The 55,848-nt window shown below is 55.4% G+C and carries 56 protein-coding genes and 5 tRNA genes (2 of these 61 cut by a window edge); 36 read left to right on the top strand and 25 right to left on the bottom strand.

Annotation, left to right across the window (positions count from 1 at the left end):
• The 4 genes from surE to rpoS form a co-directional block, all read left to right on the top strand.
• A protein-coding gene (gene surE, locus HVZ37_RS17610; protein ID WP_042999542.1) for a 5'/3'-nucleotidase SurE crosses the window boundary here: on the top strand, positions 1-370 show its final stretch. The gene continues 392 nt to the left of window position 1, outside the view; 370 of the gene's 762 nt are visible here — the last part of the coding sequence; its start codon lies off the left edge, out of view; the stop codon is at positions 368-370.
• The gene (gene pcm, locus HVZ37_RS17605; RefSeq protein ID WP_042999543.1) at positions 364-990 is read left to right on the top strand and encodes a protein-L-isoaspartate O-methyltransferase; all 627 of its coding nucleotides are present in this window, start codon (positions 364-366) and stop codon (positions 988-990) included. The genes surE and pcm overlap by 7 nt, the downstream gene beginning before the upstream one ends.
• Positions 991-1,179: 189 nt before the next feature.
• A complete protein-coding gene (nlpD, locus tag HVZ37_RS17600) occupies positions 1,180-2,256 on the top strand; it encodes a murein hydrolase activator NlpD (protein WP_306298371.1) in 1,077 nt (358 codons plus the stop codon).
• A 62-nt stretch (positions 2,257-2,318) separates the two neighbouring features.
• Positions 2,319-3,311, top strand: coding sequence for an RNA polymerase sigma factor RpoS (gene rpoS, locus HVZ37_RS17595; protein WP_000081550.1), 993 nt, complete (start codon positions 2,319-2,321; stop codon positions 3,309-3,311).
• Between the two features lie 119 nt (positions 3,312-3,430).
• Here the strand turns inward: rpoS and HVZ37_RS17590 are convergent, their stop codons facing one another.
• The gene (locus tag HVZ37_RS17590; protein ID WP_044255027.1) at positions 3,431-3,838 is read right to left on the bottom strand and encodes a MarR family transcriptional regulator; all 408 of its coding nucleotides are present in this window, start codon (positions 3,836-3,838) and stop codon (positions 3,431-3,433) included.
• A gap of 171 nt (positions 3,839-4,009) precedes the next feature.
• Here HVZ37_RS17590 and HVZ37_RS17585 point away from each other — a divergent pair, with 171 nt between their 5' ends.
• From HVZ37_RS17585 to HVZ37_RS17575, 3 genes are read left to right on the top strand one after another with little or no spacing between them, the layout of a single operon-like run.
• Complete coding sequence (locus HVZ37_RS17585) at positions 4,010-4,603, top strand: non-oxidative hydroxyarylic acid decarboxylases subunit B (RefSeq protein WP_044255030.1); 594 nt, start codon at positions 4,010-4,012, stop codon at positions 4,601-4,603.
• On the top strand, positions 4,603-6,030 hold the full coding sequence (locus HVZ37_RS17580; RefSeq protein WP_042999547.1) for a non-oxidative hydroxyarylic acid decarboxylases subunit C: 1,428 nt from the start codon (positions 4,603-4,605) through the stop codon (positions 6,028-6,030). The genes HVZ37_RS17585 and HVZ37_RS17580 overlap by 1 nt, the downstream gene beginning before the upstream one ends.
• Before the next feature lie 10 nt (positions 6,031-6,040).
• On the top strand, positions 6,041-6,277 hold the full coding sequence (locus HVZ37_RS17575) for a non-oxidative hydroxyarylic acid decarboxylases subunit D (protein WP_042999548.1): 237 nt from the start codon (positions 6,041-6,043) through the stop codon (positions 6,275-6,277).
• A 97-nt stretch (positions 6,278-6,374) separates the two neighbouring features.
• Here HVZ37_RS17575 and mutS read toward each other — a convergent pair whose 3' ends face one another.
• From mutS to HVZ37_RS17550, 5 genes are all read right to left on the bottom strand, one after another.
• A complete protein-coding gene (gene mutS / locus HVZ37_RS17570; RefSeq protein WP_181627812.1) occupies positions 6,375-8,936 on the bottom strand; it encodes a DNA mismatch repair protein MutS in 2,562 nt (853 codons plus the stop codon).
• Between the two features lie 147 nt (positions 8,937-9,083).
• The gene (gene sitD / locus HVZ37_RS17565; protein WP_181627811.1) at positions 9,084-9,932 is read right to left on the bottom strand and encodes an iron/manganese ABC transporter permease subunit SitD; all 849 of its coding nucleotides are present in this window, start codon (positions 9,930-9,932) and stop codon (positions 9,084-9,086) included.
• A complete protein-coding gene (gene sitC / locus HVZ37_RS17560; RefSeq protein ID WP_042999577.1) occupies positions 9,923-10,780 on the bottom strand; it encodes an iron/manganese ABC transporter permease subunit SitC in 858 nt (285 codons plus the stop codon). Before sitC ends, sitD begins: the two co-directional genes overlap by 10 nt.
• An 11-nt stretch (positions 10,781-10,791) precedes the next feature.
• Positions 10,792-11,598, bottom strand: a complete 807-nt coding sequence (gene sitB / locus HVZ37_RS17555) for an iron/manganese ABC transporter ATP-binding protein SitB (RefSeq protein ID WP_181627810.1) — start codon at positions 11,596-11,598, stop codon at positions 10,792-10,794.
• Positions 11,595-12,512: a metal ABC transporter substrate-binding protein gene (locus tag HVZ37_RS17550; protein ID WP_042999579.1), complete on the bottom strand. Its 918-nt coding sequence runs from the start codon at positions 12,510-12,512 to the stop codon at positions 11,595-11,597. Before HVZ37_RS17550 ends, sitB begins: the two co-directional genes overlap by 4 nt.
• Positions 12,513-12,715: 203 nt before the next feature.
• On the opposite strand from HVZ37_RS17550, the gene HVZ37_RS17545 reads away from it, so the two are divergent.
• Positions 12,716-13,060, top strand: coding sequence for a nitrous oxide-stimulated promoter family protein (locus HVZ37_RS17545; protein ID WP_042999580.1), 345 nt, complete (start codon positions 12,716-12,718; stop codon positions 13,058-13,060).
• 77 nt (positions 13,061-13,137) lie between these two features.
• Here HVZ37_RS17545 and flhA read toward each other — a convergent pair whose 3' ends face one another.
• The 6 genes from flhA to hypA form a co-directional block, all read right to left on the bottom strand.
• Positions 13,138-15,216 carry a formate hydrogenlyase transcriptional activator FlhA gene (flhA, locus tag HVZ37_RS17540; RefSeq protein ID WP_044255048.1) on the bottom strand — a complete coding sequence of 693 codons (2,079 nt, stop codon included), beginning with the start codon at positions 15,214-15,216 and terminating at the stop codon, positions 13,138-13,140.
• Positions 15,217-15,441: 225 nt separating this feature from the next.
• On the bottom strand, positions 15,442-16,452 hold the full coding sequence (gene hypE, locus HVZ37_RS17535; protein WP_044266646.1) for a hydrogenase maturation carbamoyl dehydratase HypE: 1,011 nt from the start codon (positions 16,450-16,452) through the stop codon (positions 15,442-15,444).
• Positions 16,449-17,570, bottom strand: coding sequence for a hydrogenase formation protein HypD (gene hypD, locus HVZ37_RS17530; protein WP_090048523.1), 1,122 nt, complete (start codon positions 17,568-17,570; stop codon positions 16,449-16,451). The genes hypE and hypD overlap by 4 nt, the downstream gene beginning before the upstream one ends.
• Entirely contained in the window at positions 17,570-17,842 is a 273-nt protein-coding gene (hypC, locus tag HVZ37_RS17525; protein WP_042999584.1) for a hydrogenase 3 maturation protein HypC, read from the bottom strand. The genes hypD and hypC overlap by 1 nt, the downstream gene beginning before the upstream one ends.
• Positions 17,833-18,705 carry a hydrogenase nickel incorporation protein HypB gene (hypB, locus tag HVZ37_RS17520; RefSeq protein WP_042999585.1) on the bottom strand — a complete coding sequence of 291 codons (873 nt, stop codon included), beginning with the start codon at positions 18,703-18,705 and terminating at the stop codon, positions 17,833-17,835. The genes hypC and hypB overlap by 10 nt, the downstream gene beginning before the upstream one ends.
• A gap of 3 nt (positions 18,706-18,708) precedes the next feature.
• Complete coding sequence (hypA, locus tag HVZ37_RS17515; protein ID WP_042322631.1) at positions 18,709-19,059, bottom strand: hydrogenase maturation nickel metallochaperone HypA; 351 nt, start codon at positions 19,057-19,059, stop codon at positions 18,709-18,711.
• A gap of 210 nt (positions 19,060-19,269) precedes the next feature.
• Between hypA and hycA the strand changes: the two genes are divergently transcribed.
• The 9 genes from hycA (at position 19,270) to hycI (ending at position 27,138) form a co-directional block, all read left to right on the top strand.
• Positions 19,270-19,731 carry a formate hydrogenlyase regulator HycA gene (gene hycA / locus HVZ37_RS17510; RefSeq protein WP_042999586.1) on the top strand — a complete coding sequence of 154 codons (462 nt, stop codon included), beginning with the start codon at positions 19,270-19,272 and terminating at the stop codon, positions 19,729-19,731.
• A 136-nt stretch (positions 19,732-19,867) separates the two neighbouring features.
• Entirely contained in the window at positions 19,868-20,479 is a 612-nt protein-coding gene (hycB, locus tag HVZ37_RS17505; protein WP_042999587.1) for a formate hydrogenlyase subunit HycB, read from the top strand.
• The gene (gene hycC, locus HVZ37_RS17500; protein WP_061069679.1) at positions 20,476-22,302 is read left to right on the top strand and encodes a formate hydrogenlyase subunit 3; all 1,827 of its coding nucleotides are present in this window, start codon (positions 20,476-20,478) and stop codon (positions 22,300-22,302) included. The genes hycB and hycC overlap by 4 nt, the downstream gene beginning before the upstream one ends.
• Positions 22,303-22,304: 2 nt before the next feature.
• Positions 22,305-23,228 (top strand): respiratory chain complex I subunit 1 family protein, encoded by a 924-nt coding sequence (locus HVZ37_RS17495; protein WP_042999589.1) that lies wholly within the window; start codon positions 22,305-22,307, stop codon positions 23,226-23,228.
• A 17-nt stretch (positions 23,229-23,245) separates the two neighbouring features.
• Complete coding sequence (gene hycE / locus HVZ37_RS17490) at positions 23,246-24,955, top strand: formate hydrogenlyase subunit HycE (RefSeq protein ID WP_042999590.1); 1,710 nt, start codon at positions 23,246-23,248, stop codon at positions 24,953-24,955.
• Positions 24,956-24,964: 9 nt separating this feature from the next.
• A complete protein-coding gene (gene hycF, locus HVZ37_RS17485; protein ID WP_044255059.1) occupies positions 24,965-25,507 on the top strand; it encodes a formate hydrogenlyase subunit HycF in 543 nt (180 codons plus the stop codon).
• Positions 25,507-26,274, top strand: coding sequence for a formate hydrogenlyase subunit HycG (gene hycG, locus HVZ37_RS17480; RefSeq protein WP_181627809.1), 768 nt, complete (start codon positions 25,507-25,509; stop codon positions 26,272-26,274). The genes hycF and hycG overlap by 1 nt, the downstream gene beginning before the upstream one ends.
• Complete coding sequence (locus tag HVZ37_RS17475; protein WP_181627808.1) at positions 26,271-26,681, top strand: formate hydrogenlyase maturation HycH family protein; 411 nt, start codon at positions 26,271-26,273, stop codon at positions 26,679-26,681. Before hycG ends, HVZ37_RS17475 begins: the two co-directional genes overlap by 4 nt.
• Positions 26,674-27,138 (top strand): hydrogenase maturation peptidase HycI, encoded by a 465-nt coding sequence (gene hycI, locus HVZ37_RS17470; protein WP_044266632.1) that lies wholly within the window; start codon positions 26,674-26,676, stop codon positions 27,136-27,138. The genes HVZ37_RS17475 and hycI overlap by 8 nt, the downstream gene beginning before the upstream one ends.
• A 26-nt stretch (positions 27,139-27,164) precedes the next feature.
• Here hycI and HVZ37_RS17465 read toward each other — a convergent pair whose 3' ends face one another.
• The 3 genes from HVZ37_RS17465 to ascF all read right to left on the bottom strand — a co-directional run bounded on the left by HVZ37_RS17465 (position 27,165) and on the right by ascF (position 30,484).
• Entirely contained in the window at positions 27,165-27,416 is a 252-nt protein-coding gene (locus HVZ37_RS17465; protein WP_042999595.1) for a SymE family type I addiction module toxin, read from the bottom strand.
• Between the two features lie 167 nt (positions 27,417-27,583).
• Positions 27,584-29,008: a 6-phospho-beta-glucosidase gene (locus tag HVZ37_RS17460; RefSeq protein WP_042999596.1), complete on the bottom strand. Its 1,425-nt coding sequence runs from the start codon at positions 29,006-29,008 to the stop codon at positions 27,584-27,586.
• Between the two features lie 21 nt (positions 29,009-29,029).
• Complete coding sequence (gene ascF, locus HVZ37_RS17455; RefSeq protein WP_061069681.1) at positions 29,030-30,484, bottom strand: PTS cellobiose/arbutin/salicin transporter subunit IIBC; 1,455 nt, start codon at positions 30,482-30,484, stop codon at positions 29,030-29,032.
• A gap of 265 nt (positions 30,485-30,749) precedes the next feature.
• On the opposite strand from ascF, the gene HVZ37_RS17450 reads away from it, so the two are divergent.
• From HVZ37_RS17450 to hypF, 3 genes are all read left to right on the top strand, one after another.
• Entirely contained in the window at positions 30,750-31,763 is a 1,014-nt protein-coding gene (locus HVZ37_RS17450; RefSeq protein WP_181627807.1) for a LacI family DNA-binding transcriptional regulator, read from the top strand.
• Between the two features lie 144 nt (positions 31,764-31,907).
• Positions 31,908-32,453, top strand: coding sequence for an electron transport protein HydN (gene hydN / locus HVZ37_RS17445; protein ID WP_042999599.1), 546 nt, complete (start codon positions 31,908-31,910; stop codon positions 32,451-32,453).
• Positions 32,454-32,556: 103 nt separating this feature from the next.
• Entirely contained in the window at positions 32,557-34,797 is a 2,241-nt protein-coding gene (gene hypF / locus HVZ37_RS17440; RefSeq protein ID WP_181627806.1) for a carbamoyltransferase HypF, read from the top strand.
• 106 nt (positions 34,798-34,903) lie between these two features.
• Here the strand turns inward: hypF and norW are convergent, their stop codons facing one another.
• Together norW and norV are read right to left on the bottom strand one after the other, a co-directional pair.
• Positions 34,904-36,046 (bottom strand): NADH:flavorubredoxin reductase NorW, encoded by a 1,143-nt coding sequence (gene norW / locus HVZ37_RS17435; RefSeq protein ID WP_181627805.1) that lies wholly within the window; start codon positions 36,044-36,046, stop codon positions 34,904-34,906.
• Positions 36,043-37,488: an anaerobic nitric oxide reductase flavorubredoxin gene (gene norV / locus HVZ37_RS17430; RefSeq protein WP_181627804.1), complete on the bottom strand. Its 1,446-nt coding sequence runs from the start codon at positions 37,486-37,488 to the stop codon at positions 36,043-36,045. Before norV ends, norW begins: the two co-directional genes overlap by 4 nt.
• A gap of 187 nt (positions 37,489-37,675) precedes the next feature.
• Between norV and norR the strand changes: the two genes are divergently transcribed.
• The gene (gene norR, locus HVZ37_RS17425) at positions 37,676-39,193 is read left to right on the top strand and encodes a nitric oxide reductase transcriptional regulator NorR (RefSeq protein ID WP_181627803.1); all 1,518 of its coding nucleotides are present in this window, start codon (positions 37,676-37,678) and stop codon (positions 39,191-39,193) included.
• On the opposite strand, the gene gutQ is transcribed toward norR, so the two are convergent.
• The 7 genes from gutQ to srlA form a co-directional block, all read right to left on the bottom strand.
• A complete protein-coding gene (gene gutQ / locus HVZ37_RS17420; RefSeq protein WP_042999604.1) occupies positions 39,190-40,155 on the bottom strand; it encodes an arabinose-5-phosphate isomerase GutQ in 966 nt (321 codons plus the stop codon). The two genes, norR and gutQ, sit on opposite strands and share 4 nt — an antisense overlap.
• Complete coding sequence (locus HVZ37_RS17415) at positions 40,148-40,921, bottom strand: DNA-binding transcriptional repressor (protein WP_042999605.1); 774 nt, start codon at positions 40,919-40,921, stop codon at positions 40,148-40,150. Before HVZ37_RS17415 ends, gutQ begins: the two co-directional genes overlap by 8 nt.
• Before the next feature lie 68 nt (positions 40,922-40,989).
• The gene (gene gutM / locus HVZ37_RS17410; RefSeq protein WP_042999606.1) at positions 40,990-41,349 is read right to left on the bottom strand and encodes a transcriptional regulator GutM; all 360 of its coding nucleotides are present in this window, start codon (positions 41,347-41,349) and stop codon (positions 40,990-40,992) included.
• A gap of 91 nt (positions 41,350-41,440) precedes the next feature.
• Positions 41,441-42,220: a sorbitol-6-phosphate dehydrogenase gene (gene srlD / locus HVZ37_RS17405; RefSeq protein ID WP_042999607.1), complete on the bottom strand. Its 780-nt coding sequence runs from the start codon at positions 42,218-42,220 to the stop codon at positions 41,441-41,443.
• A 10-nt stretch (positions 42,221-42,230) separates the two neighbouring features.
• Positions 42,231-42,593 carry a PTS glucitol/sorbitol transporter subunit IIA gene (gene srlB, locus HVZ37_RS17400; RefSeq protein ID WP_042322676.1) on the bottom strand — a complete coding sequence of 121 codons (363 nt, stop codon included), beginning with the start codon at positions 42,591-42,593 and terminating at the stop codon, positions 42,231-42,233.
• A gap of 11 nt (positions 42,594-42,604) precedes the next feature.
• Entirely contained in the window at positions 42,605-43,588 is a 984-nt protein-coding gene (locus HVZ37_RS17395) for a PTS glucitol/sorbitol transporter subunit IIB (RefSeq protein WP_044266608.1), read from the bottom strand.
• Positions 43,585-44,148 (bottom strand): PTS glucitol/sorbitol transporter subunit IIC, encoded by a 564-nt coding sequence (srlA, locus tag HVZ37_RS17390; protein WP_044266606.1) that lies wholly within the window; start codon positions 44,146-44,148, stop codon positions 43,585-43,587. Before srlA ends, HVZ37_RS17395 begins: the two co-directional genes overlap by 4 nt.
• Positions 44,149-44,417: 269 nt before the next feature.
• Here srlA and mltB point away from each other — a divergent pair, with 269 nt between their 5' ends.
• The 15 genes from mltB (at position 44,418) to luxS (ending at position 55,677) form a co-directional block, all read left to right on the top strand.
• Positions 44,418-45,497, top strand: coding sequence for a lytic murein transglycosylase B (gene mltB, locus HVZ37_RS17385; protein ID WP_181627802.1), 1,080 nt, complete (start codon positions 44,418-44,420; stop codon positions 45,495-45,497).
• 143 nt (positions 45,498-45,640) lie between these two features.
• The gene (gene pncC / locus HVZ37_RS17380; RefSeq protein WP_044266604.1) at positions 45,641-46,138 is read left to right on the top strand and encodes a nicotinamide-nucleotide amidase; all 498 of its coding nucleotides are present in this window, start codon (positions 45,641-45,643) and stop codon (positions 46,136-46,138) included.
• Positions 46,139-46,218: 80 nt separating this feature from the next.
• Entirely contained in the window at positions 46,219-47,280 is a 1,062-nt protein-coding gene (gene recA, locus HVZ37_RS17375) for a recombinase RecA (protein ID WP_044255092.1), read from the top strand.
• Positions 47,281-47,395: 115 nt separating this feature from the next.
• Positions 47,396-47,896 (top strand): recombination regulator RecX, encoded by a 501-nt coding sequence (gene recX, locus HVZ37_RS17370; protein WP_044255094.1) that lies wholly within the window; start codon positions 47,396-47,398, stop codon positions 47,894-47,896.
• Positions 47,897-48,024: 128 nt separating this feature from the next.
• Positions 48,025-50,652, top strand: a complete 2,628-nt coding sequence (alaS, locus tag HVZ37_RS17365) for an alanine--tRNA ligase (protein WP_181627801.1) — start codon at positions 48,025-48,027, stop codon at positions 50,650-50,652.
• 240 nt (positions 50,653-50,892) lie between these two features.
• Complete coding sequence (gene csrA / locus HVZ37_RS17360) at positions 50,893-51,078, top strand: carbon storage regulator CsrA (protein ID WP_000906486.1); 186 nt, start codon at positions 50,893-50,895, stop codon at positions 51,076-51,078.
• A 334-nt stretch (positions 51,079-51,412) separates the two neighbouring features.
• Positions 51,413-51,505, top strand: a tRNA-Ser gene (locus HVZ37_RS17355).
• Positions 51,506-51,508: 3 nt separating this feature from the next.
• A tRNA-Arg gene (locus HVZ37_RS17350) sits at positions 51,509-51,585 on the top strand.
• 62 nt (positions 51,586-51,647) lie between these two features.
• Positions 51,648-51,724, top strand: a tRNA-Arg gene (locus HVZ37_RS17345).
• A gap of 61 nt (positions 51,725-51,785) precedes the next feature.
• A tRNA-Arg gene (locus tag HVZ37_RS17340) sits at positions 51,786-51,862 on the top strand.
• Positions 51,863-52,054: 192 nt separating this feature from the next.
• Positions 52,055-52,131, top strand: a tRNA-Arg gene (locus HVZ37_RS17335).
• Between the two features lie 252 nt (positions 52,132-52,383).
• Complete coding sequence (yqaB, locus tag HVZ37_RS17330) at positions 52,384-52,950, top strand: fructose-1-phosphate/6-phosphogluconate phosphatase (RefSeq protein ID WP_042999618.1); 567 nt, start codon at positions 52,384-52,386, stop codon at positions 52,948-52,950.
• Positions 52,947-53,375 carry a YqaA family protein gene (locus HVZ37_RS17325; protein ID WP_042999619.1) on the top strand — a complete coding sequence of 143 codons (429 nt, stop codon included), beginning with the start codon at positions 52,947-52,949 and terminating at the stop codon, positions 53,373-53,375. The genes yqaB and HVZ37_RS17325 overlap by 4 nt, the downstream gene beginning before the upstream one ends.
• Positions 53,376-53,453: 78 nt before the next feature.
• Positions 53,454-55,013 carry a glutamate--cysteine ligase gene (gshA, locus tag HVZ37_RS17320; protein ID WP_044255102.1) on the top strand — a complete coding sequence of 520 codons (1,560 nt, stop codon included), beginning with the start codon at positions 53,454-53,456 and terminating at the stop codon, positions 55,011-55,013.
• Between the two features lie 148 nt (positions 55,014-55,161).
• The gene (luxS, locus tag HVZ37_RS17315; protein WP_003037312.1) at positions 55,162-55,677 is read left to right on the top strand and encodes an S-ribosylhomocysteine lyase; all 516 of its coding nucleotides are present in this window, start codon (positions 55,162-55,164) and stop codon (positions 55,675-55,677) included.
• A 64-nt stretch (positions 55,678-55,741) separates the two neighbouring features.
• Here the strand turns inward: luxS and emrB are convergent, their stop codons facing one another.
• On the bottom strand, positions 55,742-55,848 hold the 3' portion of the coding sequence (emrB, locus tag HVZ37_RS17310; RefSeq protein WP_042999623.1) for a multidrug efflux MFS transporter permease subunit EmrB. It continues 1,432 nt past the right edge of the window; 107 of the gene's 1,539 nt are visible here — the last part of the coding sequence; the start codon falls outside the window, past its right edge — the gene reads right to left on this strand; the stop codon is at positions 55,742-55,744.

The raw sequence follows: 55,848 nt of genomic DNA, 5'->3' as shown, positions 1-55,848 counted from the left end.
TGAGACCGCAGCGGCCATCACCTGTCGGATCTTACGCGCCCTGCGGCGTGAACCGCTGCGTACCGGGCGGATCCTCAATATCAACGTGCCCGATTTACCGTTGGAGCAGATCAAAGGCATTCGCGTGACGCGTTGCGGCAGTCGTCATCCTGCAGACAAAGTGATCCCACAGGAAGATCCGCGCGGCAACACGCTGTACTGGATTGGCCCACCGGGCGACAAATGCGACGCCGGGCCTGATACCGATTTTGCGGCAGTGGACGACGGTTACGTGTCCATTACGCCGTTGCATGTAGATTTAACCGCGCACAGCGCGCATGATGTGGTTTCCGACTGGTTAGAGAGCGTGGGAGTTGGCACGCAATGGTAAGCAGACGCGTACAAACGCTTCTTGATCAACTGCGCGCACAGGGGATTCGCGATGAGCAGGTGCTTAATGCCCTGGCCGCGGTGCCGCGTGAGAAATTTATTGATGAAGCGTTTGAACATAAAGCCTGGGACAATATCGCGTTGCCGATAGGTCAGGGGCAGACGATTTCGCAGCCGTACATGGTGGCGCGAATGACCGAACTCCTCGAACTGACGCCGCAGTCGCGTGTGCTGGAAATTGGCACGGGTTCCGGGTATCAGACGGCGATACTGGCGCACCTGGTACAGCAGGTTTGTTCCGTCGAACGTATTAAAAGTTTGCAATGGCAGGCGCGTCGCCGTCTGAAACAACTCGATTTACACAATGTTTCAACTCGTCACGGTGATGGCTGGCAAGGCTGGCAGGCACGCGCGCCATTTGACGCTATTATTGTGACGGCAGCACCGCCGGAAATCCCGACCGCGTTGATGACGCAACTGGATGAAGGCGGCATTCTCGTCTTGCCCGTGGGTGACGAGCATCAGTTTCTGAAACGGGTGCGTCGTCGGGGCGGCGAATTTATTATCGACACCGTGGAGGCGGTACGTTTCGTTCCCTTAGTTAAAGGGGAACTCGCGTAAAAAGCGGTTCCGAATACCTGGAATTTTCCTGGAGTTTTTGGAACTGGTCAGCGTATCGTGGTCACATTTTCCAGTGCCCATTTGCTGTCTGCACGATTATACGTCACTGGTTGTTAACCAATTTTTCCTGGGGGATAAATGAGCGCGGGAAGCCCAAAATTCACCGTTAGCCGCATTGCGGCACTGTCACTGGTTTCGCTATGGCTGGCGGGTTGTTCAAATTCATCGAATCCACCTGCGCCGGTAAGTTCCGTCAATGGTAATGCTCCGACGAATACCAGTTCTGGCATGCTGATTACGCCGCCGCCGAAGATGGGGACGACGACGTCCGCTCCGCAGACACCGCAAATTCAACCGGTGCAGCGCCCGACGACACAACCGACGCAGGTTCAGCCCGTCGCCGAGCAACCCGTGCAGATGGAAAACGGACGTATTGTCTACAATCGCCAGTATGGGAATATTCCGAAAGGCAGCTACAGTGGCGGCAGTACGTACACCGTTAAAAAAGGCGATACGCTTTTTTATATCGCGTGGATCACCGGGAACGATTTTCGTGACCTGGCGCAACGCAACAACGTTCAGGCCCCGTATGCTCTGAATGTCGGACAAACGCTGCAGGTGGGTAACGCATCGGGTGCGCCAATTACCGGCGGTAATGCGATAACTCAGGCCGACGCGGCAGAGCAAGGAGTTGTGACCAGACCTGCACAAAATTCCGCCATCGCTGTTGCGTCGAAACCGACAATTACGTATTCTGAGGATTCAGGTGAACAAAGTGCTAACAAAATGTTGCCGAACAACAAGCCTGCTGGGACTGTGGTCACAGCACCTGTAACGGCTCCAGCAGTTAGCGCAACCGAATCGACAGCAAGCAGTTCGTCTACCAGTTCGCCGATCTCCACATGGCGCTGGCCGACTGACGGCAAAGTGATCGAGAACTTTGGGGCTTCCGAGGGGGGCAATAAAGGGATCGACATTGCAGGCAGTAAGGGACAGGCTATTATCGCGACCGCCGATGGGCGCGTGGTCTATGCCGGTAACGCACTGCGCGGTTACGGTAATCTTATTATCATCAAACACAACGATGATTACCTGAGTGCCTACGCTCATAACGATACAATGCTGGTCCGGGAACAACAAGAAGTGAAGGCAGGACAAAAAATAGCGACGATGGGTAGCACCGGAACCAGTTCTACACGTTTGCATTTTGAAATTCGTTACAAGGGGAAATCCGTAAACCCGCTGCGTTATTTACCGCAGCGATAAAGCGACGGAACCAGGCTGACACTTGCTAGTTCCGTCAAGGGATCACGGGTAGGAGCCACCTTATGAGTCAGAATACGCTGAAAGTTCATGATTTAAATGAAGACGCGGAGTTTGATGAGAACGGAGTTGAGGTTTTTGACGAAAAAGCCTTAGTTGAAGAGGAACCCAGTGATAACGATTTGGCTGAAGAAGAGCTGTTATCGCAGGGGGCCACACAGCGTGTGTTGGACGCGACTCAGCTTTACCTTGGTGAGATTGGTTATTCGCCACTGTTAACGGCCGAAGAAGAAGTGTATTTTGCGCGTCGCGCACTACGTGGAGATGTCGCCTCACGCCGTCGGATGATTGAAAGTAACCTGCGTCTGGTGGTGAAAATTGCCCGCCGTTATGGCAATCGTGGTCTGGCGTTGCTGGATCTGATTGAAGAGGGCAATCTGGGGCTTATCCGTGCCGTTGAGAAGTTTGACCCGGAACGTGGGTTCCGCTTCTCCACATACGCAACCTGGTGGATTCGCCAGACGATTGAACGGGCTATCATGAACCAAACCCGTACCATTCGACTGCCGATCCACATCGTTAAAGAGCTGAACGTTTATCTGCGTACCGCGCGTGAGTTGTCCCATAAACTGGACCACGAACCGAGCGCGGAAGAAATTGCAGAACAGCTGGATAAACCGGTTGATGACGTTAGCCGTATGCTTCGTCTAAACGAGCGCATTACCTCGGTAGACACCCCGTTGGGTGGCGATTCCGAAAAAGCGTTGCTGGATATCCTGGCCGATGAGAAAGAGAACGGTCCGGAAGACACCACGCAAGATGATGATATGAAACAGAGCATCGTCAAATGGCTGTTCGAACTGAACGCCAAACAGCGTGAAGTGCTGGCACGTCGTTTCGGTCTGCTGGGTTATGAAGCTGCAACACTGGAAGATGTGGGCCGCGAAATCGGTCTGACTCGTGAACGTGTTCGTCAGATTCAGGTTGAAGGCCTTCGCCGTCTGCGTGAAATTCTGCAGACTCAAGGGCTGAATATCGAAGCGCTATTCCGCGAGTAAGCACCGTTCTAACAAGAAAGGCCAGCCTCTTTGAGGCTGGCCTTCTTCTTTCTGGCTGACTACGCTGTGTTTTTGCGGGTGAAGGCAGACGGGAGCATTTTCATGCTTACTCAGGTTTGTTAATCAGGCATCATTTTCTTGATTAGCAGGGCGAATTGCGCGCGTTCTTCGTCATTCAACCGTCCCAGAAACTCCTCATCCACCCGATTTCCCAACGGCATGCTTACCTTCAGCAAGGCTTCTCCTTCAGGGGTCAGATAAACGAAGCGGCGACGTTTATCCAGCGGATCGTTTTCACGCCTCACCAGCCCACGTTTTTCCATTCGGCTTAGCATTTCTGCCAGCGTCGCTTTGGTACTGACGGCGGCCTCCATCAGATTAACCTGTTCAATGCCGGGACATTCCGCAATGGCACGCATCACCGCGTACTGTGGTTTAGTCAGATCCGGCAACGCATGCTGCCAACGCGCCGTATGTTGTTGGAACAGCTGGCGTAACAGGTGAAACGCTTTATTCCGTAACTCCATGAAAACTCCAGGCTAAAAATCATGTCTCCTATCATAACGGGTAACACCGCGTTTTTTAACGAGGAAATCTTAAGCAATACGTGCGGAAAAAAACGGGCGCTATTGTCGTCGCTGTTTTACAGGGGTAATTTATATTAAATGTTCGTATACGAACAATTTGTGGAGTGATGAATGAGACTGATTGTGGGGATGACCGGGGCAACGGGAGCGCCGCTGGGTGTAGCACTGTTGCAGGCGCTGCGGAAGATGCCGGATGTGGAAACGCATCTGGTGATGTCGAAATGGGCCAAAACCACCATTGAACTGGAAACGCCATACCGTGCGCGCGATGTTGCCGGACTGGCCGATTTTTGCCACAGCCCGGCGGATCAGGCGGCGACCATCTCGTCAGGTTCGTTTCGTACCGACGGCATGATCGTTATTCCTTGCAGCATGAAAACCCTGGCTGGAATACGCGCAGGTTACGCCGACGGTCTGGTGGGACGCGCTGCCGACGTGGTGCTGAAAGAAGGGCGCAAGTTGGTTCTGGTGCCGCGTGAAATGCCGCTCAGTACGGTGCATCTCGAAAACATGCTCGCGCTTTCACGCATGGGCGTGGCGATGGTGCCGCCCATGCCTGCGTTCTATAACCATCCACAGTCCGTTGATGATATTACGCAACACATCGTGGCCCGCGTACTGGACCAGTTTGCGCTGGAGCACCCGCATGCGCGTCGATGGCAGGGATTAGCGCAGGCACAGAATTTTTCACAGGAGAATGAATAATGGCATTTGATGATTTGCGCAGCTTTTTGCAGGCGCTCGACGACCAGGGACAATTGCTGAAAATCAGTGAAGAGGTGAACGCGGAGCCGGATCTGGCCGCGGCTGCCAATGCCACTGGCCGTATTGGCGACGGCGCACCGGCGCTATGGTTCGATAATATTCGTGGTTTTACCGACGCGCGTGTGGCGATGAATACCATCGGCTCCTGGCAAAATCATGCCATTTCATTGGGCTTACCGCCGAATACGCCAGTGAAAAAGCAGATAGATGAGTTTATTCGTCGCTGGGATAAGTTCCCGGTCACCCCGGAACGCCGCGCGAATCCGGCATGGGCGGAAAACAGTGTCGATGGCGAAGCGATTAACCTGTTCGATATTCTGCCGCTGTTTCGCCTGAACGACGGCGATGGCGGATTTTACCTGGATAAAGCCTGCGTAGTCTCCCGCGATCCGCTCGACCCGGACAACTTCGGCAAGCAGAACGTCGGTATCTACCGGATGGAAGTGAAGGGCAAGCGTAAGCTGGGCCTGCAACCGGTACCGATGCATGATATCGCGCTGCATCTGCATAAGGCGGAAGAGCGCGGCGAGGATCTGCCGATCGCCATCACCCTGGGTAACGATCCGATCATCACGCTGATGGGGGCGACACCGCTGAAGTACGATCAGTCCGAATATGAAATGGCAGGGGCGCTGCGCGAAAGCCCGTATCCCATCGCCACTGCGCCGTTGACCGGATTTGATGTGCCGTGGGGATCGGAGGTGATCCTGGAAGGGGTGATTGAAAGCCGCAAACGTGAAATTGAAGGCCCGTTTGGCGAGTTTACCGGCCACTATTCCGGTGGTCGCAATATGACGGTTGTGCGTATTGATAAGGTGTCGTATCGCAGTAAACCGATTTTTGAATCCCTTTATCTCGGTATGCCGTGGACAGAAATCGACTATTTGATGGGGCCGGCCACCTGCGTTCCGCTGTATCAGCAACTAAAAGCGGAGTTCCCGGAAGTGCAGGCGGTTAACGCCATGTATACCCACGGCCTGCTGGCGATTATCTCGACCAAAAAACGCTACGGCGGTTTTGCGCGAGCGGTGGGACTGCGCGCGATGACCACGCCACACGGGCTGGGTTACGTGAAGATGGTGATCATGGTGGATGAAGATGTCGATCCGTTCAACCTGCCGCAGGTGATGTGGGCGCTGTCGTCGAAAGTCAACCCGGCGGGGGATCTGGTTCAGCTACCGAATATGTCAGTACTGGAACTGGATCCTGGCTCAAGTCCGGCGGGGATCACCGATAAGCTGATTATCGACGCCACCACGCCCGTTGCGCCGGATAACCGTGGTCACTATAGCCAGCCGGTGTGCGATCTCCCGGAAACCAAAGCCTGGGCTGAAAAGCTGACTGCCATGCTGGCCAACCGTAAATAAGGAGCCTCAGATGATTTGCCCACGTTGTGCTGATGAACATATTGAAGTGATGGCGACCTCGCCAGTGAAAGGCGTCTGGACGGTGTATCAGTGCCAACATTGCCTGTACACCTGGCGTGATACGGAGCCGCTACGTCGTACCAGCCGCGAACACTACCCGCAGGCGTTTCGTATGACGCAGAAAGATATCGATGAGGCGCCGATGGTACCCACTATTCCGCCGCTGCTGACAGAAGATAAGCGCTGACGGAGTGCCGGATGGCGGCTGAGGCCTTATCCGACCTGGGAAAGTACAGTACCGTTAATATGTGGCCCGATACGCAAAGCGGCATCGGGCCTTTTTCTTACACCAGACTCTTCAGCCGATAGATCCACTCCAGCGCCTGACGGGGCGTTAGCGAATCCGGGTCGAGATTTTCCAGTGCTTCAATGGCAGGAGAGGTCTCTTCGGGAACGGACAGCAGCGACATCTGGGTGCCATCCACCTGTGTTGCCGCCGCGTTGGGTGAAATGCTCTCCAGTTCGCGCAGTTTCTGTCGCGCACGTTTGATCACCTCTTTCGGAACGCCCGCCAGCGCTGCGACCGCCAGGCCGTAGCTCTTACTGGCCGCACCGTCCTGCACGCTATGCATAAAGGCAATGGTATCGCCGTGCTCTAACGCGTCGAGATGGACGTTGGCTACGCCTTCCATTTTTTCCGGCAACTGGGTCAGCTCGAAGTAGTGCGTCGCGAACAGCGTCAGCGCTTTGATCTTATTCGCCAGATTTTCCGCACATGCCCACGCCAGCGACAGGCCATCGTACGTGGATGTCCCGCGGCCAATCTCATCCATTAGCACCAGGCTGTTCTCAGTGGCGTTGTGCAGAATGTTGGCCGTTTCGGTCATCTCTACCATGAAGGTGGAGCGCCCGGAGGCCAGATCGTCCGCTGCACCTACACGGGTAAAGATACGATCGACAGGACCAATTTCCACCTTCTGCGCCGGTACGTAGCTGCCAATATAGGCCAGCAGGGCAATCAGCGCGGTCTGGCGCATGTAGGTACTTTTACCGCCCATGTTTGGTCCGGTAATGATCAGCATTCTGCGCTGTGGTGAGAGGTCGAGCGGGTTGGCGATAAACGGCTCATTCAGGACCTGTTCCACCACCGGATGGCGGCCCTCGGTAATACGAATACCCGGTTTATCGCTGAAGGTTGGGCAGGTGTAGTTCAGCGTGTACGCGCGTTCGGCCAGATTCACCAGTACATCGAGTTCCGCCAGTGCACTGGCGCTCTGTTGTAGATCCGCCAGATGCGGTAGCAGCAGGTCGAACAGTTCGTCATAGAGCTGTTTTTCCAGCGCCAGCGCTTTGCCCTTGGAAGTCAGAACCTTATCTTCGTACTCTTTGAGTTCCGGAATGATGTAGCGCTCGGCGTTTTTCAGCGTCTGGCGACGGACGTAGTTGATTGGTGCGAGATGGCTCTGCCCACGACTAATCTGGATGTAATAACCGTGCACCGCGTTAAAGCCGACTTTCAGCGTGTCCAGCCCGGTACGCTCGCGCTCACGGATTTCCAGCCTGTCGAGATAGTCGGTCGCACCGTCTGCCAGGGCGCGCCACTCATCAAGCTCTTCGTTGTAGCCCGGCGCAATAACACCACCATCACGAACGAGAACCGGGGGAGCGTCAACGACCGCACGTTCCAGCAGTTCCCGCAGTTCGGTGAATTCGCCCATTTTCTCGCGCAGCATTTGTACAGGGGGGCTGTCCACCGATTCCAGTTGCGCACGCAGTTCCGGCAGTTGCTGGAAAGCGTGGCGCATGCGCGCGAGATCGCGCGGACGCGCGGTACGCAGTGCCAGACGCGCAAGAATACGTTCCAGATCGCCCACCTGGCGCAGCACGGGCTGCAGTTCACTGGTTGCATCCTGTAATGAACCAATGGTTTGCTGACGTTCTGTCAGGATTTTCGTATCACGTACCGGCATATGCAGCCAGCGTTTGAGCATACGGCTGCCCATCGGCGTCACGGTGCAGTCGAGCACGGCGGCCAGCGTGTTCTCCATGCCCCCGGCCAGATTCTGGGTGATCTCCAGATTGCGGCGCGTCGCGGCATCCATGATGATGCTGTCCTGCTGCCGCTCCATGGTGATAGAGCGAATATGCGGCAGGGAAGTGCGCTGGGTATCCTTGACGTACTGCAACAGGCAGCCAGCGGCGCAAAGTCCGCGCGGCGCGTTTTCAACGCCAAAGCCAATCAGATCGCGGGTACCAAACTGCAAATTCAACTGCTGACGTGCAGTATCAATTTCAAATTCCCACAGCGGGCGACGACGTAATCCTCGACGACCTTCAATCAGAGCCATCTCCGCGAAATCTTCGGCGTACAGCAGTTCCGCCGGGTTGGTCCGTTGCAGTTCGGCGGCCATTGTTTCGCGATCGGCGGGTTCGCTCAGACGAAAACGCCCGGAGCTGATGTCCAGCGTGGCATAACCGTAGCCTTTACTGTCCTGCCAGATGGCGGCGAGCAAATTGTCCTGGCGCTCCTGTAGCAGGGCTTCATCACTGATGGTGCCCGGCGTGACAATACGCACGACTTTACGCTCAACCGGCCCTTTACTGGTGGCCGGGTCGCCAATTTGCTCGCAAATGGCGACGGATTCACCCTGATTGACCAGCTTGGCGAGGTAGTTTTCGACCGCATGATGGGGAATACCCGCCATCGGGATGGGCTCGCCCGCAGACGCACCGCGCTTCGTCAGCGAAATGTCGAGCAACTGCGACGCCCGTTTTGCATCGTCGTAAAAGAGTTCGTAAAAGTCGCCCATGCGATAGAAAAGCAGAATCTCCGGGTGTTGGGCCTTCAGCTTGAGATACTGCTGCATCATGGGGGTGTGGGCGTCGAGATTATCGATTGTACTCATGGAGTTGTGTCCAGTCCCTGAATGTAAATGGGTTGCGATACTTTTCGTTTTCGTTGTTATCACATAAGGGACACATGATAGCGGAGATACGCATTTCAGGGAAAGTCAGGATCGCCGACTTCTCGATCCTTCTTCCGTTTCAAAATTTTACACCGATTGTTGTTGTCGCAATTCCGAATGTCGGTCGCGTAATGCGGCAAAAACAAACGCCGCGATAAAGAGAATGGTGAACAGCACGACGATCGTGGGAGCGGGTGCGCTGTCGAGGAAGAATGACAGATACACGCCTAAAAATGAGGTAACCACCGACAGACCCGTTGCCAGCAACAGCGCGCGGGCAAAGCGTCGGGTGAGGAGAACGGCAATCGCGCCTGGGGCGATCAACAAGGAGATCGACAGAATGATCCCCACCGATTTCAGCGTCGCGACGATGGTCAACGCAATCATGCACAGCAGTCCGTAATGCAGCAAAGTCGCGTTAAGGCCGCAGGCTTTCGCCTGATGCGGATCGAAGGCGTGCAGCAGCAAATCTTTCCACTTGAATGCAATGATCAGGACGATACCCAGCACAATGAAGGCCGTTTGCCCAATATCGCTCAGCGAAATCCCTAGCATGTCGCCGAACAGAATATGATCGAGGTGAACCTCTGACTGGATAGAGACATAGAGCACCAGTCCGGCGCCAAACATGCCGGAGAAGACGATCCCCATGATGGTGTCGCGTTTGATGCGGCTGTTGTCATCAAGATATCCAGTTGCGACTGCGCAGAACAGCCCAGCAATAAACGCGCCAATAGCCAGTGGAATACCGACGATATAAGCCAGCACAATTCCCGGAAAAACCGCATGACTCATGGCATCGCCCATGAGCGCCCAGCCTTTGAGCACCAGAAATACCGACAGTAACGCACAGGGAATCGCCACAAGAGCGGAGACGGCCAGCGCGTTGACCATAAAGTCGAACTGAAAGGGTTCCAGCAGAGTGCTCAGAAACATGATGACTCCTTACGTCGTGCGCGACGGCGGTTTGCCAGCAGGCCGTGTTTGGGGGCAAAAACGAACGCCAGCAGGAATAATACGGTTTGTAGCACCACAATGATCCCGCCGGTCGCCCCGTCCAGCCAGTAGCTGAGCCAGGCGCCGAAAAAACTGGTCACACTGCCGATCGCAACGGCGATCATAAGAAGGCGTGGAAAGCGGTCAGTCAGCAGCCAGGCGGTGGCACCGGGCGTCACGACCAGGCAGATCACCAGAAATGCCCCCACGGTTTGCAGCGCGGCGACGGTGGACACCGATAACAGAGTGAAAAACAGCAGCTTCAGACGGGCCGGGTGCAGGCCAATGGAGCGGGCGTGGTTTTCATCGAAAAAAGTGACCATCAGATCCTTCCACTTCAGCAGCAGGATGAGCAGGGAAACCGTGCCGATAATCGCCAGTTGCACAATGTCTTCCGGCGCGATGGCCAGTACGTTGCCGAGAATGATGGTCTGAATATTCACCGACATCGGGTTGAGCGACACCATAAACAGCCCGATGCCAAAGAATGACGAGAAGATCAGGCCAATAATGGCATCTTCTTTAAGCCGTGAGCGCTGGTTCAGAAAAAGCATACTGCCTGCTGCCAGGCCACCGGAGAGAAAGGCGCCGAGCGAGAAGGGCAAGCCGAGCATGTAGGCACCGGCAACGCCTGGCACGATGGAGTGCGACAGCGCATCGCCAATCAACGACCAGCCTTTAAGCATTAAATAGCAGGAGAGAAAGGCGCACAGTCCGCCAACCATCGCTGATACCCACATCGCGTTGAGCATGTACTGATAACCAAAGGGTTCTGTCAGCCAGTTCATGATGACTCTCCTCAGCCTGCCGCTCGTCGGGAGATAAACGGGCGTTCGTCGTCGGTAATGATGTGTTCTTCGCCGCCGCTGAGCGCGACGTGACGCAGGACGCCGCTGAACGCCAGTTCAAGGTTGTCGGCGGTAAAAGTGGTTTCGGTCGGGCCGCTCGCCAGCACGGTGCCTTTGATCATCACCGTATAATCACAGAATTCGGTGACTGACCCGAGATTGTGGGTGGAGACCAGCATCGTGCGCCCCTCATCGCGCAACTCGCATAGCAGCGCAATAATGCGCGCTTCGGTTTTGACATCGACGCCGGTGAAAGGCTCATCCAGCAGAATGACCTGACCGTCCTGGGCAATGGCCCTGGCGAGGAAGACGCGTTTTTTCTGCCCGCCAGAAAGCTCGCCAATCTGCCGGTGGCGGTATTCCAGCATATCCACCCGCGCCAGCGCAGCGTCAACACTGGCATGATCCTGAGCCTTCGGACGACGTAGCCAGCCCATATGTCCGTAGCGGCCCATCATCACGACGTCTTCCACCAGCACCGGAAATGACCAGTCAACCTCTTCGGACTGTGGGACGTAGGCAATCAGATTCTGCTTCAGCGCGTGATTCACCGGCTGTTGCAGGATGGAAATGTCGCCGTCGGCCAGGCGGACAAAACCCATCAGTGCTTTGAACAACGTTGATTTTCCCGACCCGTTGACTCCTACCAGCGCGGCAATCGAACCGCCCGGTACCTGAAAGGTGGCATCGCGTAGTGCGGTATGACCATTGCGATACGTCACCGTCACCTGATTCACGGTAATCGCAGATTGACTCATTTCTGACTCCTCAAACCGTCATTGATACCACTGACGATGGTCTCGGTGGTAACGCGTAGCAGATCGAGATAGGTGGGAACGGGGCCATCGGCGGCGCTCAGGGAATCGACATACAGCACGCCGCCGTAATGTGCGCCGGATTCCCGCGCGACCTGACGGGCCGGTTTATCTGATACGGTGCTTTCGCTGAATACGGTGGGGATCTGATGCGCTCTGATCGCATCGATCACTTTACGTACCTGTTTGGGCGTTCCCTGCTGATCGGCGTTGATCGGCCAGAGATACAGCTCTTGCAGATCGTTATCGCGGGCAAGATAAGAGAACGCTCCTTCGCTGGTGACCAGCCAACGTTTATCGGCAGGGATTTTTGCCAGCGCGGCATGGAGAGGGGCCAGCGTCTGGTGAATTTGCGCTTTATAACGTTCGGCATTTTTCTGGTAAATCGCGGCGTTATCCGGATCGTATTTCGTCAGCGCGTCGCGAATATTGTCGACGTAGATCATCGCGTTTTCCGCCGACATCCAGGCGTGAGGGTTGGGTTTCCCGTTATACGGTCCTTCGCTGATGCCCATGGGTTTCACCCCGTCAGAAACCGTCACTTCCGGCACACCCGACAAATTCTGGTAGAAGCGGGCAAACCACAGCTCCAGATTCAGACCGTTAGAGAGGATCAATTGCGCCCCCTGCGCTCGCTTAATGTCGCCCGGAGTGGGTTGATACTCATGAATTTCCGCGCCGGGTTTGGTGATCGAACTGACGTTGGCCGCCTCACCCGCCACGTTTTGCGCCATGTCCGCAATGATCGTGAAGGTGGTAACGACATTGAGCTTCTCTTTGGCATAAGCCGGTGACAGCATGCAGATGGCCAGTACAGCCGCCAGCAGAGACGAGGTGAGACGGGAGAGGTGCGACATAGTATCCCTCATAAAAAAGTGGTTAATTATTCATCGAATATAGCCTTTGCTATGTTATATAGCACAAGGCATGTATAAAGATAGTGTTAAATGAAAATAATTCTTATTTGAGATGTGGGTGGAGAAGTGTCACCTTTGGGTGATAGAGTTGCGAGAATTTAAGTTGTAGAATAAATGCACTTTAATGTAGTGGAGGGCGCATCATGTCCGGCAAGCGCATTGCTCGCGAAAAACTGACGATTAAAAAAATGATCGCGCTGTACGAGAGCCAGTGTCCGCAGGCATCTGATGAGCCGGAACACTACGACGCGCTGTTTGCCTATGCGCAAAAACGTCTGGATAAGTGCGTCTTTGGCGAGGATAAACCGGCATGTAAACAGTGTCCCGTACACTGTTATCAGCCAGCGAAGCGTGAAGAGATGAAGCAGATCATGCGCTGGGCGGGGCCGAGAATGCTCTGGCGTCATCCCATCCTGACCGTTCGTCATCTCATCGACGATAAACGTCCCGTACCGGAACTGCCGGAAAAATACTCGCGTAAGAAGTGAAGCGAAATGCCGGATGGCGGCTTCGCCTTAATCCGGCCTACGGATAATTGCCCACCCGACATCCAGCAACGCGTGCCTCAAACCAGCGCGTCTTTATCAATACCTAAACGCTTCATGCGTGAAAGCAGCGTGGTACGCTTAAGACCCAGCCGCTGAGCTGCGCCTTTCGGACCTGCAACCACACCATTGGTCTCTTTCAGCACCCGCAGGATGAGCTGATACTCGTCTTCCCCTTCCTGGGCGACTTCGGTCGCGACGGGTGGTTCACCAGGTGAGAGCATGCCGATATCCGGCAGCGAGAGTTGCAGCACGCTTCCTCGTGTCAGCAGAACGGCGCGCTCCACCACGTTCTCCAGTTCGCGCACATTCCCCGGCCATTCCATATTGCTGAGGATGCGCAGGGTTTCCGCCGGGATACTGTCGATGTTACGCCCCAGGCGGCGAGCGATTTTAAAGGTGAATGCTTTCACCAGCAGGGGGATATCTTCCGGGCGTTCGCGCAGCGGCGGGAGTCGGATCGGAAAAACGTTGAGGCGGTAGTAGAGATCGCTACGAAACTCGCGATCCTCGACCATTTTTTTCAGGTCACGATTGGTGGCGGCGATCAGACGCACGTCGGTCTGGATCAGCTTATTGCTGCCCAGACGCTCAAATTCCTGTTCCTGTAAGACGCGCAGGAGCTTAGGCTGTAATTCCAGCGGCATGTCGCCCACTTCATCCAGGAACAAAGAACTTTTATCCGCCAGCTCAAAGCGGCCAATGCGCTGCGCACTGGCACCGGTGAAGGCGCCGCGTTCGTGACCGAACAGGTCACTTTCCAGCAGGCCAGCGGGCATGGCGGCGCAGTTCATCTTCACCATCCGGCGTGCGTTACGCCCACTCAGATTGTGGATTGCGCGGGCAATCAGCTCTTTCCCGGTGCCGGTTTCACCGAGGATCAGCACAGTGCTGTCGCTCTGGGCCACCATCTCGACCTGCTTGAGCACGCTGTACATCGCATCGCTGCGCCCGATGATTTCACCAAACTCGCTGTCGACATTGTTGAGCTGTTCGGTAAGTGCCAGGTTTTCATCCACCAGCCGCTCTTTCAGCCGATGGATTTCCTGATAGGCGAGGGCGTTGTCCACGGCGATGGCGACGCGCCCGGCAATCTGGCGCAGCAGGTTCAGGTTAGCGGTGGTAAACACTTTTTCTTCACACTGTGCCAGCTTGAGTACGCCGAGCATGGTGTTGCCCGACATCAGCGGTAGCAGGCACAGCGTCTGAATCTGGTTGCCCCACGTATCGAACAGCATGCGTTCATAGGGGGCCAGCGCGTCCCGTTCGTTCAGGTTTATCAGCAGCATCTCTTTGCTTTTAAACACCCGTTCCGTCAGAGTGCCAGCTTCATCGACTTCGCTTTGTTCGTGTGCGGGATGATTTTCATCGAGGTAGTGAGTGGAGTAAATGCTGAGCTTATTTTTACGGTGGCTACGCAGGACAATGCTGATGTCGTCGATGTTGAAATAGTGATGGATCTCTTTGGCGACTTCACTTACCAGCTCATCCATGTCGAGCCGGGAGAGTACGGCGTTAGTGATGGCGACCAGAATACGAAAGTTGTCGCGTTCGCGGCACAAGAGATCGTAATCGACGTTGTTTGTGACCCTGCACTGAATTTGCTCCGCCACCACGCCGACAATCTGGGTGAAGGTTTGCAGACGCTCGTACTCTTTTTCGCTCCAGGGGCGATCGTCGTTGCGGATAAATTCGCAGCCGCCAAAAATGCGGCCATCCGCCGCCAGCGGCAGCAGGCAGTAGTGGCCGAATGGCGGGTAAAGGCCGCCAGCAGCCAGTTGCGGCCAGGTTTCTGAAAACTCGTGATAATTGCAGTGCAGGGCATCGGGGCGAGAGAGAATACGGCGGATCGGGCCGTGGGCCAGCACGGTTTCATCTTCGTAGATGACGGGTTTGCCGTTATCGCGCGTGGCGTACCAGGACGCCCGCTGTGTCTGCGCTTGCCACAACACAATCGCCGCGCTGTCGGCAAGCGCCGAGCGCTTTACCAGTTGCGAAAGCGCCTCGCTTAGCGATTGCAGGTCGGGCTGCTGTAACAATGTGCGAGTGATGTCGAACAATCCTTGCTGCCCGAGATCGCTCATCGGTGTATACGACATATTGCTTTTCCAGGAAAGTACCGCTGCGCGGTGCAAAAAAAGAAATTAAATTATAGGTATAGACACTCGACTTCCGCTGGGTGTCGACAAAAAACGCCTTATCCGGCCTACGGTTCGAACAGTTTGTGTGAGTTGAATAACGGCGAAAACGCCTTATTCGACCAACGGTTCAACCGATTGTGTAGGCTGGATAAGGCGACGCCGCCATCCGGCATAATGACGGACTTAACAGATCCGCGGCAGCGGTTCTGCATGCGGTAAATCCAGCGTGCGCTTCACGCCGTAAAGACCGGCCAGACGCACACCTTTACGTTCGACCACTTCGCCAATCAGTGCCGCATCGCGCCCCAGTGGGTGGGCATGCAACGCCGCCAGCACCTGCCCGGCCGCCTGACGTTCAACGGCAATGACCAGCTTGCCTTCGTTTGCGAAGTTAAGCGCATCCAGACCCAGCAGTTCACATACTCCACGAACGGCAGGTTTTACGGGAAGTGCGGATTCGGACAGCTCAATGCCAAAACCGCAGGCGGCGGCAAACTCATGGGCGACCGCGTTCACGCCGCCACGCGTCGCGTCGCGCAGGGCTTTCACGCCGGGGATATCGCGCAACGACTGAATTAGCGGCGTTAATACCGCGCAGTCGCTGACCAGTTCGCCATCCAGCCCTAACTGTTCACGCAGATTAAGAATAGTGGCGCCGTGATCGCCCAGCGTACCGCTGACCAGCAGCACGTCGCCCGCTGCCAGGGTTTGTGCACCCCAGTGAATATTGGCCGGAATCGCCCCCATGCCTGCGGTGTTGATGAACAATTTGTCCGCTGCGCCACGTTGAACAACTTTTGTATCGCCGGTCACAATCGCGATATTGGCCTCACGCGCGGTGGCGGCCATGCTGTTTACCACGCTTTTCAGCGTCTCCATCGGCAGTCCTTCTTCGAGGATAAAGCCGCAGGAGAGATAGCGTGGAATTGCGCCGCTGACGGCGACGTCATTGGCGGTACCGCAGATCGCCAGCTTGCCGATGTTGCCGCCGGGGAAAAACAGTGGGTCAATGACGTAGCTGTCGGTGGAGAATGCCAGCCGATCGCCTTCAGCGACCAGTTGCGCCAGCTCAAGCCGCGCCTGATCTTCCTGCTCCGCCAGCCACGGGTTAGCGAAGGCTTCCATAAACAGACTGTTAATCAGTTGCTGCATGGCCTGACCGCCGCTACCGTGGGCGAGTTGTACGCTGTTCATGCTTCACACTCCTGCTGACGATACTGATACCAGGCGGCGCATGCGCCTTCTGAAGAGACCATCAGTGCGCCGAAGGCGGTCTCTGGATTACAGGTCTTGCCAAACAACGGGCACTGATGCGGTTTACATTTCCCGGTCAGCACGTCGCCGCAGCGGGCGCGCGGGTCGTCGTAAACCTGCTGAGGTGCCGGTCGGAAATGCGCTTCGGCATCAAAACGCTGATAGTCAGGCGTCAGATGCACGCCGGAGGATTCAATCACCCCCAGGCCGCGCCACTCGCTGTCGCCGGTGACGCAAAATACGTCGGCAATAGCCTGTTGCGCCAACAGGTTGCCGGCGTCTGGCACCACGCGGCGATACTGGTTTTCGACCTGGCTGTGGGCCGCTATTTTCTGCTCAACCAGCATCACGACGCCTTGCAGTAGATCAAGGGGTTCGAATCCAGCGACCACCAGCGGACGATGAAACTCACTGGCAATAAAATGATAGGCGTCGGTACCGATCACCATACTAACGTGACCTGGCGCGAGAAACGCGTCGATGCCGTTATCGGGCTGTTCCAGCAGGCTGCGCAGGGTCGGAATGAGCGTGATGTGCTGACAGAAGAAGTAAAAATTCTGCACGTCGCGCAGTTTTGCCTGTTGCAGGGTAATGGCGGTGGTCGGCATGGTCGTTTCAAAGCCGAGGCCGAAAAACACGACTTTACGCGTTGGGTTTTCCTGAGCCAGTTTGAGCGCATCCATCGGCGAGTAGACGATGCGAATGTCCGCACCGCGCGCTTTCGCCTGCAACAGCGAACCTTGTTTCCCCGGCACGCGCATGGCGTCGCCAAAGGTACAGAAAATCACCTCCGGATGGCTGGCAATTTCAACGCAACTGTCGATACGTCCCATCGGCAGTACGCAAACCGGACAACCCGGGCCGTGGATAAACTCCACGTTATCAGGGAGCAACTGGTCGAGACCAAATTTGAAGATCGCATGCGTATGGCCGCCGCAGACTTCCATAATGCGCAGCGGACGTTCGGCGGTATACGGCAGATGCGCGGCACGTTCACACAGGTGTTCAATCAGTTGCATCACCTGTTCCGGCGCGCGGTATTCGTCAACAAAACGCATTATTTTTCCTCGCCATACAGCAAAGCGCCGACGTCCGGCTCAACATCAAACATGTTCTGGAGCGCATCGAGCGTGTCGCGCGCTTCGGCTTCGTTAATCACGCTCATGGCAAAACCGACGTGGACCAGTACCCACTGGCCCAGACGAGGTTCGCCGTGCTCATCACAACTGCCGACCAGCGTCAGATCGACGTCGCGCTGAATGCCGCAAACGTCGACTTTCGCCAGGTTACCTTCGATAGTGCGGATTTGGCCGGGAACGCCTATGCACATCGCTGTGCCTCCAGCCAGTTCAGCCACTGATCCATTCCTTCGCCGCTGGTGGCGGAAATCAGGATGATCTCTATATCCGGATTAACTTCCCGGGCACTGGCAATGCACTTCTCAACGTCGAAATTCAGGTACGGTAGCAGGTCGACTTTGTTGAGCAGCATCAGCGAGGCGGCGGCGAACATATGCGGGTATTTCAGCGGCTTGTCTTCGCCTTCGGTGACAGAAAGCACCGCCACTTTATGGCGTTCGCCGAGATCAAAACTCGCCGGGCAGACGAGGTTACCGACGTTTTCGATAAATAGAATGCCGTGGTCTTCCAGCGGCAGACGCGGCGCGGCATCGGCAATCATCTGCGCATCGAGGTGACAGCCTTTGCCGGTGTTGACCTGAATGGCCGGAGTGCCCGTGGCGCGAATGCGTGCGGCGTCGTTGACCGTCTGCTGGTCGCCTTCAATGACGGCGCACGGGACGCTGTCTTTCAGCTTCATCAGCGTTTCGGTAAGCAGAGTGGTTTTACCGGATCCTGGGCTGGATACGAGGTTGAGCACCAACTGTTGGCGCGCGGCGAAGCGGGCGCGGTTGCGCTCGGCCAGACGGTTGTTTTTATCCAGCACGTCGATTTCTACTTCCAGCATACGCCGCTGGCTCATGCCTGGCGCGTGGGTGCCGGCTTCACCGTGACCGTAGTGCAGATCGCCTTCTTCCGTCTGGCTCGGGGTGAATTCGGACGTTTTTATGCCGGTAATATTCAGCGCCGGGCGAGCTGCCGGGGCAAAAGGCGCGCTGCGAAACGCGGAATGAGGGTTATGCTCATCACCCTCTATATAAAGGTTGCCTTCAGCGCAACCGCATGTTGTACACATCGCTCACTCCTGATCTATTTCTATTCGTCGAATCTGTAATCCGTCATCGGCCACGATTTGCAGCGTGTCGCTATTGCATTGCGGGCAACGGCGTACGCGTTGGGTCAGTAAGGTGACGTATTGCTGACAGGATTCACACCAGCATTCGGCTTCTTGTTCCTCGAGGTGCAGTTTACAACCTTCCGCAACGGTGCCACGGCATACCAGATCAAAACAAAAGGAGAGAGCGCTGGTTTCTACGCAAGAAAATGCGCCAATTTTGAGCCAGACCCCAGTTATCCGTTTTGCGCCGTGCGCGACGGCCTGTTGTTCGATCAATTCCAGTGCCCGCTGGCAAAGGGTAATTTCGTGCATAGTGCCTCCCGATATGATGGGCAGTGATAAGCAATAACTATGCCAGCCTGAAAGTTGGGGGCATTTGTCGATGACGATGATGACGAAATGACATGTCATTCGGGCGTCGACAGCCGTCTTTTATTATTAAATTCATGAAAAAACAAATAGTTAAAAACTGGCATGGAAAATGCTTATGGCAGGCTATCTCTGTTAAACGGGTAACCTGACATGACTATTTGGGAAATAAGCGAAAAAGCCGATTACATCGCGCAGCGGCATCGTCGCCTACAGGACCAGTGGCATATTTACTGCAATTCGCTGGTTCAGGGGATCACCCTGTCGAAAGCGCGTCTGCACCATGCGATGAGCTGCGCGCCGGATAAAGATCTCTGTTTCGTACTGTTCGAACACTTTCGCATCACCGTCACGATGGCGGAAGGCTTCAACAGCCACACCATTGAGTATTACGTCGAAACAAAAGATGGCGAAGATAAGCAACTGATTGCACAGGCGCAATTGAGCATTGATGGCAAAGTGGACGAGCGGGTCAGCAACCGTGAGCGTGAGCAGGTGCTGGAACACTATCTCGATAAAATCGCCAGCGTTTATGACCGACTGTATGCCGCTGTTGAAAGCGGGTCGCCGATCAATCTGAGCCAACTGGTGGCGAGACAAAATCCGGCGGCCTGACCCCAGCGTTTTACGTCGTGACGTCGTCTCATGGGTTGTCACGACGCTTTAAGGGACAGACGTGTCGAACAGTGTCGAAAATGACATTTCATCGGCATGTTTTCGTCAAAAATGACTATCACCTGAGGAATGCCTGGTGAATCGTTTTGTAATTGCTGACTCCACGCTCTGTATCGGCTGCCACACCTGCGAGGCCGCCTGTTCAGAGACGCATCGCCAGCACGGCCTACAGTCTATGCCGCGCCTGAAAGTGATGCTGAATGAAAAAGAATCTGCGCCGCAGCTTTGCCACCACTGTGAAGATGCCCCTTGCGCCACCGTGTGTCCGGTTAACGCCATTAACCGGGTGGATGGCGCCGTACAGCTTAATGAAAGCCTGTGCGTGAGCTGCAAACTGTGCGGCATTGCCTGTCCGTTTGGCGCGATCGAATTTTCCGGCAGCCGTCCGCTGCATATCCCGGCCAACGCCAATACGCCTAAAGCACCACCAGCGCCACCGGCACCGGCTCGCGTCAGTACGCTGCTGGACTGGGTTCCGGGCGTGCGTGCCATCGCGGTGAAATGCGATCTGTGCAGTTTCGATGAACAAGGCCCGGCCTGCGTACGGATGTGTCCGACGAAAGCTCTGCATCTGGTGAACAACATGGACATCGCCCGCGCCAGTAAACGGAAACGTGAGCTGACTTTCAATACTGACTTCGGCGATCTCTCCTTGTTTCAGCAGGCTCAGAGTGGGGAGGCAAAATGAGCGCAATTTCACTGATCATCAGCGGTGTGGCCTGGTTTGCCGCCGCCGCCGTCTTGGCATTTCTGTTCTCTTTTCATAAAGCGCTTAGCGGCTGGGTTGCTGGTGTGGGCGGCGCGGTGGGGTGCTTGTGTACTGCCGCGGCGGGTTTCTCCGTGCTCATCAACGCTGTCGCGGTGCGCGGCGTGATGCCGTTTATCGGTCACAGCGTGCAAATCACCCCGCTGAATGCTATCTGGCTGATTACGCTGGGGCTGTGTGGACTGTTCGTCAGTTTGTACAACATCGACTGGCATCGCCATCCGCAGGTCAGGGCCAACGGTCTGCTGGTGAATCTGCTGATGGCGGCGGCGGTGTGCGCAGTTGCCGCCAGCAATCTCGGCACGCTGGTGGTAATGGCGGAAATCATGGCGCTGTGTGCGGTGTTCCTGACCGGATGCAGCAAAGAAGGCAAGCTGTGGTTTGCGCTGGGGCGTCTCGGTACGCTGCTGCTGGCGATCGCCTGTTATCTGGTGTGGCAGCGCTATGGCACCCTTGAGTTGCGTCTCCTCGATCTGCGCACTCAGGAACTGCCGCTGGGCGCTGACATCTGGCTGCTTGGCGTGGCGGGCTTTGGTCTGCTGGCCGGGATTATTCCGCTGCACGGATGGGTGCCGCAGGCTCACGCGAACGCCAGCGCTCCAGCGGCGGCCCTGTTCTCCACCGTGGTGATGAAGGTCGGTCTACTGGGCATTCTCTCGTTATCGCTGATTGGCGGTAATGCGCCGCTGTGGTGGGGTGTGTTACTGCTGGTTCTCGGCATGATCACCGCGTTTGTCGGCGGTCTGTATGCGTTGATGGAGCACAATATTCAGCGCCTGCTGGCGTATCACACGCTGGAAAACATCGGCATTATCCTGCTCGGTCTCGGCGCAGGCGTGACCGGGATTGCTCTCAAACAACCGACGCTGATTGCGCTGGGCCTGACCGGTGGTCTCTATCACCTGGTGAACCACAGCCTGTTCAAAAGCGTGCTGTTTCTTGGCGCGGGCAGCATCTGGTTTCGTACCGGACATCGCGATATCGAAAAACTGGGCGGCATCGGTAAACGCATGCCGGTCATTTCCATTGCGATGCTGGTGGGGCTGATGGCGATGGCTGCACTGCCGCCGCTGAACGGATTTGCTGGCGAGTGGGTGATCTACCAGTCCTTCTTCAAACTGGGCAACAGCGGCGCGTTTATTGGTCGTCTGCTGGGGCCACTACTGGCGGTCGGTCTGGCGATTACCGGTGCGCTGGCGGTGATGTGTATGGCGAAAGTGTATGGCGTGACCTTCCTCGGCGCGCCGCGCACGAAAGAGGCGGAAAACGCCTGCTGTGCGCCTCTTCTGATGGGCATCAGCGTCGTGGCGCTGGCGATTTGTTGCGTACTCGGCGGAGTTGCCGCGCCGTGGCTGTTGCCGCTGCTGGCGACTGCCGTACCGTTGCCGCTGGAAACCGCCAATACCACCGTATCGCAACCCATGATCACGCTGTTGCTGATTGCCTGTCCGCTGCTGCCATTCATCATCATGGCGATGTTCAAAGGCAACCGTCTGCCATCGCGTTCTCGCGGGACGGCATGGGTCTGCGGTTACGATCACGAGCAGTCGATGGTCATTACCGCGCACGGTTTCGCGATGCCAGTGAAGGAAGCCTTTGCACCGGTTCTCAAACTGCGTAAGTGGCTCAATCCGGTAGCGTGGGTTCCGGGTTGGCAAAGCGCGGCGGTACCGGTGCTGTTCCGCCGCCTGGCGCTGATCGAACTGGCCGTGCTGGTGGTGATTGTGGTTTCACGAGGAGCCTGAGAATGAGTGTTTTATATCCGTTAATTCAGGCGCTGGTGTTATTTGCCGCTGCGCCGCTGCTATCCGGCGTGACCCGCGTGGCGCGTGCCCGTCTGCACAATCGCCGCGGTCCTGGTGTATTGCAGGAGTATCGCGACCTGCTCAAACTGCTGGGCCGTCAGAGCGTCGCGCCAGCGGATGCTGGCTGGGTCTTTCGTCTGACGCCTTTTGTGATGGTGGGCGTTATGCTGACCATCGCTACCGCGCTGCCGGTGGTAACCGTGGGTTCACCGCTGCCGCAACTGGGCGATTTGATCACGTTGATTTATCTGTTCGCTATTGCCCGTTTCTTCTTTTCTATCGCGGGACTTGATACCGGCAGCCCGTTCACGGCGATCGGTGCCAGTCGTGAAGCGATGCTCGGCGTGCTGGTGGAGCCGATCCTGCTGCTGGGACTGTGGGTCGCTGCGCAGGTTGCGGGTTCCACACATATCAGCAATATCACCGATACGATCTATCACTGGCCAGCAGCCCGCAGCATTCCGCTGATTTTGGCACTGTGCGCCTGTGCGTTCGCCACCTTTATCGAAATGGGCAAACTGCCGTTCGATTTGGCGGAAGCGGAGCAGGAATTGCAGGAAGGGCCGCTGACCGAATACAGCGGCAGCGGTTTTGCGGTGCTGAAGTGGGGCATTAGCCTGAAACAGCTGGTAGTACTGCAAATGTTTGTCGGCGTGTTCCTGCCGTGGGGACAGATGGAAACGTTCAGCGCAGGTGGACTGTTGCTGGCGCTGGTGATCGCCATCATCAAGCTGCTTGTCGGCGTACTGGTGATTGCCCTGTTTGAAAACAGCATGGCGCGTCTGCGTTTTTGCGCCACCTCACGCGTGACCTGGGCCGGTTTTGGGTTTGCGTTTTTAGCGTTCGTCTCCTTGCTGGTGGCGTGATTTAAGAGAGTTTGAGCATGTCTGAAGAAAAAGTTGGTCAACAATACCTTGCCGCACTGCACCAGGCGTTTCCTGGCGTGGTGCTGGACGAAGCCTGGCAGACCCGGGATCAGCTGACCATCACCGTGAAGGTCAACTATCTGCCGGAAGTGGTCGAATTCCTCTACTACAAGCAGGGCGGATGGCTCTCAGTGCTGTTTGGCAATGATGAACGCCAGCTGTGTGGTCATTACGCGGTGTACTACGTGCTGTCGATGGAGCAGGGTACCAAATGCTGGATCACGGTACGTGTTGAAGTTGATGCCAATAAGCTGGAATTCCCGTCCGTCACGCCGCGCGTGCCGGCTGCCGTCTGGGGCGAGCGCGAAGTGCGCGACATGTACGGTCTGATCCCGGTCGGTCTGCCGGACGAACGCCGTCTGGTGCTGCCGGATGACTGGCCGGACGAACTCTATCCGTTGCGTAAAGACAGCATGGATTATCGTCAGCGCCCGGCACCGACCACCGATGCGGAAACCTACGAGTTCATCAATGAACTGGGTGACAAGAAAAATAACGTGGTGCCGATTGGCCCGCTGCACGTCACTTCGGATGAACCGGGACACTTCCGCCTGTTTGTTGATGGCGAAAATATTATCGACGCTGATTACCGCCTGTTCTATGTCCATCGCGGCATGGAAAAACTGGCGGAAACCCGGATGGGCTACAACGAAGTCACCTTCCTGTCGGATCGCGTTTGCGGGATCTGCGGCTTCGCCCACAGCACCGCGTATACCACCTCCGTTGAAAACGCGATGGGCATCGTGGTGCCGGAACGCGCGCAGATGATCCGCGCCATTCTGCTGGAGGTGGAGCGTCTGCACTCCCATCTGCTGAACCTCGGTCTGGCCTGTCACTTCACCGGTTTTGACTCCGGTTTTATGCAGTTCTTCCGCGTACGCGAAACCTCCATGAAGATGGCGGAGATCCTGACCGGGGCGCGTAAGACTTACGGTCTGAACCTGATCGGCGGGATTCGTCGCGATCTGCTGAAAGAGGACATGATCCAGACCCGTCAACTGGCGCAGCAGATGCGTCGCGACGTGCAGGAACTGGTGGATATGCTGCTCAGTACGCCGAACATGGAACAGCGCACCGTGGGAATTGGTCGTCTGGATCCAGAGATTGCGCGTGATTTCAGTAACGTTGGGCCGATGGTTCGCGCCAGCGGTCACGCTCGTGACACCCGCGCCGATCACCCGTTTGTCGGTTACGGTCTACTGCCGATGACGGTTCACAGCGAACAGGGCTGCGATGTGATCTCGCGTCTGAAAGTGCGTATCAACGAAGTGTACACCGCACTGAATATGATCGACTTCGGTCTGGACAACCTGCCCGGCGGTCCGCTGATGGTGGAAGGCTTCACCTACATTCCGCATCGCTTTGCGCTGGGCTTTTCCGAAGCACCACGCGGTGACGATATTCACTGGAGCATGACCGGCGACAACCAGAAGCTGTATCGCTGGCGCTGTCGTGCGGCGACTTACGCTAACTGGCCGACCCTGCGTTACATGCTGCGCGGCAACACCGTTTCTGATGCACCGCTGATTATCGGTAGCCTTGACCCTTGCTACTCCTGTACTGACCGCATGACCGTGGTGGATGTGCGTAAGAAGAAGAGCAAAGTCGTGCCATACAAAGAACTTGAGCGCTACAGCATTGAGCGTAAAAACTCGCCGCTGAAATAAGGAATCGCCATGTTTACCTTTATCAAAAAAGTCATCAAAACCGGCGCGCCGACTTCGTCTTATCCGCTGGAGCCGATTGCGGTTGATAAAAACTTCCGCGGTAAGCCGGAGCACAATCCGCAGCAGTGCATTGGCTGCGCGGCCTGCGTGAATGCCTGCCCGTCAAATGCGTTGACGGTGGAAACGGATCTGGCCAGCGGCGAACTGGCCTGGCAGTTCAACCTCGGGCGCTGCATTTTCTGCGCCCGCTGCGAAGAAGTGTGCCCGACGGCGGCGATCAAGCTTTCGCAGGAGTATGAACTGGCGGTGTGGAAGAAAGAGGATTTCCTCCAGCAGTCCCGTTTTGCGCTGTGCAACTGCCGCGTATGCCATCGTCCTTTCGCTGTTCAGAAAGAGATTGATTACGCCATTGCGCTGCTTAAGCACAACGGCGACAGCCGCGCGGAGCATCACCGCGAAAGCTTTGAGACCTGCCCGGACTGCAAACGTCAGAAGTGCCTGGTGCCGTCCGACCGAATTGAACTGACTCGCCATATGAAAGAGGCCAGCTGATGAGCCATTTATTAGGTCCGCGTGACGCAAACGGTATTCCGGTACCGATGACGGTGGATGAGTCCATCGCCAGCATGAAGGCGTCATTACTGAAAAACATCAAGCGTTCAACCTATGTTTACCGCGTGGACTGCGGCGGCTGTAACGGCTGTGAAATTGAAATTTTCGCGACCTTATCACCATTGTTTGACGCCGAACGCTTCGGTATCAAAGTCGTACCGTCGCCGCGTCATGCGGACATACTGCTATTCACCGGCGCGGTTACCCGTGCGATGCGCTCCCCGGCGCTGCGTGCCTGGCAGTCTGCGCCCGATCCGAAAATCTGCATCTCTTACGGCGCCTGCGGCAACAGCGGCGGTATCTTCCATGACTTGTACTGCGTCTGGGGCGGCACTGACAAAATTGTGCCGGTGGATGTGTATATTCCAGGATGCCCGCCGACGCCTGCGGCAACGCTGTACGGCTTTGCGATGGCGCTGGGCCTGCTGGAGCAGAAAATTCATGCTCGTGCACCGGGAGAACTGGACGATCAGCCAGCGGAAATCCTGCATCCGGACATGGTGCAGCCGCTGCGCGTGAAGGTCGATCGCGAGGCGCGTCGACTGGCCGGTTATCGCTATGGGCGTCAGATTGCGGATGATTACCTGCGTCAACTCGGCCAGGGTGAACATCAGGTGGCGCGCTGGCTGGAAGCGGAAAGCGATCCGCGTCTGACCGAGATCGTCACCCACCTGAATCAGGTTGTTGAAGAGGCGCGTATCCGATGAGTGAAATGGTGGTGTTCAGTCAACTGAGCCGTAAGTTTATTGATGAGAACGATGCGACGCCCGCCGAGGCGCAGCAGGTTGTCTATTACAGCCTGGCGATTGGTCACCATCTTGGGATCATCGACTGCCTGGAAGCCGCGCTGACCTGCCCGTGGGAGGCGTATCTGACGTGGATTGCCACGCTGGAAGAGGGCAGCGAGGCCCGTCGGAAGATGGAAGGTGTGCCGAAGTATGGCGAGATCGTCATCGATTTTAATCATGTGCAAATGCTGGCGCACGCGTTTGATCGTGCGCTCGCGGTACAGACCCCGGAGCAGCAGGCATGGAGCAAACAGATGCTCAGCATGTTGCACGATATTCATCAGGAGAGCGCGATTTACCTGATGGTAAGGAGACACCGTGACTGACGTTTTATTGTGTGTTGGCAACAGCATGATGGGGGATGACGGCGCGGGTCCGCTGCTGGCAGAAAAATGCGCGGCGCAGGCGAAAGGTCACTGGGTGGTCATTGACGGAGGCTGTGCGCCGGAAAATGACATCGTGGCCATTCGCGAACTGCGCCCGGATCGTCTGCTGATCGTGGACGCTACCGACATGGGGTTGAATCCCGGCGAGATCCGCATTGTCGATCCTGACGATATCGCCGAGATGTTCATGATGACGACCCACAATATGCCGCTGAATTATCTGGTTGATCAGCTTAAAGAAGACGTCGGCGAGGTGATCTTCCTCGGGATTCAGCCGGATATCGTCGGGTTCTATTATCCTATGACTCAACCCATTAAGGATGCCGTCGACACCGTTTACCAGCGTCTCGACGGCTGGGAGGGCCACGGCGGCTTTGCGGAATTAGCGGCGTCGTGACATTCATGCCGGATGACGCTATGACCTCATCCGGCCTGTTCCTCTCTCACCTGTTCGATCACTAATTTCCCCTGCATTACCGCCACATTGACAAGGGTGCCGGTCGGAAAACCCGCCTGTTCCAGCCAGTCGCCATTAATGGTTAACGACGCATGCCGGCTATAGCGGCGCGTGTTGCCGGTTTTTGGATCTTCATGGCGCTTTCTGACATAGCTCACCTTTAAACGACGAAACGGCCTGATGATAGCGATTTCAGGACTGCCAGCCTCAATAGTCATAAACGATTCCTTGTTGCCCACGAGTAGATGAAAATACCTGTATAAAATGCCAGTAAAAAAGGGAAGGGGCAAACCGAAAACTGGAAGGGAGATAGCGGAAACGAAATGCAAATGATGTAACGAGGGAAGGGAGGGGCGGACAGCGCGAGCGCCATCCGCCATCCTGTTTACGCCAGATCCTGACCGTTGCTGGCGATCACTTTTTTGTACCACCAGAACGATTTTTTACGCGTTCGCGCAAGCGTACCGTTACCGGCATCATCGCGGTCGACATAGACGAACCCGTACCGTTTGCTCATCTCACCCGTCGACGCGGCCACCAGATCAATACAGCCCCAGGTGGTGTAACCCATCAGCGGCACGCCGTCTTCAATGGCGTCAGCCATCGCACGGATGTGTTCGCGCAAATAGCTAATACGATAATCGTCATTAATGTGGCCATCGGCATCGATTTCATCTTTTGCCCCGAGACCGTTTTCCACCAGGAACAGCGGTTTCTGGTAGCGGTCGTACATCATATTCATCGTGATGCGCAGTCCAAGCGGGTCGATCCCCCAGCCCCAGTCGCTGACCTGGATGTACGGGTTGCGCATTGACTTCACCACGTTCGCGGCACTGCTGTTCTTTGTGTTCATCTCAGCCGACGCGCAGCGCGACGTGTAATAGCTGAAAGAGACAAAATCGACGGTGTTTTTCAGGATTGCATCATCTGCCGGGGCTTTCTCAATCACCACACCTTTTTCACGAAACACACGGGCAGAGTAAGCTGGATATGCGCCGCGCGCCTGTACGTCAATGAAGAACAGGTTTTCACGATCTTTTTCCAGCGCTGTCCAGACATCTTCCGGTTTGCAGGAGTACGGATAAAAATTACCGCCCGCCAGCATGCAGCCCACCTGGTTCTGCGGGTTGATCTCATGGGCGATTTTCGTCGCCAGCGCGCTGGCAATCAGCTCATGGTGCGCGGCTTGATATTTCACCTGATCCTGATTTTCCCCCTCTTCAAACACCAACCCCGCGCCGGAGAACGGGCTGTGCAGCATGATGTTGATTTCATTGAAGGTCAGCCAGTATTTCACCAGCCCGTTAAAAGCTTCAAAACAGGTACGCGCATAGCGGGTGAAAAACTCCACCATCTTGCGATTACGCCAGGAGCCGTATTCGGTAACCAGGTGCATGGGCACGTCGAAGTGGCACAGCGTCACCAGCGGTTCAATACCGTACTTTTTGCACTCGGCAAACACCGCGCGATAGAAGGCAATGCCTTCCTCGTTAGGCGTCAGTTCGTCGCCGTTGGGATAAATACGGCTCCAGGCAATCGAGGTGCGAAAGACGGTGAAGCCCATTTCCGCCATCAGGGCGATATCGTCCTTATAGCGATGGTAAAAATCGATCGCCTGATGGCTGGGATAAAATTCATCATTCCGCAGCTGGAAACGTTTCTCCTGTCCCAGTTTGACCGGCATGCGATGCTCGCCGTGCGGGATCATATCGACAGTGGTCAGCCCTTTGCCGCCCTCCCGGTATGCGCCTTCAGCCTGGTTGGCGGCCAGTGCGCCACCCCATAAAAATCCTTGCGGAAATACAGCCATAATAACCTCAGTGAATAACAGTCAGACGCTGGCGCTTTTTACCGTAGACGGTTGTGCAGCCTGGTTTTTGCGTGCCTGTGCGGCTGCGTCTTCGACGGGGATATCTTCAAAGCCCAGCAGCAGCGTCAGGACAAATGACAACACCACCGCCAGCGCCATGACGCCAAATACCCAGACAATAGTCATGGGATTCGCCGGATCGAAGAACTGAACGCTGGTAAACAGGCCCGGCGCCGCCATTGAGTGGCTGGCGAGTCCAGCCATCCCGGCGACCGCGCCACAGATAAAGCCGCTGATCAGGCTGGCAATCAGTGGCCGTTTCAGGCGCACAGCCACACCGTAGAGCGCGGGTTCCGAAATTCCGGCCATGATGGCCGAGGCCGCCGCTGCCAGCGCAGTCTGGCGCAGTTCCGGGTTTTTCGTTTTCCAGGCTACCGCCAACGAGGAACCGCCGAGCGACAGGTTGGCGCCAATTTCGGACGGCATGACCATCCCTTCTTTGCCCGTTTCGGCAATGGTCTGAATGATGGTTGGCGTAAAGACGCGGTGCATCCCGGTCATTACCAATAGCGGCCACAGCGCGCCCATGATGGCAACAGACAGCCAGCCGAGATAACCGTGAATGGTATAGACCAGCGCGGATATCGCGCTACCAATCCAGATGCCAATCGGCCCAATCAGGACGATGGCCAGCGGCGCGGCGATTAGCACGATCAGCATAGGCTTGAGGAAGTTTTTGGTGACCGCGGGCGTAATGCGATCCACCCAGCGTTCGATGTACGACAGACACCAGGTCATCACCAGCGCCGGAATAACCGTATAGGTGTATTTCACCGCGGTGACCGGGATCAGGGCGAATTCAACGTGCTCACCCTGTGCCGCTTTCGCCATCAGGTCGATAAAGCTTGGATGCACCAGCACCCCGGCAATGGCGATCGCCAGCGACATGTTGGTTTTAAATTTAATCGCCGCCGAGGCCGCCACCATTAACGGCAGGAAGAAGAAGGCGCCATCGCCGATCACGGTCAGGATCGTTAACGTGGAGGAGCCTTTTTCCAGCACGCCGGTCATTTCAAGGATCATTGCCAACAGTTTGAGCATCGATCCGCCGATAATCGCCGGGATCAGCGGCGACATGGTACCGATTAGCGCATCAAGGATCCCCGCGCCAATGCGTCTGAGCGTCAGCTTGGGTTTGCCAATGGGCTCGGCGGGTTGCATATCGCCCGGCAACAGGTTGACGACCTCACGATACGCCTGGGAGACGGTATTGCCGATAATCACCTGGCACTGGTTGTCGCTGCGAACGACGCCGAGTACACCGCTGAGGGTTTTGAGCGTGGCACTGTCGACCAGCGTGTCATCTTTCACAACGAAACGCAGACGCGTCATGCAGTGTGTCACTGCGGTGATATTGTCGACGCCGCCCAGAGCCGTCACCACGGAGCGCGCCAGCGCTGCATAATTCTTGGACATAGGATTTTTATCCTGTTTTATCAGTAGGGTACGTTTTATTTTTGCCGCACATTCGCCTGAGCGATCGTCGGTGATGAAACGCTGATGAGAAACCGATTCCACAAAATCATGAATAGTTTATTCAAGTTGGGCAATATTTAATTTTATTAATTTTCGTGAAATGTGATTCATGTCACTCGCGGTTTTCTGGGGTGATTTAGCATCGGGGACAACCACGCGGCAGTGAAGTACACTGCATCTCATTGCGAGAAAAGGAAGAAAACTTATGACGACGATGCTGGAGGTAGCGCAGCGGGCCGGGGTGTCGAAGGCGACGGTCTCCAGGGTGCTTTCAGGGAATGGCTACGTCAGCCAGGAGACGAAGGATCGTGTATTTCAGGCGATTGAGGAGAGCGGCTATCGGCCTAACCTGCTGGCGCGTAGCCTTGCGGCGAAAACCAGTCAGACGCTGGGGCTGGTGGTGACTAACACCCTCTACCACGGCGTCTATTTTAGCGAATTGCTGTTTCATACCGCGCGGATGGCGGAAGATCAGGGGCGTCAGCTTCTGCTTGCCGATGGCAAACACAGCGCGGAGGAGGAACGCCAGGCGATCCAGTATCTGCTGGATTTGCGCTGCGACGCGATCATGATCTACCCGCGTTTTCTCAGCGTGGATGAGATCGATAAAATAATCGACAGCCATTCGCAGCCGATTATGGTGCTTAACCGCCGGTTACGGAAAAACAGTAGCCACTGTGTCTGGTGCGATCATAAGCAGACCAGTTTTAACGCTGTGGCGGAACTGATTGCCGCAGGCCATCAGCAGATTGCCTTTATCACCGGTTCGATGGACTCACCCACCGGGGTTGAACGCCTGTCGGGGTACAAAGAGGCACTGACCCGACATGGCATCGCCGTTAATGACGACCTGATCGTCAAAGGCAAATGGACGCCGGCCTGCGGTGCCGCAGGGGTGGACGTGCTGCTTTCTCGCGACGTGACGTTCAGCGCGCTGGTGGCCAGCAATGACGACATGGCGATTGGGGCCATCAAACAGTTGCATGACAAAGGGGTCGCCGTGCCATCGCAGGTGTCGGTGATTGGTTTTGACGATATCGCGATGGCGCCCTACACCATACCGGCGCTTTCCAGCGTCAAAATTCCGGTGACGGAGATGATTCAGGAGACCATTGGCCGACTCATTTTCATGCTGGACGGCGGGGCGTTTACGCCACCGAAAAGCTTCACCGGCACGTTGATTCGCCGAGATTCCGTTATGTCGATGGCGGCGCAGTAACATTGTCACCCGTCATCGTCATTCGTGACGATGACACCATAACGGTCACCCTCTGTTTTTAAATATCGTTAAATTACAGCAAGATAAAAACTGGCATGATTTGTGAATGTTTCGGCACATTATCTGTCATTGCTGGAGAATTTGATGAACCGTTTCATCATTGCAGACGCCAATAAGTGCATTGGTTGCCGTACCTGTGAAGTGGCCTGCGTGGTCTCCCATCAGGAAAACCAGGACTGCGCGTCACTGACCCCTGAAACCTTTTTACCCCGTATTCATGTGATCAAAGGTGTGAATGTCTCGACGGCGACGCTGTGCCGCCAGTGCGAGGACGCGCCGTGTGCGAACGTCTGTCCGAACGGTGCCATCAGCCGTGATAAAGGTTTTGTTCATGTCATGCAGGAACGTTGCATTGGCTGCAAAACCTGCGTGGTGGCCTGTCCATATGGTGCAATGGAAGTCGTGGTGCGTCCGGTTGTGCGTAATAGCGGTGCCGGCCTGAACGTACGGGCAGAAAAAGCGGAAGCTAACAAGTGCGATCTCTGTTATCACCGCGATGCCGGTCCGGCCTGTATGGAAGCCTGTCCGACGCATGCCCTGATTTGCGTTGACCGTAATAAGCTCGAGCAACTCAGCGCGGAAAAGCGTCGTCGTGCGGCGCTGGATTCTTCCGCTTCTTTGCTTTTCTGATTCCTGCCGCAAAAATCACTCAGGAAACGCGCTGGCATCAAGGGAATTCCCGGAAATTTTCGTAAAATACCTTTCCGGGAATGATGATGGCGAGAATGACTCAATGGCAACAAATACCCCCTCTGGCATACAGCTCCGTATTCGCGGCAAAGTTCAGGGCGTCGGCTTTCGTCCTTTCGTCTGGCAACTGGCGCAGCAGCTTCAGTTGCATGGCGACGTCTGTAATGATGGCGATGGCGTGGTGGTTCGATTGCTGGAAGATCCCGCGCTGTTTATCCGTGAACTGCATGCCCATTGTCCGCCATTGGCGCGTATCGACAGCGTAGAAAGTGAGCCTTTTCGCTGGGCGCAGCCGCCCACGGAGTTCAGCATTCGCCAGAGTGCGGGCGGCACGATGAACACCCAGATTGTGCCCGATGCCGCGACGTGCCCGGAATGTCTTGCCGAAATGAATACGCCCGGAGAGCGGCGTTATCGCTATCCATTTATCAACTGCACCCATTGCGGCCCGCGTTTTACCATTATCCGGGCGATGCCCTACGATCGTCCGTTTACCGTGATGGCGTCATTTCCGCTCTGCCCGCAATGCGACAGCGAGTATCGCGATCCCTGTGACCGACGTTTTCACGCCCAGCCGGTGGCGTGCCCGGCGTGTGGTCCGCATCTGCGCTGGCTGAGTGGCGGACACCATGCGGAAAAAGAGGCGGCATTACAGGCTGCGGTTGAAATGCTACAGACCGGAGGTATTGTTGCCGTTAAGGGGATCGGCGGATTTCATCTGGCCTGCGATGCGGGAAACAGCGATGCCGTGGCACGGCTTCGTGCGCGTAAGCGCCGTCCGGCAAAACCGCTGGCGGTTATGCTGCCGGATGCGTCGGGCCTGTCGGATGCGGCGACCCGACTGCTGAAAACGCCCGCCGCCCCGATTGTGCTGGTGGATAAGCAACATGTTTCCTCGCTGTGTGACGGTATTGCCCCAGGGCTTGCGGAGGTTGGCGTGATGTTGCCCGCCAATCCACTTCAGCACCTGTTGCTCCAGGCACTGAAGCGCCCGCTGGTAATGACCTCCGGCAATCTTAGCGGTAAACCGCCGGCCATCAGCAACGAACAGGCAATTAAGGATTTGCAGGATATTGCCGAGGGTTTCCTGTTACACAATCGCGACATCGTGCAGCGCATGGACGATTCCGTGGTACGTGAAAGCGGTGAAATGCTGCGTCGCTCGCGGGGATATGTCCCGGACGCGCTGGCGTTGCCGCCGGGATTTCATCATATACCACCGATACTCTGTCTGGGGGCGGATCTGAAAAACACCTTCTGCCTGGTGCGCGGTGAGCAGGCGGTGATCAGCCAGCATCTTGGCGATCTCAGCGACGATGGGATCCAACATCAGTGGCGTGACGCACTGCGGTTAATCCAGACTATCTATGACTTCACGCCACAGTGCCTTGTTCGCGATGCCCATCCGGGGTATGTCTCCAGCCAGTGGGCCAGTGAGATGAACCTGCCAACGGAGATCGTGTTGCATCATCATGCTCATGCCGCAGCCTGTCTGGCCGAGCATGGGTGGCCGCTGGACGGTGGTGATGTTATCGCCCTGACGCTGGACGGCATTGGAATGGGTGACGCGGGCGCGCTGTGGGGAGGAGAGTGTCTGCGGGTGAACTACCGTGCGTGTGAACATCTTGGTGGATTGCCCGCCGTGGCGCTTGCCGGTGGCGATCTCGCCGCGAAGCAGCCCTGGCGTAACCTGTTAGCGCAGTGTTTGCGCTTTGTGCCGGAGTGGCAGCGCTATCCGGAAACGCGATACTTACAGCGACAGACCTGGAACGTGCTGGCGCGAGCGATTGAGCGTGGGATTAACGCACCGCTGGCCTCGTCCTGCGGGCGTCTGTTCGATGCGGTTGCCGCAGCACTGAACTGCGCGCCAGAATCGCTCAGTTATGAAGGGGAAGCCGCCTGCACACTGGAGGCGCTGGCGTCGCAATGCGCGGGAGTTAAGCATCCGGTCACGCTTCCCTTGACGGGGAATCAACTGGATCTGGCAACCTTCTGGTCGCAGTGGCTGAACTGGCAGGCAACGCCCGCTGAACGCGCATGGGCTTTCCACGATGTGCTGGCACAAGGGTTTGCCGCGATGCTGCGCGAGCAGGCCACGGCACGCGGTATCAACACGCTGGTGTTCAGCGGTGGGGTGATGCACAACCGGTTACTGTCAGCTCGCCTGGCTTATTATCTGGCGGATTTTACGCTGTTGTTCCCGCAGCAGTTACCAGCCGGTGATGGTGGACTGTCGCTGGGACAGGGGGTGATTGCTGCGGCGCGTGGGATGGCGGAAGCATAAAAAAGCCCCGGGGCAGGCGGGGCGAAACGACAAGCAATATCGCACTTCCGTGTGCATGAGGTTAATCAATCAGTGGCGATAGCGCCGGATGGCGACGCAGAGCGTCTTATCCGGCCTGCCGAGGCAACGTTTTCAGCAGGGCGAAAGCCTCCTTCATTCTGTCTTCACTTACCACAAAGGCGCAGAGCTGTCCTTCACCGTTCATCCCTTTGGCTACCATGCCGTCAGATTCTGCGGCAATGTGCCAGTTCAGATCGCGACGCTGGGTTTCCCCTGCCAGATGCAGCGGCAGTTCTGGCGTTTTGATTTTGACTAACATGGCAGGCAGCTTCAGAGGCGCGTTGCCGCCGAGCAGATTTTTCGCCAGGTACATCGCACTGAGCTGAATAGGCTGCAGGAACGGTAGCACCTGACCGTTGATCTCCGCGCAGTCGCCGAGGGCATAAATATCCGGGTGGCTGGTTTGCAGGTAGCTGTCGACACAAACGCCGCGGTTGAGGGTTAAACCGGCGCGACGCGCCAGCGCCGTTTCCGGGCGCAGACCCGTGGCGGCAATCACCACATCGACGTGAATGCTGCGCTCGCGATCGAACGTTGCACGAATACCGGATGCGCTTTTCTCCAGCCCTTGTAACTGTGATTTCAGCAACAGGTGTACGCCCATATCGGTAAGACGATGCTGTAAGCGACTGCTCACTTCCGGCGGCATCAGCGAAGCAAGCAGGCTGGCTGCGTTATCTATCAGCGTGACCGCTTTACCTGCGCGGCAGAAATCCATCGCCAGTTCGGTTCCAATCAACCCGCCGCCGACAATCAGCACCCGTTGGGCATCGCGTAGCTGTGTTTCGCAGGCACGGTACTCCTGCTGGCTGTTCAATGTGAGCATTAACTCACGTCCTGCTATCGGTGGAACAAAGGCCGCAGCGCCCGTAGCCAGCACCAGTTTGTCGTACTGCCACTGCTTGTCCTGGCTTTTTACCACGTGGGCATCGGCATCAATGTCGGTGACCCAGGTGTGGGGAAAGAGACGTAGAGTAAACTGTTCAGCAAACTCTCCCGCCGACTGACGGGTGAGGTCGTCGGCGTGCTGCGCCTGGCTTATCACATGACTGAGATCGGGTTTGTTATACTCATCCATGCTGTCAGCCGCAATCAGAGTTAACGGGACATCCGCGTCCTGCTTGCGAATGTTTTTGACTAACTGGCGGGCAGCAAAGCCCGAACCAATGATGACAATTCCCCGGCTCATTTTGCCTCCGTTGCCAGCACGTCGAAGACATCTTTGCCTAATGAACATTCCGGACAGAGGAAGTTGTCCGGCACATCGCTCCACGGCGTACCTGGCGCGACATCCTGCAACGGTTCACCTTTTGCCGGATCGTAAATCCACTGGCACACGCTGCACTGCATGCTCGGACCGAGGTCGGCTGCTGCGGCGGCGCAGGCGCATGCTTCTTCTTTGGTTGTCGCTTTCACTGTCGCGTCCGGCAACGGCGCGAGCGCCCATTGACGCGCGATTTCACGACCGTGCTGGCGGCACAGTTCCAGCGCATCCAGGTCCGGGCGCCATTTGGCCTTCAGGCTCAGCGACATTTCAAAACCGGCATCCTGTAAACGGGTGGATAAGCGGTCGACCGCTCCGCCGCTCCAGCCGTGGGAACCAAAAGCGCTGGCGCGTTTGTTACGAAAACGCAGACCGGTCATCTCTTCCACCAGACCGGCAATTTTCGGCATCATCACATTGTTCATCGTGGAGGTGCCGACCAGCACACCTTTAGAGCGGAAAACGTTGGTCAGGATTTCGTTTTTATCGCTGCGGGCGACGTTAAAAATTTTCACTGCCACGTTCGGGTCGACTTCGTTAATTCCCTGCGCAATCGCATCCGCCATCATGCGGGTGTTATTGGACATGGTGTCGTAGAAAATTGTGATGCGATCTTCCTGATAATCCGCCGCCCATTTCAGATACAGCTCAACAATCTGGGTCGGATTATCGCGCCAGACCACGCCGTGGGAGGTGGCAATCATATCGACCGGCAGGTTGAAGCCGAGGATTTCGGTAATTTTTGGCGTCACCAGACGACTGAACGGGGTCAGGATATTGGCGTAGTAACGCTGGCACTGTTCGAACAGCTCGGTCTGATCCACTTCATCGTTAAACAGACGTTCGTCGCAGTAGTGCTGACCGAAAGCGTCGTTACTGAACAGGACGGCATCGCCGGTCATGTAGGTCATCATGCTGTCCGGCCAGTGCAGCATCGGCGTTTCCACGAAGATCAACTGTTTGCCGTTACCAATATCCAGCGTGTCGCCGGTTTTCACGACGTTAAAATTCCACTCCGGATGGTGATGGTGACCGGTAATTGAGTCAATCGCGTTGGCGGTGCAGTAGATAGGGGTATCCGGGATCAGCGTCATCAGCTCGGTCAGCGCCCCGGCGTGATCTTCTTCCGCATGGTTGATAATGATGTAATCGATGTCTGCGAGGTCGATTTCATTACGCAGGTTCTGCACAAACTCACGGCTGAATTTATGATCGACGGTATCGATCAGGACATTTTTTTCTTCACGGATGAGATAGCTGTTGTAGCTGCTGCCGCGCAGCGTTTTGTATTCGGTTCCGTGGAAATCACGCACTTCCCAGTCACGTTGGCCAACCCAATGGATATTATTTTTAACCAGAATAGACATAGCAACCTCAATTCATTTAGCGTTGTTCAAATAAGTTGTTTCGCTTATTGCAGGTCGCGTGCCAATTTTTTATCTATTTGATTTTTATTGATTTAAAATTTTATACTCATTAGATGGTAGTCAAAAAGACTATTCATAACACAGTCAATATGACAGTATGGATTGTCAAAATGACAGTGAGGACAGCATGAGTTTTTCTGTTGATGTTCTGGCGGGGATCGCCATTGAATTACAGCGCGGAGTGGGCCATCAGGATCGTTTTCAGCGTCTGATTACTACGCTGCGTCAGGTGCTGGAATGCGATGCTTCTGCGTTGCTGCGTTATGAGGCGCGCCAGTTTATCCCGCTGGCGATTGATGGTCTTGCACGTGATGTGCTCGGCAGGCGTTTTACCCTCGAAGGGCATCCCCGACTGGAGGCCATCGCCCGCGCCGGAGACGTGGTGCGCTTTCCGGCAGACAGCGATTTGCCTGACCCGTATGACGGATTGATCCCGGGGCATGAGAGTCTGAAAGTGCATGCCTGTATTGGGTTGCCGCTTTTTGCCGGGCAGAACCTGATCGGCGCGCTGACCCTCGATGGCATGGCGCCGGATCAGTTTGATGTTTTCAGCGATGAGGAGTTACGGCTCATCGCCGCGCTGGCCGCTGGTGCATTGAGCAATGCGCTGCTGATTGAACAACTGGAAAGCCAGAATATGTTGCCGGGGTCGAGTACCGATTTCGAACAGATAAAAGAGACGCAGATGATTGGTCTCTCGCCGAACATGATGCAGTTGAAAAAAGAGATCGAGATTGTGGCAGGCTCCGATCTTAACGTGTTAATCAGCGGCGAAACTGGTACCGGGAAAGAACTGGTGGCGAAGGCGATTCACGAAGGTTCACCTCGCGCGGTCAACCCGTTGGTCTACCTGAACTGCGCCGCGCTGCCGGAAAGCGTGGCGGAGAGCGAACTGTTTGGTCATGTGAAAGGGGCATTCACCGGGGCCATCAGCAACCGTAGCGGCAAATTTGAAATGGCCGATAACGGCACGTTATTCCTCGATGAAATTGGTGAACTGTCGCTGGCTCTGCAAGCCAAACTGCTGCGCGTATTGCAGTATGGCGATATTCAGCGCGTCGGCGATGACCGCAGCCTGCGCGTGGATGTGCGCGTGCTGGCGGCAACGAATCGCGATCTGCGTGAAGAGGTGCTGGCGGGACGTTTTCGTGCCGATCTGTTTCATCGTCTGAGCGTGTTTCCGCTTTTGGTTCCCCCGCTACGGGAGCGTGGGGAAGATGTGGTGTTGCTGGCGGGTTATTTTTGCGAGCAGTGTCGATTACGACTGGGGCTTTCCCGCGTGGTGCTCAGTCCTGGGGCGCGTAGCCATCTGCTGAATTACGGCTGGCCGGGTAACGTGCGTGAACTGGAACATGCGATTCATCGGGCGGTAGTGCTGGCGCGCGCGACCCGATCCGGAGACGAAGTGGTACTGGAAGCGAAGCATTTCGCGTTGCAGGAGGAGGCCATGACGCCGCAGCCGGAAGTGACAGCGGATTTACCGCGCAATCACAATCTGCGTGATGCGACGGAGGCGTTCCAGCGGGAAATGATTCGCCAGGCGCTGGCGCAAAATAATCACAACTGGGCGGCCAGCGCCCGGGCACTTGAAACGGATGTCGCCAACCTGCACCGGCTGGCGAAGCGTCTGGGGCTGAAGGATTAGAGTATCCCGGCCTGATAGAAATCCTGCAGGTTGATGGCGCCGGTGAGCTTACCGGTTTCATCCACCACCGGCGCGGCGGTAATTTTGCGTTTCATCAGGATCTCTTTGGCATCAATCGCCCGGCTTTCTGACTGCAAGGTGATGCCGTTGTGGGTCATCGCTTCACTGACCGGCGTGGTGAGCGCGCCGCCGCCAACCAGCCAGCGACGCAGGTCGCCGTCGGTAAAGACGCCTTTCACCTGCATCTGGTCGTCGCAAACGGCGACCAGACCCAGACCGGTACGGCTTAATTCCAGCATCGCGTCCATCACGCTGGTGGCAAGTTGAACCTGCGGGACAGCGTCGTCACGGCGCATCAGGTGATGCACTTTATTAAGCAAACGCGCGCCCAACGCACCGGCCGGATGCGAGCGGGCAAAATCTTCTTCATTGAAGCCGCGTGCCTGCATAACCGCCATCGCCAGCGCGTCGCCCATCATCAGGGTATTGACGGTGCTGGAGGTCGGCGCCAGGTGCATCGGGCAGGCTTCGCGCTCAACGGAGATATCCAGAACAGCCTTCGCCGCCAGACCCAGCGGTGAATTGGGTTTGCCGGTCATTGCCAGCAGGGCGATGGATTTATCTTCCAGACGCGGGATGATGAGATCCAGCTCTTTTGCGCCGCCGGAATAGGAGATAAACAACATCACGTCACGGCTTTCGAGCATCCCCAGATCGCCATGCAGCGCTTCGGCAGGGTGAACAAAAAAGGCCGGGGTGCCGGTACTGGCGAGCGTCGCGGCGATTTTCTTACCAATATGGCCCGATTTGCCGATACCTGAGACAATCACTTTGCCTTCACAGTGGATAATGGTATTGGCGGCGCGGATAAAATCATCGCCCAGACGTTCCGGCAGACGGCTTGCTTCCTGTAATTCCAGCATTAACGTCTGACGGCCCGCGTTCAGTAGTGCATCACTCATTGGTTTCTCCGGTTATGATCACTTCAATCCCTTTCTCTTCCAGCGCCTGACGAAATGCGGGATCAATACCCGCGTCGGTAATCAGTTTGTCGACGCTTTCCAGACTGCACACAACATTCGGACTCTTGCGGCCAAACTTTGATGAGTCCGCCATCAGAATGACTTCGCGAGCGGCGTTACACATCGCTTTGCTGACGGTGTAAACCTCATTAAAGGTGGTTACGCCGGCACTGAGATCAATACCGTCGGTGCCCATGAAGAGTTTATCAAAACTGAACTGCTCAAAGGCGTTTTCGGCCAGTTGTCCGTGAAATGAGGCCGATTTTTTACGAAATGTTCCGCCAGGCATCAGGATGGTTTGTTCGTTGTCTAACTCGGACAGCGCGTTGACAATGTGCAGGCTGTTGGTCATGACGGTGATATTGCTAAAGCGGGTAAGCATCGGCACCATTTGTAGCACGGTACTCCCGGCATCCAGAATGATGGAGTCGCCATCATGGATAAAGCGGACCGCAGCTTCAGCAATACGCTCTTTCTTATGCGTATTGATCAGCGTTTTGTGATCGATAGGCGGATCGGACTCATCTTTATTTAACATCACGCCGCCATAGGTGCGAATGACGGTACCGGCATTTTCCAGAACGACAAGATCTTTGCGAATGGTCGTGCCCGTGGTGTCAAAGTACTGGGCCAGTTCTTCCACAGAGCTTTTACCCTGTTTTTGCAGATGCTCCAGAATGGCGGCCTGACGCTGACGAGGTTTCATAGGCGAAATAACCCTGAATTAAATTTGCGAAATGATAATTTCGCAAGCTAATAGCATTCACAACGAAATTACCCATGTTTCAGATTAAGCGCCAATGATAGTGCATTCTGCGATAGCGGATCATGGGGAAAGATCACATCAGGCTGTAATTCATTAAGATGTTTGCCCTGAATGTCGGCGATTTTTCCTGGTCTGGCGAATACGGTGAGACCTTTCATAAACAACGTATCGGTGACTCGCTGATTATCATCGACAGCGACGGCGACCACGACGCGCGGTTTAAAACGTCCACCTGAACGCCCTACGCCGACACGTCCCTGTTGGCAAAGTCGGTCAAATGCGTTGTTAAAGCGCGATATTTGCCAGTATCCCAGCGCCAGTTGTGCACACCAGGCAATGACGGCGACAGTAACGAGTGCGGATACCATATGTTGCTCCTTTCATTTTGCCAGACGGCGGTTTCACTTTCTCCGGCCTGCGGGTAGGCCCGGTAAGCGTATCGCCACCGGGCGATACCCATTAAAACATTACTTGTCCACCGGTAACGTTGATTGACTGCCCGGTGCAGTACGACGCTTTCGGGCTGGCATAGAATAACAACATGTTCAGCACATCCTGATAGTCGCAGCCGCGCTTCAGCGGAACCTTATCAATGTAATACTGCTCCACTTCGTCTGGCTTGATACCCAGCTTGGTGGCGTACTGCGGCAGCAACGACTGGAACATCGGTGACTTTAACAGGTTGCCGAGCATCAGCGAATGCACGGTAATGCCATATTCCGCCAGATCCAGCGCCAGCGACTGCGTTAACCCCACGCCGCCAAACTTCGCCGCGCTATAGCCGGAATTGTGCTTGCTGCCCACTTTACCGGATTTGGAGTTGATCTGAATAATACGTCCCTGAATACCATCGCGGATCATCAGACGGGAGAATTCACGTGCGCAGAGGAAGTAGCCGACCAGATTCACCTGCAGCGAGCGGTCAAAATCGCCGAGCTGGAAATCACTGATAAATGCTGCTTTCGCAATCCCGGCGCTGTAAACCAGCAGATCCACGCGGCCAAAGATTTCATCCACACCGCGAGAGAGTGCGAGCACGCTCTGTTCGCTGGTGGCGTCGGCGCCGAAACCGTAGGCCATGCCTTCGCCAAATTCTGCGTTAATCTCCTGTGCAACGTTTGCGGCTTTATCACTCTGAATATCTACCACCGCAACGCGATACCCTTCTGCTGCAAGCCCACGGCTGAGGAACGCCCCCAGGGTCTGTCCTCCACCAATGACAACGGCAACCTGATTCATTTTTCTCTCCTTAAGCGACAAACTTCAAAATACAGCCCGGTGCAATATCGTCCGGTACAGGCCCCGCGACATGCACGGTGCCGGGAAATTCCGCTTCGCTCAGCCCATCGAAGCGCAGGGTGATATGCCCCAGTTCACGTAAATTCTGCTCGGCCACACTGCCAACGGCAGTGACCGGATAACGATGCTGACCCAGTTCGAACTGGGCGCCGGGCTGCAGCGGGCCGTTCAGTTCGCCATGACAATGGATAAAGCAAAACTCCTCGATATCCGCAGGCGCGCCTTCACGAAAGGTAATCAGCATCTGGTCGCAGAGCGCATCCGGTGCGCTTTGGCCGATACGGGTGATGGTGGTCTGATAAATAACGGTCATGTCGACACCTCTTATTGATAAATAAAGCCGGAAACAAACCAGGCGATGAGAACGGTGGGCGCCCCCGTCAGGAAGCGGCTCACCAGTACCGACGGCACGCCGACGCGAACGGTGTCCTGACGGGCTTCTGCCAGCGACAGACCGACCGGAATAAAGTCACAGGCTGCCTGGGCGTTAATGGCAAACAGGGCGGGCAGCGCCAGATGCGGCGGGATGTTGCCCAGGCCAATTTGCACGCCGATCAGAACGCCGATAACCTGCGCAATGACCGCACCTGGGCCGAGGAACGGCGACAGCAGTGGAAACGAACAGATCAGCGCCAGCGTCACCAGACCCAACGGATGGCTGGCAAGCGGCGCCAGGCCATGGGCGATCCAGTCACCCAGACCCGAGGCCATGATGATGCCGATCAGTGCCGAGACGAATGCCATAAACGGCAGAATGGTTTTCAGAACCGTATCGATGGTGTCGCGACCGGACTGGAACAGCACGGCCACCGCCGACCCCATCCCCATGCCGACTTTTGCTAACAGGCCATCGCTCTGTTCGGTGATTTTTTTGCTGCTGTCGTAATCACGTCCGGCGGTAGCGCTTGCCGGTTGTGATTGCGGCTGCGGTGCAGCAGACGCGTCGCTGATGACGGTGATGTTGTCTTCCCTGACGCCAGAGACATAAATGTCTTCAACAATATACTGGGCCAGCGGGCCGGATTTCCCGGTTGAGTGAATGTTCACGGTCGGAATACGGCGTTTAGGATAGATGCCACAACGCAGCGTCCCGCCACAGTCAATGATGGCAACGCCAATTTCGTCTTCAGGCGGTTCTCCCTCTTTAAAGCCATCGACAGCCTGCCAGCCGGTTAACTGCGCCAGTTTGTCGACAATCGCCGGGCGAGTGCCTGCGGTGATATAGACAATTTTCTTTCCGGCGGTCACGTCCAGCTCTAACGGGCCACCCCAGCCGCCAGTTCCTCGTTCAATTCGAATACGCGTCATGATGCTGCTCCTGCAAGGTGGACTTTCTGCTCAAGTTGGATACCCATCTTTTTCTCAAAGATGGAGGTTGTGAGGTCTGTGACCCAGCCACGAAAGAAGTTGGTGACCACTCCGACCAGCAGATAGCTCACGGCCAGTGGCCCGAGCGGGAGACCTAACGTGGTCAGGCCGCTGGCAATGCCGAGGTAAACGAACAGTTCGCCAGGGTTGATATGCGGGAACAGGCCGTTCATTGAGTGACAGCTGTAAGAGGCGGCTGCGTAATAGCTGGGCTTGTATTTCTCTGGCATGAAGCGGCCCAGACTCAGGGTCATGGGGTTACAAAACACAAACGTGCCAATAAAAGGCAAAATCAGGTAGCGGGACAACGGATTCCCGGCGCAGCGCTGGGCGAAGCGTTCGATTCGCTGCTGGCCGATAAAGTTGATCAGCGCATTCATGATGACCAGCAGGCTGATCAGCAGTGGAAGAATGCCGGTGACCATCCCGGTAAACACCTCTCCACCTTTCTGGAACAGCCCGATGAACCACTCTGCTCCATGTGTAATGGTTTCGATCATTATTCTCTCCTGTAGGGATTTTTAGTTATCTTGCGAATGGGTGACTTATTTTAATCAGATTGAAAGAAATAAAAGTGTTATTTTGATCTCAAAATGAAAGTAAAATATTTTAAGTTGAAAGTTTTTGTGGAAAGGAAAGAATGTACTGACGATCAAACGAGGGGAAGTGATACGTAAATTGTGTGACGGAGCGCGTCTGGTGCTTCCTTGTATGACGGGGGATGCTTTACCATACTTCTCTCTGGCTGAATCTGTTTAATGGATGTCTCATGTTCAAGCGTCGTTATGTAGCATTACTTCCCCTGTTTGTGTTACTTGCTGCCTGTAGTAGCAAACCGAAACCTCAAGAGCCTCAAACGACAACGGGCACGCCTTCCGGCGGCTTCCTGCTTGAGCCCCAGCACAACGTTATGCAGATGGGGGGCGACTTTGCCAACAACCCGAATGCGCAGCAGTTCATCGATAAGATGGTGAACAAGCACGGTTTTAATCGTCAGCAGTTGCAGGAGATCCTGTCACAGGCGAAGCGCCTGGATTACGTTTTGCGTCTGATGGACAGGCAGGCGCCGACCACGCAGCCGCCGGCCGGACCTAACGGCGCATGGCTACGCTATCGCAAACAGTTCATTACCCCGGATAACGTGCAAAACGGCGTGGCATTCTGGAATCAGTATGAAGATGCGCTCAACCGTGCCTGGCAGGTTTACGGCGTTCCGCCGGAGATCATCGTGGGCATTATTGGCGTGGAAACCCGCTGGGGTCGCGTGATGGGAAAAACGCGCATTCTGGACGCGCTGGCGACGCTGTCGTTTAACTACCCACGTCGTGCGGAGTACTTCTCCGGCGAGCTGGAGACGTTCCTGCTGATGGCGCGTAACGAACAGGATGACCCGTTAGATTTGAAAGGATCCTTTGCTGGCGCGATGGGTTACGGACAGTTCATGCCGTCGTCCTATAAAGAGTACGCGGTAGATTTCAACGGCGACGGCCACATCAACCTGTGGGATCCGGCCGATGCTATCGGTAGCGTGGCGAATTACTTCAAAGCGCACGGTTGGGTGAAGGGCGACGCGGTGGCGGTGATGGCGAACGGTCAGGCACCGGGACTGGCGAATGGCTTTAAAACGCAGTACAGCCTTTCTCAACTGGCGGCCGCCGGACTCACTCCGCAACAACCGCTGGGCAACCATCAGCAGGTGAGCCTGCTGCGCCTGGATATTGGTACCGGATACCAGTACTGGTACGGTTTGCCGAACTTCTATGCTATTACCCGCTACAACCACAGCACCCATTACGCGATGGCGGTGTGGCAGTTAGGTCAGGCAGTGGCGCTGGCGCGCGTGCAATAATGGTTTTTACCCAGGGTTGCTTCGGCTTCCCTGGGCCTCACTCGTTTTTTCGGAATCCCCCTCGTAAAATTGTCACCTCATCCCCATCTCCGTTGGGAAAGTGTTATCTTGTCCGGCATATTTTTTAACTGACAGAGGCTGATATGACTGACAGTGAACTGATGCAGTTAAGTGAACAGGTCGGGCTGGCGCTAAAAGCGCGTGGTGCGACGGTGACCACCGCAGAGTCCTGCACCGGCGGTTGGGTGGCGAAAGCCATTACCGATATTGCCGGCAGCTCCGCCTGGTTTGAGCGCGGTTTTGTCACCTACAGTAATGAAGCAAAATCGCAGATGATCGGCGTGCGGGAAGAGACGCTGGCGCAGCATGGCGCGGTCAGTGAACCGGTAGTGGTTGAGATGGCGATTGGCGCACTGAAAGCGGCACGTGCCGATTTTGCGGTTTCCATCAGCGGGATCGCCGGGCCGGATGGCGGCAGCGAAGAGAAACCGGTCGGCACCGTCTGGTTTGCCTTCGCCAGCGCGCGCGGAGAAGGGATTACCCGCCGGGAATGCTTTCACGGCGACCGTGAGGCGGTGCGTCGGCAAGCCACGGTTTATGCGCTGCAAACCCTGTGGCAACAATTTCTACAAAATACTTGATACTGTATGACCATACAGTATAATTGCGACAACAGTACAGAATCACTATCCGGTTTCAGCCGGCATGACAGGAGTAATTAATGGCTATCGACGAAAACAAACAGAAAGCGTTGGCGGCAGCGCTGGGCCAGATCGAAAAGCAATTCGGTAAAGGCTCCATCATGCGCCTGGGTGAAGACCGTTCTATGGATGTGGAAACGATCTCCACAGGTTCGCTTTCACTGGATATCGCGCTGGGCGCAGGCGGCCTGCCGATGGGCCGTATCGTCGAAATCTACGGGCCGGAATCATCCGGTAAAACCACGCTGACGCTGCAGGTGATTGCCGCGGCGCAGCGCGAAGGTAAAACCTGTGCGTTTATCGATGCAGAACACGCGCTGGACCCGATCTATGCACGTAAGCTAGGCGTTGATATCGACAATCTGCTCTGTTCTCAGCCGGACACCGGTGAACAGGCGCTGGAAATCTGTGATGCGCTGGCGCGTTCTGGCGCTGTCGACGTTATCGTTGTCGACTCCGTAGCGGCACTGACGCCGAAAGCGGAAATCGAAGGCGAAATCGGTGACTCTCACATGGGCCTCGCGGCGCGTATGATGAGCCAGGCGATGCGTAAACTGGCCGGTAACCTGAAGCAGTCCAACACGCTGCTGATCTTCATCAACCAGATCCGTATGAAAATTGGTGTGATGTTCGGTAACCCGGAAACCACGACCGGTGGTAACGCACTGAAATTCTACGCTTCTGTTCGTCTGGATATCCGTCGTATTGGCGCGGTGAAAGAGGGCGATAACGTGGTGGGCAGCGAAACCCGCGTGAAGGTGGTGAAAAACAAAATTGCGGCACCGTTTAAACAGGCTGAATTCCAGATCCTTTACGGTGAAGGCATCAACTTCTATGGCGAACTGGTTGACCTGGGCGTGAAAGAGAAGCTCATCGAGAAAGCGGGCGCCTGGTACAGCTACAACGGCGAGAAAATTGGTCAGGGTAAAGCGAATGCAACCACCTGGCTGAAAGACAACCCGGCGACTGCGAAGGAAATTGAGAAGAAAGTTCGCGAAATGCTGCTCAATAACCAGGATGCCAAACCTGACTTCGCTGTTGATGACGGTGAAGGCGTTGCGGAAACCAACGAAGATTTTTAATCGTCAGGTGTCGTCCGTCCGGATAACGCAACACTGCCATCCGGCAAAAAGTTGAATTACACTCAAGGGCTGCATTGATGCAGCCCTTTTTGCATTTCTGATTTCGAAGGTTGTTATGAGTGAACCCACACCGCGCCGACCCGCGTATTCCCGGCTGTTAGATCGCGCAGTACGTATCCTCGCGGTTCGTGACCACAGCGAACAAGAGTTGCGACGTAAACTTGCCGCCCCGGTGATGGGGAAAAATGGACCGGAAGAGATTGATGCGACTGCGGAAGATTATGAACGAGTGATTGCCTGGTGTTACGAGCATCAGTATCTCGATGACGATCGGTTTATCGCCCGCTTTATCGCCAGCCGCAGCCGTAAAGGCTATGGCCCGGCGCGCATTCGCCAGGAGTTGAATCAAAAGGGCATTGCCCGTGAATCGACGGAAAAAGCAATGCGGGAATGTGAGATTGACTGGAGCGTCCTCGCACGCGATCAGGCCTGTCGTAAATATGGTGAACCGCTGCCTGGCGCATTTTCAGAAAAGGTTAAGATACAGCGATTTTTGCTCTATCGTGGATATCTGATGGAGGATATCCAGGAAATATGGCGAAATTTTGACGATTGAGCGCATACGGGATTTTACTTCCCCGTAAAGAAAACTTATCTTATTCCCACTTTTCAGTTGCCGGCGGCCCAGTCAATCAAGAGTTGTTGCTGGTAATGATTTTTCGTTAGCAAGATTTCAGGATAATTATGAGCAAGAGCACCGCTGAGATCCGTCAGGCGTTTCTCGACTTTTTCCATAGTAAGGGACATCAGGTAGTTGCCAGCAGCTCCCTGGTTCCAAACAATGACCCCACTTTGTTGTTTACCAACGCCGGGATGAACCAGTTCAAGGACGTTTTCCTTGGGCTCGACAAGCGTAATTATTCCCGCGCAACCACATCTCAACGCTGCGTGCGGGCGGGTGGTAAGCACAACGATCTGGAAAACGTTGGTTACACTGCACGTCACCATACCTTCTTCGAAATGCTGGGTAACTTCAGCTTCGGCGACTATTTCAAGCATGATGCAATCCAGTACGCATGGGAATTGCTGACCGGTGAAAACTGGTTTGCCCTGCCGAAAGAGCGTCTGTGGGTGACCGTCTACGAAACAGACGATGAAGCCTATGAAATCTGGGAAAAAGAAGTCGGTATTCCTCGCGAGCGTATTATCCGCATCGGTGATAACAAAGGTGCGGCTTATGCGTCCGACAACTTCTGGCAGATGGGCGACACCGGTCCGTGCGGTCCGTGCACCGAAATTTTCTACGATCATGGCGATCACATCTGGGGCGGCCCTCCGGGAAGCCCGGAAGAGGACGGCGATCGCTACATTGAGATCTGGAACATCGTCTTTATGCAGTTCAACCGTCAGGCTGACGGTACGATGGAGCCGCTGCCTAAGCCTTCCGTGGATACCGGTATGGGTCTGGAACGTATTGCGGCTGTGCTGCAACATGTCAACTCCAACTACGAAATTGACCTGTTCCGTACGCTGATTGAAGCAGTAGCGAAAGTGACCGGTGCAACCGATCTGAGCAACAAGTCACTGCGCGTGATTGCGGATCACATTCGTTCCTGTGCGTTCCTGATTGCCGACGGCGTGGTTCCGTCTAACGAAAACCGTGGCTATGTTTTGCGTCGTATCATTCGTCGTGCGGTACGTCATGGCAACATGCTGGGCGCGAAAGAGACCTTCTTCTATAAACTGGTGGGTCCACTGATTGACGTCATGGGATCGGCGGGCGAAGAACTGAAGCGTCAGCAGGCTCAGGTTGAGCAAGTTCTGAAAACCGAAGAAGAGCAGTTTGCCCGTACGCTCGAGCGTGGCCTGGCGCTGCTGGACGAAGAACTGGCGAAACTGTCCGGCGATACGCTGGACGGCGAAACAGCATTCCGTCTGTACGATACCTACGGTTTCCCGGTTGATCTGACGGCTGACGTTTGCCGTGAGCGCAACATCAAAGTGGATGAAGCCGGTTTTGAAGCCGCCATGGAAGAGCAGCGCCGTCGTGCGCGTGAAGCCAGCGGTTTCGGTGCGGACTATAACGCGATGATTCGCGTGGATAGCGCCTCTGAATTTAAAGGCTACGACCATCTGGAACTGAACGGTAAAGTGACCGCGCTGTTTGTTGATGGTAAAGCGGTTGATGCGATCAGTGTCGGTCAGGAAGCCGTTGTCGTACTGGATCAGACCCCATTCTATGCGGAATCCGGTGGTCAGGTCGGCGATAAAGGTGAACTGAAAGGCGCGGGCTTTGCGTTTGTCGTAAGCGATACGCAAAAATATGGTCAGGCGATTGGTCACCTCGGCAAGCTGTCTGCGGGCTCTCTGAAAGTGGGCGATGCGGTCCAGGCTGATGTGGATGAGGCGCGTCGTGCGCGTATTCGTCTGAATCACTCCGCAACGCACCTGATGCACGCGGCGTTGCGCCAGATTCTGGGCACGCACGTGGCACAGAAAGGGTCGCTGGTTAACGACAAAATGCTGCGCTTCGATTTCTCGCATAATGAAGCAATGAAGCAGGCGGAAATCCGGGCGGTTGAAGATCTGGTGAACGCGCAGATTCGTCGTAACCTGCCGGTTGAAACCCACGTGATGGATCTGGAAGCGGCGAAAGCAAAAGGCGCAATGGCGCTGTTCGGCGAGAAATATGACGAACGCGTTCGCGTGCTGAGCATGGGTGATTTCTCTACCGAACTGTGCGGCGGGACGCACGCCAGCCGTACCGGTGACATCGGCCTGTTCCGTATTGTCTCTGAGTCCGGAACCGCCGCCGGGGTTCGTCGCATTGAAGCGGTAACCGGTGAGGGCGCCATTGCGACTGTGCATGCAGAAAGCGATCGTTTAGCCGATATTGCACATCTGTTGAAGGGCGATAGCCAGAATCTGGGCGACAAAGTGCGTTCAGTGCTGGAACGTACTCGTCAGCTTGAGAAAGAGCTTCAGCAGTTGAAAGAACATGCTGCGGCGCAGGAAAGTGCGAATCTTTCCAGCAAAGCGGTTGATATCAATGGCGTTAAGCTGTTGGTGAGTGAGCTTGCGGGTGTTGAGCCGAAAATATTGCGCACCATGGTTGATGATCTGAAAAATCAACTGGGGTCGACAATTATCGTGCTGGCAACGGCAGCGGAAGGTAAGGTTTCTCTGATTGCTGGTGTGTCTAAGGACGTGACCGACCGTGTCAAAGCAGGGGAACTGGTAGGTATGGTCGCTCAGCAGGTGGGCGGTAAGGGTGGTGGTCGTCCGGACATGGCGCAAGCCGGTGGTACGGATGCTTCTGCTCTGCCTGCGGCGTTAGCCAGTGTGCAAGCCTGGGTCAGCGCAAAATTGTAATAACTATAAGCGTTAGCCGATGCCGCGGATAAGCATTCCGCGGCGTTTGCATCAACGTTGTCGACAACGATAAAGTCAGGTTGAAGTTGTGTATATCGGCTAAACTTAGGTTTAACAGAATGTGATGCCGTGACTGCTTACATGTAATGTGTTTGTCATCGCTTACTTTTTGGCGTTATATGATGGATAATGCCGGGATACAGAGAGACCCGACTCTTTTAATCTTTCAAGGAGCAAAGAATGCTGATTCTGACTCGTCGAGTTGGTGAGACCCTCATGATTGGAGATGAGGTCACCGTGACAGTTTTAGGGGTGAAGGGCAACCAGGTACGCATCGGCGTAAACGCCCCGAAAGAAGTATCTGTCCATCGTGAAGAGATCTACCAGCGTATCCAGGCTGAAAAATCCCAGCAGTCCAGTTACTAAGGTTTCCGCGTCTCACCTGACCGGGTGAGGCGCAACCTGACATCGTCGCGATATCCCACTCTGTTTCGTTTTTCTGTGACTCTTTTTCCAGTTTCGCCTGGCGCTACTGCATCCGTATGTCTTTTCCATTGAGGTAGTCCGTTGCCCAGAGTCCAATTTATCTGTTGATAAAACACTCTTTTTGCCGTTTTTGCAGACTAATTGAACGTGAAGTGTGCAAACGATAAAAGCTCAGGAAAAATTGTTTGACTTATAAGTCCCAGAAAGTAATATGTGCGCCACGCAGCGACGATGAGCAGAAACAAGTTCTTCGAAGCACTCGTAAGAGGCGTGTGGTGAGGTGGCCGAGAGGCTGAAGGCGCTCCCCTGCTAAGGGAGTATGCGGTCAAAAGCTGCATCCGGGGTTCGAATCCCCGCCTCACCGCCATTTGCATCCGTAGCTCAGCTGGATAGAGTACTCGGCTACGAACCGAGCGGTCGGAGGTTCGAATCCTCCCGGATGCACCATCTCTTACTTGATACGGCTTTAGTAGCGGTATCAAAATCTGCAGTAAAGTAAGTTTCCCGATGCATCCGTAGCTCAGCTGGATAGAGTACTCGGCTACGAACCGAGCGGTCGGAGGTTCGAATCCTCCCGGATGCACCATCTCTTACTTGATACCGCTTTTGTGCAGTATCAATATCGGCAGTAAAATAAGTTTTCCGATGCATCCGTAGCTCAGCTGGATAGAGTACTCGGCTACGAACCGAGCGGTCGGAGGTTCGAATCCTCCCGGATGCACCATCTTCTCCCGAATAACAGCGAGTTTGTTGTTTCATGGTCTGCGAGAGCATCGTAAGCACCAGGGGGATAACGTTGCGTCAGCAACAGCCCGAAGGTCGAGGCTTCGCCGAGTCATCCTCCCGGATGCACCATCTCTTATTTGATACCGCTTTTGTGCAGTATCAGTATCAGCAGTAAAATAAGTTTCCCGATGCATCCGTAGCTCAGCTGGATAGAGTACTCGGCTACGAACCGAGCGGTCGGAGGTTCGAATCCTCCCGGATGCACCATCTTCTCCCGGATAACAGCGAGTTTGTTGTTTCATGGTCTGCGAGAGTATCGCGAGTACCAGGGGGGATAGCGTTGCGCCAGCAACGGCCCGAAGGGCGAGGCTTCGCCGAGTCATCTTCCCGGATGCACCATTTTTTTCTTTTCCTTACTCCTTTGCATTCATCTCCTGAACAATCCTCAGCATCGTCGTCAGCGACAAAATTCAGCAATTACGATAAAGTAACGTCTGTTTACTTGCCGGTGAGAGCGCTATGTACGAACGTTATGCGGGTCTGATTTTCGATATGGATGGTACCCTTCTGGATACTGAACCGACGCACCGTAAGGCGTGGGTTGAAGTATTAGGTCGTTACGGTATGCATTTTGATCTTCAGGCGATGATTGCCCTTAACGGCTCAGCCACATGGCGTATTGCTCAGTCCATTATTGAGTTGAATCATGCGGATCTCGATCCTCACGCGTTAGCCCGTGAAAAAACCGACGCGGTAAAAATCATGCTCCTCGACAGCGTCGAGCCGTTGCCGCTGGTTGAGGTGGTAAAAGCGTGGCATGGTCGTCGCCCGATGTCCGTCGGAACCGGCAGTGAAAGCGCAGTAGCGGAAGCGCTGCTGGCTCATCTGGGGCTGCGTCGCTATTTTGATGCCGTCGTTGCTGCCGATCATGTCCAGCACCATAAACCCGCGCCAGATACTTTCCTGCTTTGTGCGGAGCGTATGGGCGTGCCTCCGGCGCAGTGCGTGGTATTTGAAGATGCGGACTTTGGTATCCAGGCAGCACGCGCCGCCGGAATGGATGCTGTGGACGTTCGACTCCTGTGAGTGACGGACTGTCGCTCCTTTCATTGTTCGCCAGCAGTTTCCTCAGCGCTACGCTGTTGCCCGGCAACTCGGAAGTCGTTCTGATTGCCATGTTACTGGCCGGACTCAGTCATCCCTGGGTCTTAGTTTTAACAGCAACAATGGGTAATAGCCTTGGAGGGTTAACTAACGTTATCCTTGGGCGTTTCTTCCCGCTGCGCAAGACATCGCGCTGGCAGGAGAAAGCCACAGGCTGGCTTAAACGCTATGGCGCGGTCACACTATTATTAAGCTGGATGCCGGTTGTGGGTGATTTACTGTGCCTGTTAGCGGGATGGATGCGCCTCTCGTGGGGGCCGGTGCTCTTTTTTTTATGCCTTGGCAAAGCGCTGCGCTATATTGTTGTCGCAGCTGCTACCGTTCAGGGCATTACCTGGTGGCACTAATTGTGCCTGGGGATTAGCCTTTAGGTTAACCACTACAATTATGCTAATTAATACGATTTTGACAGGCGGGAGGTCAATTTGATCCCGGACGTATCACAGGCTTTGGCCTGGCTGGAAAAGCATCCTCAGGCATTACAGGGGATACAGCGCGGGCTGGAGCGCGAAACATTGCGCGTGAATGCGGATGGCACGTTGGCGACAACGGGGCATCCTGAAGCGTTAGGCTCAGCGCTGACGCATAAATGGATTACCACGGATTTCGCGGAAGCGCTGCTGGAGTTTATCACACCGGTAGACGGCGATATCCAGCATATGCTGACCTTCATGCGTGACCTGCATCGTTATACCGCCAGAAATATGGGTGATGAGCGCATGTGGCCACTGAGCATGCCTTGCTACATTGCCGAAGGTCAGGACATTGAACTGGCGCAATATGGCACTTCAAATATTGGTCGTATGAAAACGCTGTACCGTGAAGGGTTGAAAAACCGTTACGGTGCGCTGATGCAAACTATTTCCGGTGTGCACTACAACTTTTCACTGCCGATGGCATTCTGGCAGGCGAAATGTGGCGTAGTGGAAGGCGAAGAGGCAAAAGAGAAAATCTCTGCCGGCTATTTCCGCCTGATCCGTAACTATTACCGCTTTGGCTGGGTCATTCCTTATTTGTTTGGTGCGTCCCCGGCGATTTGCGCTTCCTTCCTGCAGGGCAAACCGACCACGCTGCCGTTTGAGAAAACCGACTGCGGAATGTACTACCTGCCGTACGCGACCTCGCTGCGACTGAGCGATCTGGGTTATACCAATAAGTCGCAAAGCAATCTCGGAATTACGTTTAACGATCTCTACGAGTATGTGGCAGGATTGAAGCGGGCGATTAAAACGCCTTCTGAAGAGTATGCGGCAGTAGGGCTGGAAAAAGGCGGTAAGCGTCTGCAAATCAACAGCAACGTGCTGCAGATTGAAAATGAGCTGTACGCGCCGATTCGTCCGAAACGCGTTACGCGTAGCGGTGAGTCGCCTTCAGATGCGCTTCTGCGTGGCGGTATCGAATACATCGAAGTCCGCTCGCTGGATATCAATCCGTTCTCGCCAATTGGCGTGGACGAGCAACAGGTGCGTTTCCTTGACCTGTTTATGGTCTGGTGTGTGCTGGCCGATGCACCGGAGATGAGCAGCAGTGAGCTGCTATGTACGCGTACCAACTGGAATCGGGTGATTCTGGAAGGGCGTAAGCCGGGCCTGACGTTAGGGATTGGTTGTGAAACTGCACAGTTCCCGCTGCCCGAAGTGGGTAAAGATCTGTTCCGCGATCTGAAGCGTGTGGCACAAACGCTGGACAGCATCCACGGCGGAGAGGATTATCAGAAAGTCTGTGACGAACTGGTTGCCTGCTTTGATAACCCGGAATTAACGTTCTCTGCACGTATTCTGCGGTCTATGATTGATACGGGTATTGGCGGTACGGGCAGGGCGCTGGGCGAAGCTTACCGCAATCTGCTGCGTGAAGAGCCGCTGGAAATTTTGCAGGAAGAAGACTTTGTGGCTGAACGTGACGCCTCAAAACGCCGTCAGCGCGAAGTTGAAGCGGCAGATTCGGAACCGTTTGACAGCTGGCTGGCAAAGCAGCAGGCCTGACAGAAAAGAAAAAGGCCACTCGGGAGTGGCCAAAATTTCATCTCTGAAAACAGGGATGATGATAACAAATGCGCGTCTTTCATATACTCAGACTCGCACCGGAACAAAGAGTTCAGTTTATTTATAAAAAATTATCGGAGGTGGCTAAATGCCGTTGTTAGATAGCTTCACTGTCGATCATACCCGGATGGAAGCACCTGCAGTCCGTGTGGCGAAAACGATGAACACTCCACATGGTGACGCCATCACCGTGTTTGATCTGCGTTTCTGCATTCCAAATAAAGAGGTGATGCCGGAGAAAGGGATTCACACGCTGGAGCATCTGTTCGCAGGCTTTATGCGTAATCACCTCAACGGTAACGGCGTCGAGATTATCGATATCTCCCCGATGGGTTGCCGTACCGGTTTCTATATGAGCCTGATAGGTACGCCGGATGAGCAGCGCGTGGCAGATGCATGGAAAGCGGCGATGGCCGACGTGCTGAAAGTTCAGGATCAGAATCAGATCCCGGAACTGAACGTCTACCAGTGCGGTACATATCAGATGCACTCCCTGAGTGAAGCACAGGATATCGCGCGTCATATTCTGGAGCGCGACGTTCGCGTCAACAGCAATGAAGAGCTGGCGCTGCCAAAAGAGAAGTTGCAGGAACTGCATATCTAGCTGTCTGTGTGCTTACCGGCTAAAAAAGCCCGTTCGACTGAACGGGCTTTTTTATCGCTGTAACTTAGTGCGCGCCACCACCGCCACCGCCCGCACCAAACGGGGGTTTGGCGAACCAGACCAGACCGAGTAACACCAGGAAGATCCCCGCCGACATCCAGAAGATCTCGT

The sequence above is a fragment of the Citrobacter sp. RHB35-C17 genome, assembly GCF_013816795.1.
GTDB lineage: Bacteria > Pseudomonadota > Gammaproteobacteria > Enterobacterales > Enterobacteriaceae > Citrobacter_A > Citrobacter_A amalonaticus.
The sequence above is the reverse complement of the archived record's forward strand: the minus strand, read 5'-3'. Positions and strand labels throughout refer to the sequence as shown.

What these genes read in the sequence shown, in the direction of transcription:
- pcm (WP_042999543.1), top strand. Translation starts at nt 364, where the DNA reads ATGGTAAGCAGACGCGTACAAACGCTTCTTGATCAACTGCGCGCACAG.
- rpoS (WP_000081550.1), top strand. Translation starts at nt 2,319, where the DNA reads ATGAGTCAGAATACGCTGAAAGTTCATGATTTAAATGAAGACGCGGAG.
- HVZ37_RS17590 (WP_044255027.1), bottom strand. Translation starts at nt 3,838, where the DNA reads ATGGAGTTACGGAATAAAGCGTTTCACCTGTTACGCCAGCTGTTCCAA.
- HVZ37_RS17585 (WP_044255030.1), top strand. Translation starts at nt 4,010, where the DNA reads ATGAGACTGATTGTGGGGATGACCGGGGCAACGGGAGCGCCGCTGGGT.
- HVZ37_RS17580 (WP_042999547.1), top strand. Translation starts at nt 4,603, where the DNA reads ATGGCATTTGATGATTTGCGCAGCTTTTTGCAGGCGCTCGACGACCAG.
- HVZ37_RS17575 (WP_042999548.1), top strand. Translation starts at nt 6,041, where the DNA reads ATGATTTGCCCACGTTGTGCTGATGAACATATTGAAGTGATGGCGACC.
- mutS (WP_181627812.1), bottom strand. Translation starts at nt 8,936, where the DNA reads ATGAGTACAATCGATAATCTCGACGCCCACACCCCCATGATGCAGCAG.
- sitD (WP_181627811.1), bottom strand. Translation starts at nt 9,932, where the DNA reads ATGTTTCTGAGCACTCTGCTGGAACCCTTTCAGTTCGACTTTATGGTC.
- sitC (WP_042999577.1), bottom strand. Translation starts at nt 10,780, where the DNA reads ATGAACTGGCTGACAGAACCCTTTGGTTATCAGTACATGCTCAACGCG.
- sitB (WP_181627810.1), bottom strand. Translation starts at nt 11,598, where the DNA reads ATGAGTCAATCTGCGATTACCGTGAATCAGGTGACGGTGACGTATCGC.
- HVZ37_RS17550 (WP_042999579.1), bottom strand. Translation starts at nt 12,512, where the DNA reads ATGTCGCACCTCTCCCGTCTCACCTCGTCTCTGCTGGCGGCTGTACTG.
- HVZ37_RS17545 (WP_042999580.1), top strand. Translation starts at nt 12,716, where the DNA reads ATGTCCGGCAAGCGCATTGCTCGCGAAAAACTGACGATTAAAAAAATG.
- flhA (WP_044255048.1), bottom strand. Translation starts at nt 15,216, where the DNA reads ATGTCGTATACACCGATGAGCGATCTCGGGCAGCAAGGATTGTTCGAC.
- hypE (WP_044266646.1), bottom strand. Translation starts at nt 16,452, where the DNA reads ATGAACAGCGTACAACTCGCCCACGGTAGCGGCGGTCAGGCCATGCAG.
- hypD (WP_090048523.1), bottom strand. Translation starts at nt 17,570, where the DNA reads ATGCGTTTTGTTGACGAATACCGCGCGCCGGAACAGGTGATGCAACTG.
- hypC (WP_042999584.1), bottom strand. Translation starts at nt 17,842, where the DNA reads ATGTGCATAGGCGTTCCCGGCCAAATCCGCACTATCGAAGGTAACCTG.
- hypB (WP_042999585.1), bottom strand. Translation starts at nt 18,705, where the DNA reads ATGTGTACAACATGCGGTTGCGCTGAAGGCAACCTTTATATAGAGGGT.
- hypA (WP_042322631.1), bottom strand. Translation starts at nt 19,059, where the DNA reads ATGCACGAAATTACCCTTTGCCAGCGGGCACTGGAATTGATCGAACAA.
- hycA (WP_042999586.1), top strand. Translation starts at nt 19,270, where the DNA reads ATGACTATTTGGGAAATAAGCGAAAAAGCCGATTACATCGCGCAGCGG.
- hycC (WP_061069679.1), top strand. Translation starts at nt 20,476, where the DNA reads ATGAGCGCAATTTCACTGATCATCAGCGGTGTGGCCTGGTTTGCCGCC.
- HVZ37_RS17495 (WP_042999589.1), top strand. Translation starts at nt 22,305, where the DNA reads ATGAGTGTTTTATATCCGTTAATTCAGGCGCTGGTGTTATTTGCCGCT.
- hycE (WP_042999590.1), top strand. Translation starts at nt 23,246, where the DNA reads ATGTCTGAAGAAAAAGTTGGTCAACAATACCTTGCCGCACTGCACCAG.
- hycF (WP_044255059.1), top strand. Translation starts at nt 24,965, where the DNA reads ATGTTTACCTTTATCAAAAAAGTCATCAAAACCGGCGCGCCGACTTCG.
- hycG (WP_181627809.1), top strand. Translation starts at nt 25,507, where the DNA reads ATGAGCCATTTATTAGGTCCGCGTGACGCAAACGGTATTCCGGTACCG.
- HVZ37_RS17475 (WP_181627808.1), top strand. Translation starts at nt 26,271, where the DNA reads ATGAGTGAAATGGTGGTGTTCAGTCAACTGAGCCGTAAGTTTATTGAT.
- HVZ37_RS17465 (WP_042999595.1), bottom strand. Translation starts at nt 27,416, where the DNA reads ATGACTATTGAGGCTGGCAGTCCTGAAATCGCTATCATCAGGCCGTTT.
- HVZ37_RS17460 (WP_042999596.1), bottom strand. Translation starts at nt 29,008, where the DNA reads ATGGCTGTATTTCCGCAAGGATTTTTATGGGGTGGCGCACTGGCCGCC.
- ascF (WP_061069681.1), bottom strand. Translation starts at nt 30,484, where the DNA reads ATGTCCAAGAATTATGCAGCGCTGGCGCGCTCCGTGGTGACGGCTCTG.
- HVZ37_RS17450 (WP_181627807.1), top strand. Translation starts at nt 30,750, where the DNA reads ATGACGACGATGCTGGAGGTAGCGCAGCGGGCCGGGGTGTCGAAGGCG.
- hydN (WP_042999599.1), top strand. Translation starts at nt 31,908, where the DNA reads ATGAACCGTTTCATCATTGCAGACGCCAATAAGTGCATTGGTTGCCGT.
- hypF (WP_181627806.1), top strand. Translation starts at nt 32,557, where the DNA reads ATGGCAACAAATACCCCCTCTGGCATACAGCTCCGTATTCGCGGCAAA.
- norW (WP_181627805.1), bottom strand. Translation starts at nt 36,046, where the DNA reads ATGAGCCGGGGAATTGTCATCATTGGTTCGGGCTTTGCTGCCCGCCAG.
- norV (WP_181627804.1), bottom strand. Translation starts at nt 37,488, where the DNA reads ATGTCTATTCTGGTTAAAAATAATATCCATTGGGTTGGCCAACGTGAC.
- norR (WP_181627803.1), top strand. Translation starts at nt 37,676, where the DNA reads ATGAGTTTTTCTGTTGATGTTCTGGCGGGGATCGCCATTGAATTACAG.
- gutQ (WP_042999604.1), bottom strand. Translation starts at nt 40,155, where the DNA reads ATGAGTGATGCACTACTGAACGCGGGCCGTCAGACGTTAATGCTGGAA.
- HVZ37_RS17415 (WP_042999605.1), bottom strand. Translation starts at nt 40,921, where the DNA reads ATGAAACCTCGTCAGCGTCAGGCCGCCATTCTGGAGCATCTGCAAAAA.
- gutM (WP_042999606.1), bottom strand. Translation starts at nt 41,349, where the DNA reads ATGGTATCCGCACTCGTTACTGTCGCCGTCATTGCCTGGTGTGCACAA.
- srlD (WP_042999607.1), bottom strand. Translation starts at nt 42,220, where the DNA reads ATGAATCAGGTTGCCGTTGTCATTGGTGGAGGACAGACCCTGGGGGCG.
- srlB (WP_042322676.1), bottom strand. Translation starts at nt 42,593, where the DNA reads ATGACCGTTATTTATCAGACCACCATCACCCGTATCGGCCAAAGCGCA.
- HVZ37_RS17395 (WP_044266608.1), bottom strand. Translation starts at nt 43,588, where the DNA reads ATGACGCGTATTCGAATTGAACGAGGAACTGGCGGCTGGGGTGGCCCG.
- srlA (WP_044266606.1), bottom strand. Translation starts at nt 44,148, where the DNA reads ATGATCGAAACCATTACACATGGAGCAGAGTGGTTCATCGGGCTGTTC.
- mltB (WP_181627802.1), top strand. Translation starts at nt 44,418, where the DNA reads ATGTTCAAGCGTCGTTATGTAGCATTACTTCCCCTGTTTGTGTTACTT.
- pncC (WP_044266604.1), top strand. Translation starts at nt 45,641, where the DNA reads ATGACTGACAGTGAACTGATGCAGTTAAGTGAACAGGTCGGGCTGGCG.
- recA (WP_044255092.1), top strand. Translation starts at nt 46,219, where the DNA reads ATGGCTATCGACGAAAACAAACAGAAAGCGTTGGCGGCAGCGCTGGGC.
- recX (WP_044255094.1), top strand. Translation starts at nt 47,396, where the DNA reads ATGAGTGAACCCACACCGCGCCGACCCGCGTATTCCCGGCTGTTAGAT.
- alaS (WP_181627801.1), top strand. Translation starts at nt 48,025, where the DNA reads ATGAGCAAGAGCACCGCTGAGATCCGTCAGGCGTTTCTCGACTTTTTC.
- csrA (WP_000906486.1), top strand. Translation starts at nt 50,893, where the DNA reads ATGCTGATTCTGACTCGTCGAGTTGGTGAGACCCTCATGATTGGAGAT.
- yqaB (WP_042999618.1), top strand. Translation starts at nt 52,384, where the DNA reads ATGTACGAACGTTATGCGGGTCTGATTTTCGATATGGATGGTACCCTT.
- luxS (WP_003037312.1), top strand. Translation starts at nt 55,162, where the DNA reads ATGCCGTTGTTAGATAGCTTCACTGTCGATCATACCCGGATGGAAGCA.